Below are 55,587 nucleotides of genomic sequence, written 5' to 3' on the forward strand. Positions count from 1 at the left end.
TGGACAAGGTCGTCGCGATCTGGAACAAGGAGAACCCGGACATCCAGGTCAAGGCCTCGATCGTCGCCAACGGCAACAGCGGGACCTACCAGAACTTCTTCAACCAGCTGAAGGCCAAGCAGGCTCCGGACATCGGGCAGGTCGAGTACGACACCCTGCCGGCGTTCCGGGTGCAGGGCGGCCTGCAGGACATCGGCGCGTGCGCCGGGGTCAGCGCCGCGAAGAAGGACTTCTCCGCCGGGCTCTGGAACCAGGTCACGTTCGGTGAGTCGAAGGCCGTGTACGCGGTGCCGCAGGACTCCGGCCCGATGGCCATGTACTACCGCAAGGACCTGTTCGACAAGGCCGGGCTCTCCGCGCCGAAGACCTGGGCCGAGTACGCCCAGGACGCCGAGAAGATCAAGGCGCTCGGCGGGCAGATCACGAACTTCTCGAAGAGCGACGTCAACCAGTTCGCCGGGCTCGTCTCGCAGGCCGGCGGCCAGTGGTTCTCGAACTCGGGCAACCAGTGGAACGTCAACCTGACGGACAGCGCGTCGAAGAAGGTCGCCGACTACTGGCAGGGCCTGATCCAGAAGAAGCTCGTCAACACCCTGCCGAGCTTCACCGACCAGTGGAACAGCGCCTACGACAGCGGCAAGGACTGGACCTGGGTCTCCGCCGTCTGGGGTGCGAACACCATCTCGAGCGGTGCACCGTCGACGTCCGGCAAGTGGGCCGTCGCGCCGATGCCGCAGTGGAACGCCGGTGACTCGAAGTCGGCCGCGTGGGGCGGTTCGTCGAACGTCGTCTTCGCGGGGAGCAAGCACCCGGCCGAGGCGTCGAAGTTCCTGGTCTGGCTGAACACGTCGACCGAGGCGCTCACCGCGCTGAACAAGCAGGCGAACCTGTACCCGGCATCCAGCACCGGGGCGAGCCTGCCGGCGCTGACCCAGGGCCTGCCGTTCTACGGCAACCAGAAGATCTACGAGGAGTTCGCCACCGCGGCGAAGGACATCCAGCCCTTCACGTGGGGCCCGACGATGACGCAGACCTACGCGGACGTGTCGGACGGGTTCGGCCAGGCCGCTTCCGGTCAGGGCACGCTCACGCAGGCGCTCCAGCAGGGGCAGACGAAGACGGTCGCGGCGCTCAAGGCGCAGTCGATCCCGGTCAAGGGCTGACGCCCTCGCGCTGACGCGCGGACCGACCGACGGGAGGCACGGTGCCAGCTGGCACCGTGCCTCCCGTCTCGCTGTGCGGCGCCACGCCGGTCGGCTGCGGCCGAGCGGGCACTCTTGGTCACTCTCGGCGGCCTGCGGCGACGCTTTGTGCGCTCTCGACGCCGCGCGTGCGGCGTGTTCTGCCCGCTCGACGGGGTGTCGGCTGCCCGCAGGGGCGCGGCCGCCGAGGGCGCACAAATCGTCGCTCTCGGCGGCCTGCCGCGACAGTTCGTACACGCTCGACGACGCGCGCGCGGCGTGTTCTGCCCCCTCGGCGGCGCGTCGCGTCGGTCAGTCGTCGGTGGTGACGGCGTCCAGGTCGCACGAGTCCGGAGCGTCCGGCGCGGTGATGCCGAGCGGCGCCCTGAGCGTGGTCTGCCGGATGGTGCCGAGCGGACCGGGGTACGCCAGGACCACGCCGCCGATCATCGCGGTTCCGGTTCCCGACCCACGGCGGAACGTCGCCAGGAGCGTCGAGGCCCGTTCCGCCGGCAGCACGGCGCCGCGGGCTGCGACGACGTGTTCCGCCGCTGCGAAGGCGTCGAGGTCGCCGAACGAGTTCGCGTGGAGGTCGTGCCCCGGGACGGCTCGGAGTTGCACCCCGCCGGTTCCGATCGGTCGGAACGCCTGCGCTCCGAGGATCCGTACGGCATCCTGAGACGTGTTGTGCAGGACGATCGTGACCGTCACCGTCTCGTCAGGGTCTGCCGTGGCGAACGACGAGCACGCTCCGCCGCTGATGGTCCCCTCGCGCAGCGGTGTCGTCGGCGCAGCGACGACGGTGACGGCGATGGCGAGCAACACCGCGACCGCCGACGCCGTGGCGATCATGAGCCGTCCTCCGAACATGAGCAGAGCGTAGCGGCGGTGAGCGCCGGTGCAACTTCGCCGCGGCCGAGGAACTCGACCTGCTGCCAGCGGGCCTGCACCGGGCTGGCCGCATCGTGGACGCCGTGACGTTCGAGCTGGAGCACTCGGCGTTCAGACTGCGATCGAGAGCATGAGGACGACCCGATTCGGCAGGGACGGCACGGCCCGGTGATCCGAACGGACGGGAGGCGCGGTGCCAGCTGGCACCGCGCCTCCCGTCTCGCTGCGGGGCGCCACGCCGCGGCGCGTGCGCCGAGGTGCACAAATCGTCGCTCCCGGCGGCCTGCGGCGACAGTTCGTGCGCTCTCGACGGCGCGCGCGCAGCGTGTTCTGCCCCCTCGGCGGGGCGTCACGCGACTCGTCAGTCGGTCGTGCCCTCGAGCGCGTCGAGCGCGGCGATGTCCTCGGCGCTCAGCACGAAGTCGACCTCGGCGTTCTGCGCGATGCGCGACGGGGTCGTCGACTTCGGCAGCGGCAAGACGTCCTTCTCGAGCAGGTAGCGGATGGCCACCTGGGCGACGCTCTTGTCGTACTTCGCCGCGATGTCCCGGATCTCGGCGTTCTCGAGCAGTCCGCCGGTGGCGAGCGGTGAGTACCCCTCGGTCAGGATGTCGTGGTCGCGGTCGAAGGCGGTGGTCGCGTCCTGCGTGTTGCCGATGAACCAGCGGATCTGGTTGGCGTGCGGGACGACGTCGGTGTTCGCGAGCAGGTTCTCCAGGTCCGGGACCTCGAAGTTCGAGACGCCGATCGAGCGCGTCTTGCCGGCGTCGTACAGCTCCTCGAAGACCTTCCAGACCTCGACGTTGCCCTCGCGGTGGTCGGTCCCGATGGCCGACCAGGGCCACGGCGCGTGGATGAGGTAGAGGTCGACGACGCCGAGGTCGAGGTTCCGGCTCGACTCCTCGAACGCGGACCGAGCACCCGCCGCCGTCTTGATCTCGGCCGGGAGCTTCGTGGTGATGAAGACCTCGTCGCGGGGCACACCGCTGTCACGGACCGCCTTGCCGACGCTCGCCTCGTTGCCGTAGGCGAGTGCGGTGTCGATGTGGCGGTAGCCGGCGTCGAGCGCGACCTTGGTGGCGTCGTAGGCCTCGGCGCCGGAGGGGATCTGCCAGGTGCCGAACCCGATCCTCGGGATGTGCAGGCCGTTGGACATGGTGAACGTGTCAGTCAGTGCGGGCATGCTCCGGACGCTACTCCGGACCCGGTCCGCCGCGTCCGGCCGTGCCGCCCGCGACCTCGGCGAGCTCCGTCCACAGGTGCGCGAACGACGCCGCACCGTCGAGCAGCATCCGCAGGTCCACGCTCTCGTCGCTGGAGTGCCAGTGGTCCTCCGGCAGCCCGGTCCCGATGAACAGGATCGGGACGTCGAACTTCCGGGACAACAGGTCGGCCGGTCCACCGCCCGCGTTGCCCATCCGCCCCGCGGTCTCGGTGCCGTGCCCGAGCTCCATCGCGCGCACCAGGGCGTCCAGTTCGGCACCGGGCGGCGTGACGTAGGGGTCCTGCCCGGTCTCCTCGGGGATGTCGAGCTCGTAGGTCACGCCCTCCGGCATGGTGTCCGCCACGAACGCGCGGAGCTGTTCGGCGACGGCGTGCACCCGCTGGCCCGGGACCGTGCGGATGCTGATCTCCGCCTTCGCCTCACGCGGGATGACCGCGCGGGGGAAGCCGGTGGGGTCGCCGGCGAGCAGGGTCAGCACCTCGATCGCGGGGCGGGCCCAGAGACGTTCCTCGACGGTGTACCCCGCTTCGCCGGTGATCGCGCGGGTCTCGGTGCGCTCGATCCAGACGTCGGCGTCGAAGTCGAGCGCGTCCAGCTCGGCCCGACGGGTGTCGGTCAGTTCGTCGACGTCCTCGAGGAAGCCGGGGATCGTGATGCGCCCGTCGTCGTCGTGCATCGCCGCGAGGACGGTGACGAGCGCGTGCACCGGGTTCGGCGCGGGGCCGGAGGTCGCCCCGCTGTGCACGTCGCGCGCGGGCCCGGTGACGGTGAGGGTGGCTCCGGTCATGCCGCGCATCGACGTGACGACCGCCGGGTTGCCGCCCTTCCACTGGAGCGTGTCGGAGAACACGATGACGTCGCACGCGAGCCGCTCCCGCTCGGCGTCGAGCAGGTCCGCGAAGTGGCTGGAGCCGAGCTCCTCCTCGCCCTCGACGATGAACTTCAGGTTCACGGCGGGTGTGCCGTCGTGCTGCTCGAGGTGCGCGCGGAGCCCCCAGAGGTGGGCGAGGACCTGCCCCTTCGCGTCCGACGCCCCGCGGCCGTACAGGCGTCCGTCGCGGAACACCGGCTCGAACGGCGACGTCTCCACCCACTCCTCGGGCTTCGCGTGCCGGACGTCGTGGTGGCTGTAGACCAGCACGGTCGGCAAGGCCGGGTCGACCAGCAGCTCGCCGTAGACCGTCGGTGCCGGGCCGGCGTGCAGCACCTCGGTCGTGATCCCGATCTCGCGCATCGCACCGACGAGCCACCGGGCCGAGCGCTCGACCTCGATGGCGCGCTCCGGCTGCGAGGCGACGGACGGGATCCGCACCCACTCGCTGAGCTGACGGACCAGGTGTTCACGGTGCCGGTCGAGGTACTGGGCGACCTCCACGGCGCTGTTGTCGGGGTGGGTGCTGCTGGTGAGGGGGGCGGACATGCGAGGCTCCGATCGGTGGCGTGTCGTGGTGCCGACCGTAGGAGCGGGGCGCTGCGCGCCGTCGGGGATTGGCCTGGAGGCGCGGCGCGCGTCCGGCACACCGGTCACGATGCGATGGTGCCGAGCCGCAACCCGCGGTCGCTCCGTGCGTCGTCCGTCGGCGGAGTGCGGCCGGTCGCGTCAGGGGCGGTGGTCGTCGTGCCCCGCCGGTGTGTGGAGCGTCGCGATCGACGGTGCGCGACGAGTCGTGCCGTCAGCCGTCGAGCGCGCGCCGTGCCGCGGCGACGACCTCGGCGTCCGTCACGAAGTGCGCCGACCCGTCGTCCCCCGCGCCCATCGGGACGCCCGCGTGCGTGCCGACCGCTGCGGCGCGCTTCGCCGACAGGTGCACGGCGGCCGCTCCGGTGGCGACGAGTGTGCTGATGTCGGCGGGGATGACCCCTGCGCCGGCCATCACCTGCACCGGCCCCGCGGCCTGCACCATCCGCGCGATCGTCCGCGCACCGGCGGCCGCGGTCGGGGCACCCCCGGAGGTGAGGACGCGGGTGAACCCGAGGTCGGCGAGCAACGCGACGGCCGCGACCGGATCGGCCGCGTGGTCGATCGCGCGGTGCAGGGTGACCTCGGCGGTCGGGGTGACGGACCGGGCGGCGTCGACGAAGCGTCGGAGCGCGTCCTCGTCGAGGGTCCGGTCCGGGCGCAGGGCACCCACGACGACGCCGGCTGCACCAGAGCGCAGGACCGTCCGGACCTCGCGCTCCATGAGCTCGACCTCGTCACGGTCGTGCACGAACCCACCGGGCCGGCAGCGCACGAGGGCATGCGCGGGGATGCCCGTCTCGTGGGTCATCTCGACGAGGGCCTGCGACGGGGTGAGGCCGCCGAGCTCGAGGCCGACGCAGAGCTCGACGCGGTCCGCACCGCCGTCCCGGGCGACGACCGCCCCGGCCGGTGCGGTCACCGCGATCTCGAGTGCGACGGGGACGGGACGGGTCATGCGGGGTCTCCGAGGGGTTCGGTGGAGGCGGGCACGATCCGGGCGGTGAGGTCCGGGGCCACCGGGAACACTCGATCGTAGGGGAACATCGGTCGCTCGATCCTGTGGTGACCGAGGCGCTCCAGGTCCTGGTCGACCCCGCCGGGCGTCAGGGCGAGCATCCAGTCCGCGGCCATCGCGAACAGCTCCGGCTCCAGGTACCCGATCTTCACGATGACGACGTCGGCCACCCGCGGCGCGAGGTCGAGGTCGGTGAAGTCGTGCTCGTGGTGGTACGGCTTGCGGTACCGCGTGAGGATCGCGTGCACGCTGCCCACCCGCAGGACCACCTCGGTCTCGGCGTCCCGGTCCCCGTGCTTGATCGCGTGCACCCGACCCGTCATCGTGATCGGTCCGGCGTGCACGTCGTCCACCTCGGCGCCCGCGGTGACCGTGATCACGGCACCCACTCCGGCAGCGACCGCCGCGTCCACCGCGGCCGGGCCAGGGACGCTGGCGTAGATGACGGTCGGGCCGTCCGGGTCCTGGAACTCGGGCCGCGCGAGCACCTGCGTGAGCCCCCACGTCATGTCACCCGAACCGCCGGCGGTGGGGTTGTCGCCCGAGTCGGAGACGAAGTACGGATGCGCGGCTCCCGGTGCGATGGCGGCGTCGAGGCACTCCTCGAACGAGCCCGTCGGCGCGACGAACACGAAGTCCTCGCGGGCGTCCCAGAAGGCCCTCGCGAGCCGTTCGGCACCGGCGGCGACCGCGGCGGTGTCCCACCCGGTGACGACGGTCACGGCACGGTCGCGCGGCTGGTCGGCCCAGGCGTACCCGACCCAGATCGCGGCGTCGAGCACGCCCTCGGTCGCCTCGACCTCGGGCACCATCGCGTACAGGGAGGCCGCGGGCTCGATCCGCGTCGACGTCTGCTCGCCGGGGAGCAGGACCGGGATCGGGATCCAGGCCTTGACGGGACGCCGGGACCCGGCGGGACGGGTCGTGAGCACGTCCACGAGGTTGCGGACGGCGCGCTCCTTGGTCTCGAGGGCGTCCTCGTGCGGGGCCATCCGGTAGCAGGTGACCAGGTCGACCTGGTGTGCGAGTTCCTGGGTGACGTTGCCGTGCAGGTCCATCGACGCCGACACGATGACGTCCGGTCCGATCACCGCGCGGATGCGGGTGAGCAGTTCGGTCTCGGCGTCGTCGAACCCCTCCACCACCATCGCGCCGTGGATGTCGTACCAGAGGCCGTCGACGTGCGTCTCGTCGACGATCACCCGCAGTCGTTCGACGATCTCGCCGGCGAGTTCCTCGAAGGACTCCCGCGGCACGATCCCGCCGGGCAGCGCGTGGCCGATGAGCGCGCCCCGGAACTCGGCGGCCGCAGCGAGGGGCGTCCCGGGGTGCAGGAACTCGTACCGCGCCACGACCTCGTCGCCGCGGTCCGGGTGGAACGCCGGCGCGAGGGTCCTGGTCGGGGTGAAGGTCGACGTCTCGATGGCGAGCCCGGCGATCGCGATGACGGGGCGTCGTGCCGTGGGCGGGGTGGGACGGTCAGACACGGACGCTCCTGTTCCTGGTGGTGGACTGCGGGATGGGGGTGGCCAGTTCCTCGAGCGACGCGGCCAGGCCCCGCTGCAACGCGAACTGCCCGGCACCGACGAGCCCGGCGTCCGCGCCGAGGGACACCGGCTCGATGGCGAGGTGCTGCGTCATGAGCGGGTGGCAGCTCTCGTACAACTGGCTGCGCACGGCCGCGATGAAGGGGTCGAGGGTCGACAGGATGCCGCCGAGGTAGACGGCATCCGGGTTGAAGAAGTTCACGTTCGCGGCGACCACCTCGCCGAGGTACCGACCCGCGAGCCGGACGGCACGGGTGGTCTCGGGGTGCGCGTCCGATGCGAGCCGCACGACGTCCGCCGTGGAGGACACGTCGACGCCCGCCTCGCGCAGGATCCGCACGAGCGCGGCGCCGGACGCCACGGTCTCCAGGCACCCGGTGTTGCCGCAGGAGCACGGGGTCTCACCGGCGGCGTCGATCCGGACGTGGGTGATGTCCCCGGCCGCCCCGGTCGATCCCCGGTACAGCCGCCCGTCGATCACGATCCCGGCACCGATCGCCGAGCCGGCCTTGATCGTGATGGTCTGCCGTCGTGCCGCTGGCTGCACGGTCTGCTCGCCGGCGGCCATGCAGTTCGCGTCGTTGTCCACGATCGCGGCCATCCCGAAGCGGTTCGTCAACCAGTCGGCGACGGGGAACCCGTTCCACCCCGGCATCCGGCTGGGCAGGTCGACCACGCCGGCCTGCACGTCGACCGGGCCCGGCAGGCTCAGGCCCACGCCGCGCAGTCCGGCTCGACCGCGGTCGTCCGCGAGCCCCTCGAGCAGCGCCGCCAGGCGCTCGAGCGCTGCCACCGGACCGTCGGCGAGCGCGAACGGGACGTTCGCGACGGACTCGAGCGCGCCTCCCGGCAGCACGATCCCGATGCGCGCGTGGCCACCGCCCAGGTCGGCGGCGACCGCGTACTCGTCGGCGCCGCCGATCCGCAGCACCTTGCGTGGGCGTCCGCCGGTGGAGACGTCGGTGCCCTCCTCAGCCAGGATCCCGTGGTCGAGCAACTGCGCGACGACGTGCGACACCGTCGACGGGGCGGCACCGAGCAGCTGCGCGATCTCGGTGCGGCTCGTGGCCTGACCGGACGCGACGAGCTCGAGCACGCGGGCACTGAGGTCCGGCATGACTTTCTCCAATACGGGCGGAAGGGCGGTCGAGGTGCCCGTCTCCGCCGAGCCTACGGGCATGCAGCAGCCGAGACGCCTTTCGTTCGATCGGCAGTAACACAGTTTTTACACGGGGATGTTTGTTTTTCCAACGGCTTTGGTCCTTGACTGTCCCCGTGCCGATCGGCACACCTCGTGCTCCACCCCCCCCGAGACCCCCGCACTCCACGCACAAGGAGACACCGTCATGACCAAGCCCCGTCGCTGGGCCCTCCTCACCGGAGCAGCGCTCGCGGTGAGCGCCCTGCTCGCCGGCTGTTCCGGCGGCGGCAACGCCACCTCGAACACGAAGTCCGACGAGCTCAACTACGCCCTCCCCGCGAACTTCACGCCGAACTGGATCCTGCCGATCGGCACCGCCGCGCACCTGAACACGAACAACGGCTCGATCGCACAGTCGCTGTACGAGCCCCTCGTCGCGTACGACGGCTCCACGGGCAAGATCGCCTGGAACAAGGCCGGCTCGGTCGCGACCGACGCGAAGTTCGCCGCCGACGGCAAGAGCGTCACCGTCACGCTGGGGGACCGGCACTGGTCCGACGGCAAGCCGATCACCAGCCGCGACGTGCAGTTCTGGTTCAACCTCATCAAGGCGAACAAGGACCAGTGGGGGTCCTACTCCGAGGGCAAGGCGCCGGACAACTGGACGTCGTTCAAGGCCGACGACGCCACGCACTTCACGATCACGTTCGACAAGTCCTACAACGCCGACTGGATGCTCGCCAACCAGCTGAGCCACATCATCCCGCTGCCGCAGCACGCCTGGGACAAGACCGGTGCCAGCGCGACGGTCTCCGACGCCGACGAGACGACCGCCGGCGCGAAGCAGGTGTGGAAGTACCTCAACACCGCCGCGGGCAAGATCTCGACGTACGCCACCGACGACCTGTGGAAGACCATCTCCGGCCCCTACGGTGTGAAGACCTTCACGACGGCGGGCAAGGTCACCCTGACGGCCAACACGAAGTACGACGGCGGTGAGAAGCCGTCCATCGCGACGGTGAACCTGCTGCCGTTCACGACCGCCGACGCCGAGGTCAACGCGGTCCGCTCCGGCGAGGTCGACTACGGGTACATCAACGCGACCGACATGGACCAGAAGTCGTCGTTCACGCAGAAGGGGTACGACGTCAAGCCGTGGACCGGGTGGGCGATCACGTACATGCCGTACAACTTCAACAACCCCACGATGGGTGCCGTCTTCAAGCAGCTGTACGCCCGTCAGGCCGTCCAGATGTCGATCGACCAGACCAGCCTGTCCAAGGTGGTCTTCAACGGCACCGCCACGTCGACCTACGGTCCGATCCCGCAGGCCCAGGCGTCCGACTACGTCTCGGACGTGCAGAAGGGCAACCCGTACCCGTTCAGCACGAAGAAGGCGAAGGCGCTGCTCACCAGCCACGGCTGGGCCGAGCAGGGCGGCACGATGGTCTGCACCGACCCGGGGACGTCCGCCAGCCAGTGCGGTGAGGGCGTCAAGCAGGGCACGAAGTTCACCATGGGCGTCCTGTCGCAGTCCGGCTCGTCCGTGACCGACAACATGATGAGCGCGATCCAGTCCTCGCTCGCCAAGACCGGCATCGGCTTCACGATCAAGACCGCCCCGGTCTCGAGCGTCCTGTCGCAGACCCCGACCTGCAAGTCGACCGAGGCCAGCTGCGACTGGGACCTGTCGTTCTTCGGCACCGCGGGCAGCTGGTACTTCCCGGCCTACCCGACGGGTGAGTCGCTGTTCTCGACCGCCGGTTCGGCGAACTTCGGCAGCTACTCGAACAAGCAGGTCGACGCGCTCATCGACGCGACGACGACCTCGACCAACGCCACCGCGGTGCAGGACTACAGCGCAGCGGTCGCGAAGGACCTGCCCGTCATCTGGCTGCCCAGCCCGGACTACCAGATCTCGGTCGTCAAGCAGGGGCTGACCGGGTTCGAGCAGGACTCGCTCGCGAACTTCCACCCCGCGCAGTGGAAGTGGAGCAAGTGAGCCGCTGACGCGACCACGGACTGGAGGCGCGGCGCGGGTCCGACGCGCATCGCGCCTCCCGTCCGTCCCATCTCCACCATCCCGACGACGGAAGCAGCATGACCACAGCTCTCTACCTCACCCGGCGGGTGCTCCAGGCCGTCGCGGTGATCCTCATCGTCACGATCGTCGTGTTCTGCCTGCTGCACGCCCTGCCCGGCGGACCGGCCCGCGGCGTGCTCGGCGTCTCGGCGACACCGGCGCAGATCACCGCGTTCAACCAGGCTCAGGGGCTCGACCAGCCGCTGCCCGTGCAGTACCTGCGGTTCCTCGGACGGCTGCTCAGCGGTGACCTCGGGACCTCGTACACGCTCAACGAGCCGGTCTCGCAGCTCATCGCCGAGCGCCTCCCGAAGACGCTCGTCCTGACCGGGATGTCCGCCGTCATCGGGCTCGTCATCGCGATCCCCGTCGGCATGCGGCAGGCGGCCCGTCGCAACGGAGCGGTCGACTACGCCGCCACCGCCCTGGCGTTCGTCTTCTACTCGACGCCCGCGTTCTTCCTCGGGCTCATCCTGATCATCGTGTTCAGCCAGCAGCTGCCGTGGCTGCCGTCGCAGGCGCCGAGCGGCACGACCCTCGCCGAGGTGTTCCAGGACCCCGCCGGACTCGTGCTGCCGGTCGTGACCGGGGCGCTCGCGATGATCGCGGTGTTCAGCCGGTACATGCGGGCCTCCACGCTCGAGAACCTGCAGGAGGACTACGTCCGCACCGCCCGGGCCGGTGGCGCCTCGACCGCGACGATCCTGCGGCGGCACGTGTTCCGGAACTCGCTCACCCCGGTCGTCGCGATGCTCGGGTACTACCTGCCCGTCCTGTTCGGCGGGGCGCTCGTGACCGAGCAGCTGTTCAACTACCCCGGCATGGGGCTCCTGTTCTGGAACGCGGCGCAGACGTCGGACTACCCGACGCTGCTCGGGTGCGTGCTGGTGATCTCCATCGCGACCGTCATCGGCACGCTGCTCGCCGACGTGGCGCAGTCCTTGATCGACCCGCGAGTGAAGGCAGGCCGCGCATGACGATGGCATCCCAGATCGACACTGCATCCACCTCCGACGTGAAGGCGGGCCGCGCATGACCACCGTCCAACTCGCCCCGGAAGCCCCGGGCGCACCGGTGACCGCCGCCGCCACCGGCTACCGCCTGGCCGCCCGCCGGTTCCGGCACAACACGCTCGCGGTGATCGGCCTCGTCGTCATCGTCGTGATCGTGCTGTTCTGCTTCGTCGGACCGTTCCTGTACCCGACCGACCAGACGCACACGCAGCTGTCCCAGGCGAACCTCGGCCCGAGCGGTGCGCACCTGCTCGGCACCGACGCCGTCGGCCACGACGTCCTCGGCCGCCTGATGTACGGCGGCAAGGTCTCGCTCATGGTCGGCATCGCGGCGGGTGTCCTCGCCACCGTCGTCGGCACGCTCTGGGGATCGATCGCCGGCTACGTCGGCGGTTGGGTCGACGCGGTGATGATGCGCATCGTCGACGCCGGCATCGCCATCCCGGCGCTGTTCATCCTGCTCGTCATCTCGGCGATCACCACCCCCGGCGTCGGAGGGCTCATCGTGATCCTCGGGTTCGTGTCGTGGCTCGTGCCCTCCCGCTTGATCCGTGCCGAGACCCTGACGCTGAAGAACCGCGACTACGTCCTCACCCTGCGTGCGATCGGCGGATCCCACGCGCGCGCGATCGGCAAGCACCTGCTGCCGAACTCGGTGTCGACGATCGTCGTCGCCGCGACGTTCCAGGTCGCCGACGCGATCCTGCTCGTCGCCTACGTCTCCTACCTGGGGCTCGGTGTCCAGGCCCCGGCCACGGACTGGGGCGGCATGCTCTCGGCGGGACTCACCGCCGCCTACTCGGGACACTGGTGGCTCATCGTGCCGCCGGGTCTCGCCGTGATCCTCGTCGTCTGCGCCTTCAACGCGGTGGGCGACGGACTCCGGGACGCCTTCGACGTGAGGGGCCGCTGATGTCCATCCTGCAGACCACCGACCTCGGGGTCACCTTCACCACCGAGTCCGGGCCCGTCCCCGCCGTCCGGGGTGTGTCCCTGACCGTCGCGGCCGGCGAGACCCTGGCGCTCGTCGGCGAGTCCGGCTCGGGCAAGTCCACCGTGGCGCTCGCCGCGATGGGGCTGCTGTCGGGCAACGCCACCGCGACGGGCAGCGCGATCGTCGACGGCCACGAGGTCGTCGGAGCCGCCGAGTCCGCGCTCCGGGGGCTCCGCGGCAGCACCGTCTCGATGGTGTTCCAGGAGCCGGCGACCGCCCTCGACCCCCTGACGCGCGTCGGGGACCAGATCGCCGAGGTCATCCGGAACCACCGCTCCGTCAGCGCGGCGGACGCCGCCGAGCAGGCTGTCGAGCTGCTGGCCCGTGTGGGCATCCCGACCCCGTCGCAGCGCGCGCGGTCGTTCCCGTTCCAGCTGTCGGGAGGCCAACGCCAACGCGTGGTCATCGCGATGGCGATCGCGAACGCTCCCAAGCTCCTGATCGCCGACGAGCCGACGACCGCGCTCGACGTGACGGTGCAGGCCGAGATCCTCGAGCTGCTGCGGAAGCTCGCGGCGGACACCGGCACGGGGGTCCTGCTCGTGACGCACAACATGGGCGTCGTCGCGGACTTCGCGGATCGCGTCGCGGTGATGCTGCAGGGCGAGATCGTCGAGACGGGCTCGGTGGAGGACGTCCTGCTCCGCCCCGAGCACGAGTACACGAAGCGGCTGCTGGCGGCGGTGCCGCGGCTCGAGACGGCGGCGTCCGTTCGAGACGGCGGCGTTTCGGTGGCCGGAACCACCGGTGAGACGGAGGCGTCAGGGGGAGACACGGCCGAGTCAGCGAGGCGCCGCGAGATTCCGGTGCGTCTCGACGAGAGCGCGGCGTCTCACGGTGACGGAGGCGTGTCGGCGGGTGCGGCCGGTGCGGCCGGGAGGCCCGGTGCGGCCCCGGTGGTCGACCTGCGGGACGTCTCGGTGACGTTCGGGCGCGGGGCGCGCGCCGTGCACGCCCTCGCCGGGATCGACGTCGTCGTGCACGCGGGCGAGACGGTCGGCCTGGTCGGCGAGTCCGGCTCGGGCAAGTCCACCGCCGCCCGCGTCGCGCTGGGGCTGATCGCGCCGACGTCCGGCAGCGTGCACCTGTTCGGCACCGATCTCCGGCGTGCACGCGGACGCGACCGGCGCAGCCTCCGATCCGGCATCGGGGTCGTGCTCCAGGACCCGGTGGCGTCCCTCGACGCCCGCATGTCGGTGGGCGAGTGCATCGCCGAACCCCTCGCCGTGCACCGTCGCGGAACGTCGTCCAGCGACCGCCGGCGACGGGTCGACGAGGTCCTCGACGCGGTGCGGCTGCCCCGGGCACTCGCCTCGCGGGCACCCCGGGAGCTCTCCGGTGGGCAGCGGCAGCGCGTGTCCCTCGCCCGCGCACTCGTCCTCGAACCGCGGTTGCTCGTCGCCGACGAACCGACCTCGGCGCTCGACGTGAGCGTCCAGGAGGCCGTACTCGAGGTCCTCACCGAGCTCCAGGGCGAGCTCGGCTTCGCGTGCCTGTTCGTGTCGCACGACCTGGCCGTGGTGCAGCACTTCGCCGAACGGGTGGTCGTGATGCGCCAGGGTGTCGTCGTGGAACAAGGCACGACGGGCACGACGCTCCTGCACCCGACGACCGACTACACGCGACGCCTGCTCGCAGCCGTGCCGGTGCCGGACCCGATCCTGCAACGACAGCGGCGGACCGAGCGGCTCGCGACCCTCGCGGCGGTGGACGCGTGAGTGCACTCACCGGGCAGCGCACCGTGGTCGCGGGCGTCGACGTCGGCGGGACGAACACCAAGGTCGTCCTGACCACGCCCGAGCTCGAGGTCATCGACCGGATCGACCTCCCGACCCCTGCGCACGCGGGCGGGGCCGCGATCGTGACGGCGGCCGTGGCCGCGGTGACGGACCTGCTCGACCGGCACCGGGCCTCCTTGGCGGGGGTCGGAGTCGGCGCCGCCGGCGTGGTCGACGCGACCACCGGGACCGTGCTCGTCACGGGCAACTCGTTCACCGGCTGGGCCGGGTACGGCGTGACCGACGCGATCCGTGCGGCGCTCGGGGTCCCCGCGACGCTCGACAACGACGTGAACGCGTTCCTGCTCGGCGAGGTCGCCGCCGGCGCGGTCGCGGGGGAGTGCGACGTGCTCGGGATGACCCTCGGGACCGGCGTCGGCGGTGCGCTCGTCCTCGGCGGGCACCTGTTCGCAGGACCACGCGGTGCTGCCGGCGAGATCGGCCACGTGCCCGGGTTCGGTGACGCGCTGTGCACGTGCGGCCAGGTCGGACACCTCGAGACCATCGCGGGGGCGCGGGGCATCGCGGACCGGTACGCGGAACGCTCCGGACGCCGGGCGACGGCCCACGAGGTCGCCGATGCCGCACGTGCTGGCGACCCCGATGCCGCGGACGTGTTCGGGACGGCCGGGTGGGGGTTGGCACGAGCGGCGCTCCTGACGGCCGGGATCCTCGACGTGACGACGGTCGTGATCGGCGGTGGGATCGCGCGGTCGTGGGACCTGCTCGAGCCCGCCATCACGGCTGCGATCGCGGCGGAACCCCCGGTGAGCGGGGCGCCCATCCGACTGGCGCAGTCGACGCTCGGGTCCGACGCGGTGGCGCTCGGTGCAGCAGCGCGGGTGCGGGACCTGGTGGTGGGGGCCGACGTGGCGGTGTGACCGCGAGCACCGCCCTGCAGAACAGGCATTGTCACACTGATGTACCAGTTGCAGGATGGTCGCACCGGGAGACGAGCTGGGTGGAGGAGGACGTCGTGCGAGTGATCACCGTGCCTGGGCGAGGTGCTGTCACGGCGTGGAAGATCGTGTCGGTGTCGGCCGTGGGGGCACTGCTGTGCGTGTCACTCGTGCTCGACCAGGTCAGCCGGACCTCAGTGCCCGGGTCCGACCGCGCTCATCGGTTCGAGTCCTGGGCGATGACCGGCCTGGCGATGACGCTCGCGCTCGGCCTCGCCGTGGGGTTCTCGTGGCTGTTCTGGGCTCGGCGGCAGGCCGAGCGGCGGGAGCCACCTGCGGGTCAGTGACCCGTCGGCGGGTGCACCTGCAACGAGTCGCTCGTCGTGCGGAGCGATTCCTGCCGGAGCTCCAGCTGCGTGACGGCCAGCGCGGCCAGGTCGCGCAGGTTCGCCAGGTCCGCCTCGGTCGCCTGCCGGGGCCGCGAGTCCAGCACCGCGAGGGTCCCGATCGTGGCACCGTCGTGTCGGACCAGCGGCACGCTGGCGTAGAAGCGGACGCCGAGCGGCCCCGTCACGAGCGGGCTGTTCCGCATCTCGGGGTGCGTCGAGCCGTCCGGGATCACGACGGGGACGGGGACCGGCGCGAACCCGTTGCGGAAGGTGATGCTCCGCGCGGACTCGTCGACGCCCTCGGCGATGAACGAGTGCGACCACTCCCGGTCCTCGTCGATGACCTCGATCAGGGCGATCGGTGCGTCGAACAACCGCGCGGCCATGCTGGTCGCGCGCTGCAGGGCCTCGTCCGGCAGTTCGTCGAGCGACGCGGAGTGCGGGACGCCTCCCGAGGTCGAGACGGCTCCGGACATCGGACCGCCAGCACCGGCAGCACCGCCAGCACCGGCCGTACCGGCGGGGCCGGAGACACCACCCGTCGCGGGACCGGCAGCACCGTCGGCCAGGGTCGACGACGCACCCGCAGCGCCGCTGCCCGCGGTCAGTCCTGCCCCCGCAGCCGTCTCCGTGATCACGACGTCCCGCAGCATCGCCACGAGTGCCGCACCGGCCGGTCGGTCACCGGGCTCCCGGGCGGTCATCGCACGCAGGGCGTGCTGCCAGTGCGCGGGGAGCGGCTCTGGCACGACAGGGTCACGCGAGAGTCGAGCGACCGCGGACTCGACGAGCGAGCCCGGGAACTCCCGGCGCCGGGTGAAGCACTGGAGCAGCACCAGCCCGAGCGAGTACACGTCGCTCGGCGGCCCGACCTCGGCACCGCGGGCCTGCTCGGGGCTGAGGTACGCAGCGGTACCGGTCGTCACGCCGTCCGCGGTCAGCCGCTCGACGCCCTCGGCCAACGCGATGCCGAAGTCGGTGAGCCGCGCACGGGCACGGTCGGACCCGTTCCCGTAGTCGACGAGCAGGATGTTCGACGGCTTGAGGTCCCGGTGCACGACGCCGCGGGCGTGGATGTAGTCGAGGGCCTCGGCCATGTCGTAGCCGACCTCGGCGATGTGCCGGGACGCGAGCGGACCGCCGGACAGCCGGTCCTCGAGGTTCAGGCCGGTGACCAGGGACATCACGATGAACCGCTGCGGACGGCCGTTGGCATCGCGGACCACCCCGGCGTCGAGCAGGCTCACCAGGTTGTGGTGTTCGAGGGACGCCAGGACGCCCTGTTCCGCTTCCTGTCGCGCGATGTCGACGAGACCCGGGTGGAAGACCTTCACGGCGACCGGTCGGTCGAGCGTCTGGTCCCACGCCCGGTGGACGACGGCCATGCCGCCCTGCCCGATCACGGCTTCGAGCCGGTAACGGTCGGCGAGCAGCGAGGGTTCCTCTGGCGGGACCATCCATGCCTCGTTCTCGGGTCGGCCGAGTCGCTCGGTGGCCGAGTCGATCGGTGGGCTCAGTCGCTCGACATGCAGAGGCGACGATGCATCTTCGCATCCCCGGGGCCGGTGGCGCGGTCGGAGTTCGTCCTCTGGCTGAGCCGGTGGTCGGGAATGCGGGTGATCGTCGTTCTCCGGCTCAGCCGGGGGCGTTCGACGGGCAAGGGAACCCGTTCCCTGGACTGTACCGACGGCAAACCGATGCCGAGCACAGTGGGCCGATGAGCCAGTACGACAAGCGTGACCCGAACACCATGTACCCGAAGCCGCCGTTCCCCGAGCAGGAGCAGTCCCTGCCCGGGGCGGCCTGGAAGATGGACCCCAAGCCGGACCACGGCGAGCAGAGCTACGTCGGGAAGGACCGCCTGACCGGCTACCGCGGTGTCGTCACCGGAGCGGACTCCGGGATCGGGCGTGCCGCAGCGATCGCGCTCTCCCGAGAGGGCGCCGACCTGGTGCTGTCCTACCTGCCCGACGAGCAGCAGGACGCCGAGGAGGTCCGCGACCTCCTCGAGTCCGAGGGGCGCCGGGCGGTGCTGTTCCCCGGTGACATCTCCGACGAGCAGTACTGCGCGGACCTGGTCCAGAAGGCCGTCGACGAGTTCGGTGGCCTGGACACCCTCGTGATGGTCGCGGGGCGCATGGACAGCAACGAGGACATCCTGACGCTCGACACGTCGATGTTCGACTCGACGTTCAAGACGAACATCTACTCCCTGTTCTGGCTGACGAAGGCGGCCGTGCCGCACCTGGAGCCCGGATCGACGATCGTCACCACCGGGTCGATCCAGGCCAGCACGCCGTCGGCGGACAAGATCGACTACGCCGTGTCCAAGGGGGCGATCAAGCTCTTCACCGAGGCCGTCGCCCAGCAGCTCGCCCCGAAGGGCATCCGCGTGAACTCGGTCGCGCCGGGTCCGGTGTGGACGCCGCTGCAGCCCGGCTCCGACGACGCCGAGACGGTGTCGCACTTCGGTGAGACGTCCCCGTTCGGGCGCCCGGGGCAGCCCGCGGAGCTCGCCGCCGCGTACGTGCACCTGGTGAGCCCGGAGTCGAGCTACCAGTCCGGTTCCACCATCACGATCGCCGGTGGCACCCCGGCGTTCTGACGTGCGCCGTGACGGACGGGAGGCGCGGTGCCAGCTGGCACCGCGCCTCCCGTCCGTCGTCGTGGCACGCTGGGACGCGAGCCGGCCACCCGGGACGGCCACGCGAGGAGGCACCCGTGTCCGGAACCACCCATGTCGTGCTCGTCCAGTGGCGGGACGGCGCGGACCGAGCCGACGCGGCCGACGCGGTCGTGCGGCAGCACCTCCCGCTGATCGAGGGCGTCGAGTCGGTCCGATCGGGCCGCAGCGTGAGCACCGAGGGGCTCGAGGACGGCTTCGACTGGATGCTCGTCGTGCGCTTCCGTGACCGAGCAGCGCTCGAGGCGTACCTACCGCACCCGGAGCACCAGCCCGTCGCCACCTTCATCGGGGACGCCGGCGCTCGCGTGGTCGTGTTCGACATCGACGACTGAAGGCTCGGGGCTACTGCTCCCGGAGCGACTGCGACCCGAGGACGACGGCGAGCGCGAGCCGCTCGGCGTCCGATGACCCGGGGTCGGCGGTGTAGGCGAGCACGGTCAAGTCGTCCGTCGTGACCTGCAGCGTGTCGCAGTCCAGCGTGATCCGTCCCACGACGGGGTGGTCGACCACCTTCCGCCGGCTGGTCTCCCGGGGCGGCACGAGCGTCCCGGCGTCCCAGAGCGCGACGAAGCGTGGGCTGGCGTCGCGGAGGTCCCGGACGAGCTGCCGGAGCTGACGATCCCGCGGGTACCGGAGGGTGGTCAGACGGAGGGCCGCGACGACGGACGCTTCGAACGCCGTCTGCTCCTCCGGTGTGTGCACCGCACGGCTGCCCGGGCCGACCAGGTGCCGCCACGCGGTGTTCCGCTCGTGGCCGCGCAGTGCCGCGACGGGACCCATCAGCGCGTCGTAGGGGGCGTTGGCGACCAGGATCGTCCCGGCTGCGTCGAGCACGGCGACGGGGGTGTCCGCCAGCCGGTCGAGCAGCCGCTGCAGGCTCGGCGGGATGCGGGACGGCACCACGTCTGCTCCCGGCACCGCGTGTCCGGCGAGCCGGTAGAGCAGCTCCCGATCGACGTCGCCGACGCGGAGCGACCGCACGAGCGCCTCGACGACCTGGGCGGACGGCGAGGTCGACCGCCCCTGCTCGAGGCGGGTGAGGTAGTCGGCCGAGATGCCGGCGAGCGCGGCGAGTTCCTCGCGGCGGAGTCCGGTCGCCCGCCGTCGGGTGCCGGGGGTGATCCCGACGACGGTCGGCGCGACGTGGTCGCGCAGTCGCCGCAGGGTCCGGCCGAACTCGGTGTGCTCCACGACACCAGTGTGCGTCCGACGGCGGTGGCTGTCCTGGGTCCGCCAGTCCTACGACGACGGGACGACTGGGTGCGGGAGCGGCACGGGAACAGGCTGTGCCCATGACAACGACACTCGTGACCGGGGCCACTCGCGGCCTCGGCAAGGAAACCGCCCGCCAGCTCGTCCAGGCCGGGCACACCGTCTACGTGGGTGCGCGGGACGCCGAGCAGGGCACCCGGGTCGCCGCCGAGATCGGTGCGCGCTCCGTCCAGCTCGACGTGACCGATGACGCGTCGGTCGCCGCGGCCATCGCCACGATCGAGGCCGACGGCGGGCTCGACGTGCTGGTGAACAACGCCGGGATCGGGCTGCTCGCCCGGAACGGCCCCGAGGCGCTGCACGTGTTCGACACGAACGCGGTCAGCATCGTCCGGACGACCGAGGCCGCCGCGCCCCTGCTCCGGCGTTCCGCCAACCCGGTCATCGTGAACATCTCGAGCGCCCTCGGGTCCTTCGCGGCGAACCACGACCCGGACAAGCCGGCGTCGCAGTACGAGGCGATCGTGTACGGCGCGAGCAAGGCGGCCGTGTCGATGCTCACCGTCCAGTACGCCCGGGCACTGCCGGAGATCCACGTGGTCGCGGTCGAGCCGGGTTACACCGCGACCGAGTTCGGCGGCGTCGAGAACCCGCACGGTCGCCCCGTCGAGGTGAGCGCCGCCACCGTCGTGGCGGCGGCCTCCGCCGGCCCGGAGGGGCCGACCGGCGTCCTCCTGGAGGACGGTGCCCCGCTGGGCTGGTGATCCCGCGTCGCCCACCGACGGACGGGAGGCGCGTGGCCGCCCGCCACGCGCCTCCCGTCCGTCGGCGCACCAGGCGCACCGGCCTACGATCGAGTGATGGCCCCCGCGACCGAACCCACCGTCCTGCTCACCGGATTCGAGCCGTTCGGTGAGGACTCGCGCAACCCGTCGTGGGACGCGGTGCAGCAGCTCGCCGCGACCTGGGACGGCCCCGCGAACCTGGTCGTCGCGTGCCTGCCCGTCGTGTTCGCCGAGGAGCGTGCGCGTCTCGCCGCCCTCCTGCAGGAGCACCACCCGGACGTCGTCATCGGCACCGGACTCGCGTCCGGCCGTTCCGCGGTCACGCCCGAGCGGGTCGCGATCAACGTGCAGGACGCACGGATCCCGGACAACGCGGGCGCCCAGCCGGTCGACGAGCCGATCGACCCGGAGGGGCCGGCGGCGTTCTTCTCGACCCTGCCGGTCAAGCGCATCGTGCGGGGGATCCGCGACGCCGGCGTCCCGGCCGCCGTGTCGAACACCGCCGGCACGTTCACCTGCAACCAGGTGTTCTACGAACTCATGGCATCGGCTGCGCGTGACGGGTTCCGCGCCGGGTTCGTCCACGTGCCCGCGACCCCGGAGCTCGGGTTCGACGGACCGACGCTCCCGCTCGACCAGATCGTCGCGGCGTTGCGCGTCGTCGTGCACGAATCGCTCGACGGCGGACCGGACCTCGTCGAGCAGGGCGGTGCGGAGCACTAGGCGTCCGCTGAACGATCTCCGAGGGTTTCGCGCACAAATCGCGCTCAGCACCGGGCCGAGCCTGCGAGCATGGTCAGATGACCGCCGCTCCTGAACCGCTCCGCCCGAACCGGCGGACCGCCGACGTCAACGGGATCCTCATCCCGAGTACCCATCCGTTGGCTTCGGTGGCGATCGCCATCGCTGCGGTCATCGTCATCACGCTGGTCGGGTTCACGCTCGGAACGGTCGACCTCGGGCTCGCCAAGGCGTTGAACGGGCTGCACACGGGCGCGCTCGGTGCGTTCTCCAGCGCGGTCTACCACGTGATCAGCCCCGCGCCGGCGATCGGCATCACCGTCGTCGTCACCGCGGTGATCTGGTGGCGTGGACGTGACATCCGGCCTGCCGCGGCGTTCGCCGGCACGATCGCGATCACCTGGCTGCCCTCCGCGGTCGTCAAGGAGATCGTGCACCGCGCGCGTCCGGATGTGCACGTCCTGCCGCACCCCTTCCCGGTGCAGCCCGACCCCGGGTACCCGAGCGGCCACACCGTCTACATCACCGTGTTCGTGATCGCCCTGGTGTGGTTGCTCCGTGACACCCGCTGGCACCGGCTCGCGCGGACCCTCGGGGTCATCGTGATCGTGGTCGTGTTCTTCGCCGTGACGATCGACGCCGTGCACTACCCGACGGACGCGCTCGCCTCGATCCTGTGGGCGGCCGCGATCGCGCCGGGCGTGCGGGTGGTGTGGGTCGACTGGCTGATGCCGAAGATCCCGTTCCTGCGCCCCGACGCCACCGGGAGGCGCGCCGTCCGCTCCTGAGCGCGTGCGCCGCGGCTCGCAGCACAGCGACCCCCGCCCGCGTCAGTCCACCGCGTCCGTGAGCTCGTCCTCGATCGGCAGCAGTCGCCGCGCCCCGTGTCCCTCGTCGCCGAGTGCGTCGCCCGGGTTCATCACCAGGCAGGCGTTCAGTGACACGCAGCCGCACCCGATGCACTGGTTCATCTCGCGCTGCAGCCGCTCGAGTTCGCGTTGCCGAGCCTGCAGCCGAGCACGCCAGCGCTCACCGAGCCGGTCCCAGTCCCGCAGCGACGGCATCCGGTCGGCCGGGAGCGCCGCGAACTGCTCCGCGACCTCGCTCAACGGGATCCCGAGACGTTTCGCCACCTGGATGATCGCGATGCGGCGCTCGACGTGCCGGGGGTAGAGCCGGGTGCCGCCCGTCGTGCGCTCCGGGCGGATGAGGCCCTTGCGCTCGTAGAAGTGCAGGGCCGACGCGGCGACCCCGGTGCGGCGCACGATCTCGCCGATCGGCAGCAGATCGGTCGGCTTCGGGTCCGGGATCTCCACCATGGTCGAGATCCTACGACCGGGGGCCGGTCGGCCAGCCGGCTGTGGAGGACCGGTCAGGAGACCCCGACGCGCCGCCCGCCCCGGAGGCGCTCTCGCGTGAGCGCGGGCAGCGGGAACCCGGTGTCCCGTTCGAGCACGTGCGTCCCCGGCGGGACGACCGCGTCGACGGCGTCGAGCAGGTCGTCGTCCAACACGACCTCCGCCGCCTGCACGTAGGCGTCGACGTGCGACACGGTGCGCGGCCCGACCACCACGGACGACACGTCGGGGTGGGTCAGCGCGAACCCGACCGAGAGTTCCAGCAGGGTGATCCCGGCGTCGTCGGCGAGGCGCCCCAGCCGATCGGTGACCTCCAGCTTCCGGCGGTTCCGGGCCGACCCCAGGTCGAAGCCGGCCGGGTCGTCGAGCGCTCCGGACGACCGCGGCTGGACCGCTCCGCTCCGGTACGCGCCGGCCAACCACCCACCGGCGAGCGGCGCACCCGCGAGCACGCCGAGGCCGAACCGCCGCGCCACGGGCAGCACGGTGCGCTCCGCGGTGCGGGTCAGGATCGAGTACGGCACGTGCGTCGCCGAGGCGCTCTTCGCTCCCGAGCGCAGCCACTGCGCCTCCACGAGCTCCTCGGCGGGGAACCCCGGGATACCGAACGCGCGGATCTTGCCCTGCGCGACGAGGTCCGCCAACGCGTCGAGGGTCTCGTCGAGCGACGTCGCCGGGTCCGGGTGCGCGGGCTGGTACAGGTCGATGACGTCCGTCCCCAGGCGCTCGAGGCTCCGTTCGACCGCGCGGAACATCCAGCGCCGGCCGTTCCCCCGGTGCGCCGGGTCGTGGTCGACGGGGTCGCCGAACCGCACGGACACGAACACGTCGTCACGGTGACCGTCGAGCGCCCGACCGACCGCCGTCTCCGCGAGGCCCGCCCCGTGCGCGTCGGACACGTCGACGGCCGTGATCCCCCGCCCGAGCGCGTCGAGCACCAGCCGCGAGGCCTCGTCGAGGTCCCGCTCGGCCACCGTCGCGAGGGCCCGCGTCCCGAGCGTCAGCGCGCTGACGGGCGCTCCCGTGCGCCCGGTTCGTCGCTGTTCCATGCGCGCCACCATAGGTGGCGACCACCCCGGGACGGTTGCTCGGTGACGCGGCGTTACCCGCGCCTCCCGTCCGCCCCTTGCTACCCTGGACGGGCAGTTCACAACACGCAGTGTGTATCTACCGGCCGCCGGCACCCCGGCGGAACAACGGCGGCACCCGATGGGTCCGCCTCCGCTGAACCGGGCCGGGCCGAGAAGGCACACCCCATGCTCCACGCACGACCGTCCGACGTCTCGCTGGTCTCCCACACCGGCCGCTGGTACTTCCCGATCGCGTTGATCGCGCGGCTCCCCTTCGCGATGATGGTCGTCGGGGTCCTGACGCTCGTCGTCGCCTCCCGTGACTCTGTCGCCCTGGGCGGGGTCAACTCGGCGTTCGTCGGGATCGGGTCCGCGATCTTCGGCCCCATGGTCGGCGCCGCTGCCGACCGGTTCGGCCAACGTGCCGTGCTCGTCCCCGTCGGCCTGGCGAACGCGGCGCTGCTCGGGGCGTTCCCGTTCGTCGTCCAGGGCACCGCTCCGGACCTCGCCGTCCTGGCGATGTCGTTCCTGATCGGCGCGTCCGCGCCGCAGGTCGCCCCGATGTCCCGCACCCGGTTGGTCGCGATCGTGCGGCAGCGCATGGCGCCCGACCGCCGCGAGAAGGTCCTCGGCGGCACGATGGCCTACGAGTCCGCCGCCGACGAGGTCGTGTTCATCGTCGGACCGTTCCTGGTCGGGCTGCTGGCGACCGCGATCGCGCCGTGGGTGGCGGTCGCCGGCGCGTCCGCCCTGACCTTCGTGTTCGTGACCGCGTTCGCGTTGCACCCGACCGGCAAGCTCGTGGTCCGCGGTGCCACCGAGGCTGCGCAGGCACCCGCCCGGCAGCTGCTCGACCCCCGACTCGTGGTGGTCGTCGTCGGGATCCTCGGGGTCGGGCTGTTCTTCGGGTCGACGTTGACCTCGTTGACCGCGTTCATGGAGGTGCACGGTGAGTCGTCGCAGGCGGGGCTGCTCTACGGCCTGATGGGCTTCGGATCGGCCGGGTTGGCACTCGGGTCCGCCCTGTTCCCGCGGGCGTTCGGACTCGGGTGGCGGTGGCTCGTGTTCGGTCTGGTGCTGCTCGGCGGGTCCGTCGCCTTCGCGCTGGCGGACTCGGTGCTCGCGGTCGGGATCGTCCTCGCCGTCCTGGGGTTCGGGATCGGTCCGACGCTCGTGACGCAGTACTCGCTCGGGTCCGCTCGCTCGCCGGTGGGTCGGTCGGCGACGACGATGACGATCCTGGGTTCCGCCGTGATCGTCGGGCAGTCGCTGGCGTCGGCCGTGGTCGGTGACGTCGCGGAGCGCGCCGGAACGCCGACCGCGATGCTGTTCCCCGCGCTGTCGGCGGCGGTCGTCGTGCTCGCCGCGGTGGCGAACCTGGTGATGGAGCGTCGCGCCGCGACCCGCTGACGGCCGGGAGGCGCGGTGCCGCCCCGCCACGCACCTCCCGCCCGGCGGGGGTCGCGCTGGTGCGGCCGGCGCTGCCGGCTGCGGGCGCGCGGCCCGCTCGGCGTCCGGCCGGCCCGCTCTGCGTCGATGCGTGTGCATGTTTCGCCGATGCGCTCGTCGATCGACTCGTGCTTCGTCGCACCATGCGCACGCACCGGATGCGTGGGCATGGTGCACCGATCCACGTGTCGATCGTCTGGTGCTCGGTCGGATCATGCGAACGCGCCGAACGCGAGGGCGTCGAGGGGCGCCTCGCTGCCGGCCGCCCGACCACCCGGCCGCCCGGCCGCCCGGCCACCCCGCTGCCCGGCTGCCCGGCCACCGATCGCTACTCGGTGTCGTCGACGAGCAGGTCCTCGTGCCGGTAGTCGCCCGACCGCAGACCGGCCCGGGCGATCATGTGCGTCGCAACCGGCACCAGGAACAGCTGGAACACCATGACCGGCACGACCATCCAGAGCGCCGCCCAGGTCCACACCGCGACGACCACGGCAGCGAGCGCGAACGCCAGGCCGAGCACCTGCGGCTTCGCCATCGCGTGCAGCCGGACGAGCGGGTCGGGGAACCGGACGATCCCGATCCCCGCTCCGAGCGACAGCCCGGACCCGATCAGGAGCAGCGCGAGGGCGATCCAGGCGCGGATCCCGGCCTCGGCGAGGAACGACTCGATGAGCACGATCACGGTGTGCCTCCTTCGTCGACGGTGGCGTCCGCATCAGCGGCGGCATCGGTGCGGGCGTCGACATCGGTGCCGACCTTCGCGGCACCGAGTCCGTCGTCCGACGGGTCCGACGACGGCGTGACCGCCCGTGCCACCGCCACCGTGGCGAACACACTCGTCGCCGCGATCACCACCAACACGGGCAACGCCGTGAGGTCCCGGCGGATCACCATCGCCGCCGCGATCACCACCAGGACCGTCGTCAGCACCATGTCCGACCCGATCATCCGGTCGAGGATCGTCGGGCCGCGGACGATCCGCCACACCGCGAGCGCGAGCGCGCCCCCGAGCAGCGCCAGGACCAGGAGGACCCCGATCGCCATGACGACCACCGCGGCGCTCACCGGACCACCGCCGGCAGGGGTTCGGACAGCTCCGAGACGTCCTGCTTCGACCCGAGTGCACGGATCACGAGCGCCTCGATGCCGAGTGCCTCCTGCCGCGCGTCGGCCACCTGGGAGACGCGTTCGGTGTCCAGCACGTGCAGCAGCAACCGACGACGGCGGAGGTCGACGTCGGCGACGTACGACCCCGGCACGAGCGAGATCGCGAGGGTGGCCAGGGTGAAGGTCATCTCGGACGTCGAGTGGAGCTGCACGAGCGTGATGGAGCTCCGTCGCACCCCTCGGGGCCGGAACGCGACCCAGGCCACCCGGAACGAGGCGACGACGACCAGCCAGGACCACACCGTCAGGAAGTGCAGGAAGTGCACGACCGAGAACCGCGCGGACAGCGGCACGGGCGGGAGCGGCAGCAGCTGGGTGACGAGGAGCGCCACCACGACGCCGCACAGCAGCGTGAGCGGGGTCCACGATCCCCAGAGCAGCGCCCAGAGCACCGTCAGCCCGGCCACGAGCGGGACGTCGTAGCGCCAGGCGACCGCGATGCGGCGTGCCTTCGTGATCCGCCGGGTGTCGTCCCGAGGCGCGCGCGAACGGGGTCGGGACCCGGACCGGGGGCTCATGGCCGGCCTCCGAGGACGGCCTGCACGTACTGGTCGGGCGACTCGAGCGACCGGGCAGCGCGTGTGGCGTACCCGTAGAGCGGACCGGCCACGACGGTGAGCGCCACGGATCCGAGCACCGCGACGGTCGTGACCCCGACGAGCATCCGGGGCAGCCGCGCCGTGGCTGGTGCGGCGCCGGCAGCACCGGCAGCGACGGTCGCCGGACGGGAGGGACGGCGCACGTCCGCCGCGTCGGTGGCGGTCACCGAGCCTCCCGGCACCGAGCCCTGCGTCCCCGAGCCCTCAGGCACCGGGACGGCCGCCGGTTCCGGCGCCCGCAGGTGCGCCGCCGGCTCCGCGACCGCGACGTGCGGCGCAGCCGCTTCCGCCGCGGCCTTCGGCCGCCAGAACGCGGCGTCCCACACCCGCATGAGCGCGTACAGGGTGAGCAGCGACGTGACGACCCCGGCACCGATCGTGACGTACGCCAGGGGGGAGCCGTCCTCGGCGGCGGCGCGGAACAGCCCGAGCTTGCCGATGAACCCGGAGAACGGCGGGATCCCGCCCAGGTTGAACGCGGGCACCAGGTACAGCGCGGCCAGCAGTGGCGCGGCCTTGAGCAACCCACCGAGCGATCGCGTGGACGTCGTGCCGCCGAGACGTTCCATGAGGCCCGAGACCAGGAACAGGGTGGTCTGCACGACGATGTGGTGCACCGTGTAGAAGACCGCCGCGGCGGTGCCCGCGACGCTGCCGAGCCCGATGCCCATGACCATGAACCCGATGTGGCTGATGAGCGTGAAGGACAGCAGTCGTTTCACGTCCGTCTGGGACACCGCGCCGAGCACGCCGACCACCATCGTCAGGACCGCGACCACGAGCAGGACGTCGTTGAGCTGCGGGCCGGGGAAGACCACCGTCTCGAGTCGGATGATCGCGTAGATGCCGACCTTCGTCAGCAGACCGGCGAACACGGCTGTGACCGGCGCGGGCGCGGTCGGGTAGGAGTCGGGCAGCCAGAACGCCAGCGGGAACACCGCGGCCTTGATGCCGAACCCGATCAGCAGCATGGTGTGCAGGAGCAGCTGCACGTGTTCCGGCAGGGCGGCGACGCGTTCGGACAGCTGCGCGATGTTCACGGTGCCGGTCGCGCCGTAGACGAGCCCGATGGCGGCGAGGAAGATCGCCGACGCGATCAGGCTCGTCACGATGTACGTGGTCCCGGCGCGCACCCGTTGTTCGCTGCCACCCAGGGTGATGAGCACGTAGCTCGCCACCAGGAGCATCTCGAACGCGACGTACAGGTTGAACAGGTCGCCGGCGACGAACGAGTCCAGGACGCCGGCGGCCAGCACGAGGTACGTCGGGGAGAAGATCGTGACGGGCGCTTCGCCGTCGTCAGCGGCCAGGCCCTGCCCGATCGAGAACAGCAGGACGAGCAGGAGCACGCTCGCGCTGACGGTCGCGAGCAGTGCGCTCAGCCGATCCACCACGAGCGAGATGCCGTACGGGGCGTCCCAGCCGCCGACCTGGACGACGATCGTCCCGTGCCGGTCGACGAGCACCATCAGGGTCGCAGCGACGGCGAGCGCCACGACGAGCACGGCGACGGTGATCGCGCGCTGCAGCTTCTGGTGCTGCAGGAGTCCGAGGGCGGCACCGGCACCGAGGACCGGCACGAGCACCAGGAGCGGGACGAGCCAGGTCATCGTGGCGCTCCTTCCTGCTGCGTGCGGCTCTCGTGCGGGTCGTCGGCGTCCTCGGGGGAGGTCGGGTCGAAGCCCGCCTCGGGGTCATCGTCGGGGTCGTCGGGGTCGTCGCGCTGCCGACCGATCGCGGCGTCGGCCTCGTCGACCTCGACCTCGTCCGCGCGCGACAGCTTCCACGATCGGTGGATCAGGGCGAGCAGGAACGCGCTCACCGCGAAGGTGATCACGATCGCGGTGAGGGCGAACGCCTGTGGCAGCGGGTCCGTGATGCCCGCTGACGACCCACCGATCGGGGGCTTCCCCGCCGCCCCCGACATCGTCAGGAGCAGCAGGTTGAGGGCGTTCCCGAGGAGCAGGACCCCCAGGAGCATCCGGGTGAGCGAGCGTTCGAGCAGCAGGTAGACCCCGCACGAGAACAGCACCGCCATGGCGATGACGAGGACCAGGGTGACGGTCATGCGGGGCTCCCTCCGGTCGCCCGGCCCGGACTGGAGGCACGGCCCGCGTCACGCAGGTCCGTCCCGTCGTCCGCGTGGTCGGGTTCCGTGGTGTCGCGGACCGGGACCGTGGCGTCCTCCGTCCGCTGGCGGTCGACCTCGGCGCCGAGGCTCCGGAGGACGTCGAGCACCAGGCCGATGACCACGAGGTAGACGCCGATGTCGAAGAACGTCGCGGTGACGAACTCGACGTGTCCGAGCACCGGAACCGTCGCCTCGAAGAACTCGGAGTACAGGGCTTCGCGGCCGAAGGACATCGGGACGATCGCGGTGATCGCCGCGATCGCGACACCGAGTCCGAGCAGCCGCCCGGCCCGGACCGGTGCGGCGGCACCGAGTTCCGCCGGTCCGCCGGCCAGGTAGCGGGCGGCGAGGGCGATGCCCGCGACGAGGCCGCCGGCGAACCCGCCCCCGACCGCGTTGTGGCCGGCGAACAGCAGGTACACGGACAGCACGATGAGCCCGTGGAAGAGCAGTCGGACGACGACGTCGAGGAGGGCCGAGCGGCCCGTCGGGATCGCGGCACTCGTGGGGAGCCAGGCGCGGGGTTCGCCGTCCGCGCGCTCGTTCGGCACGCGGTCGCGCATGTCCCGGAGGCGGGGGAGCGTGTCCTCACGGGAGTTCACGAAGATCAGGCTCGCGACGCCCGTGGCCGCGGCCACGACGACGGTCAGCTCGCCGAGGGTGTCCCACCCGCGGAGGTCCACCAGGGCGACGTTCACGACGTTGAGTCCGTGCCCGAAGGACTTGGTCAGCGCGGGCAGGTCCAGCCACAGTTGACGAGCGGTCCGGGCGGAGGCAGCGACGATGACCACGACCGCCAGGGTGAGGCCCGCGAGCCCGGCGAACAGCGCGCGCACCACCCGGAAGCGTGACGGGTTCGCGGTGGCGATCCGTGGGGGGAGCCGGCGGAGCACGAGCACGAAGGCGATGAGCGTCACGGTCTCGACGACGAGCTGCGTCAGGGCGAGGTCGACGGCGCCGTGCAGGACGAACAGCACCGAGATGCCGTACCCGGTCACCCCGACGAGCACCGCGGCCGCGAACCGGGTCTTCGCGGTCAGCACGGCGATCGCGGCGACGGACATCACGAGCATCACGGGGACCTGGCCCCACGAGTCGGCGAAGCGCACGCGGAACGACCACGGGCCGCCGAGCACCAGGTTCGCGAGTGCGCCGGCGACGAACACCGACAGGATCACGGTGAGGTAGTACGGGAGGGACCCGCGCTGCACGCCGGCGGTCAGCCCCGTGGCCACCCGGTCGAGCCCCCGCATGATGCGGCGGTACGTGCCGGAGGCGCTCGGGGAGCCCGCGAACCGGTGCTGCAGGGCTTCCACGGGACGCCGCAGGGCGAACAGTGCGAGACCGCCCGCCAGCGTCAGCGCGGACAGCCCGAGGGCCGGCTCGAGGCCGTGCCAGAGCGCCAGGTGCGGGACCTCGCCGCCCGGGATGGCTGCGGCGCGCGCCGCGGGTTCCAGACCGTGTGCGACGAGGGGCGTGAGGAGCCCGAGGGCCAGCCCGGTGAGGGCCAGCAGCGTGGGCACGACGCCGAGCCCGTGCAGTGCGTGCGGTTCCGTCTGCTCCGCCCCGGGCTTCTGGGCGAAGGCTCCCCAGAAGAACCGGAGCGAGTACGCCACGGTCAGGACCGACCCGATCGTGACACCGACGAGCGCGAACCAGGCCCACCCGGCGTCCGGACCGTGCAGGGCCTCCAGGAACCCGGTGAGCACGGCCTCCTTCGCGACGAACCCGATCGTCGGGGGGATCCCGGCCATCGAGACGAGCGCGAGGGCGGCGACCACCGCGAGCCAGGGCATCCGCCGTCCCAGGCCGCTCAACCGACCGAGGTCGCGGGTGCCGGTCACGTGGTCGATCGCCCCGACGACCAGGAACAGCGTGGACTTGAACGTCGCGTGGGCCACGAGCAGCACCACACCGCCGAGGGCGATCTCCGGGGTGCCCCATCCGGCGGCGAGCACCAGGAACCCGAGCTGTGCGACGGTCCCGTACGCGAGCAGGAGCTTCAGGTCGGTCTGTCGGAGTGCCCGGTACCCACCGATCAGCATGCCGAGCACCCCGAGCACGGTGACCGTCTCGCGCCAGCCGCCGAGCAGGGCGAACGCGGGGGCGAGCCGGGCGACGAGGTAGATGCCGGCCTTCACCATGGCCGCGGCGTGCAGGTACGCACTGACCGGCGTGGGCGCGGCCATCGCGGCGGGTAGCCAGAAGTGGAACGGCACGATCGCGGACTTGGTCAGGGCACCGAGGAGGACCAGGACGACGGACACCGAGACGAGCGGACCCGGCTGGTCGATCAGTGCCGGCGCGGCCGCGATGATCCCGGACAACGAGGTCGTGCCGGCCCGCACCGACAGCAGCACGAGCCCGGCGAGCATCGCCAACCCACCCGCCGTCGTGACCACGAGGGCCTGCATCGCCGCGGCCCGGCTCGCCCGTTTGGCCGCGTCGTGCCCGATGAGCAGGTACGAGAAGACGGTGGTGGCCTCCCACAGGACGAAGAGCACGATGACGTCGTCCGCGACGACCAGGCCGTACATCGACCCGGCGAAGGCGGTCAGGACCCCGGCGAACCGGCCGGTCCCGGGTTCCCCGGGTGCGAAGTAGGACGCGCAGTAGACCAGCACGAGCGCGCCGACGATCGACACCACGAGCGCGAGCACCCAGGACAGCGCGTCCATCCGCAGCGCGATCACGAGGTCCAGCTGCGGGACCCATCCGGACCGCTCGGTGACGCCCCCGTGCAGCGCCGCGCCGCTCTGGGCGATCGTGACCACCGCTGCGGCCGCCGGCGCCAGGGCGGCGACGAAGAAGACCCGGCGCCCGAGCAGGGGCGTCAGGGCGGGGACGACGAGGGCGACGATCGCGAACGCGACGAGGACGGTGACCAACGGGCACCTCCTCGGGGTCGGGCTGCAGTCCGGCTCACTGGGTCCTCACAGCCTACGAAGCGCTCGATGTGGAGAACCTGAACGGCCGGACAGGAAGCCCGATGCCCGGTCCGACCTCGTGCCCACTCTGCTCGGCCGGTGCCCGGTCTGTCCGCCCGGCGTCAGCGACCGTGCGCGCGTGCCGGGATCTGCGTCGCGAGCTTGCCGCCGGAGACGTCGAGCAGCGTGCCGGTGATGTAGCCCGAGGCGTCGCTCGCCAGGAAGACGAGCAGGTCCGCGACGTCGTCCGGCGTCTCCCAGCGCCGGAGCGACAGCGTGTCGAGCAGCCGGTCCTGGGCGTCGGCGGGCATCGTCGCGAAGCCGTTCATCGCGGTCGGCACCATGCCGGGCGCGTACGCGTTCACGGTGATGTCCCACGGCCCGAGCTCGGACGCGAGCACGCGGGTGAACTGCACGACGGCGGCCTTGGAGGCGGCGTACGCGGCACTGCCGACGCTCGGGATGATGGCGGCGAAGGACGCGGCGTTGATGATGCGACCCCGTCCGGCAGCCTGCATCACGGGCGCGACGGCCTGGCTCATCAGGAACGTGCCACCGAGGTTGACGTCCATGCACCGGCGCCAGGCGTCCCACGTCAGGTCGGCGACGGTCCCCTCGACGTTGATGCCGGCGTTGTTCACCAGGACGTCGATCGTCCCGTGCCGCTCGACCACGGCCTGCACGGCCGACCGCACGGAGTCCGGATCGGCGACGTTGCAGACCACCTGGTCGACGCCGTCCTGCGGTGCGTCGAAGGCGAGGTCGAGTGCGACGACGCGGCAGTGCTCAGCGACGAACCGCTCGGCGATCCGCAGCCCGATGCCGCGCGCTGCTCCGGTCACGACCACCGCGCGGTCGGTCAGGTCGAGGTGCATCGTCGCTCCCGTCGTCAGGTGCCGTCATCGGCGGCCCGAGTGTCCGTGATCAGGGCCCGGGTCCCGTGACTCCCAATAGGCATACCATTCAAGCATGGCAGCCAAGCGGGTGCTCTGGGTCACTGGTGGGGGAAGCGGCATGGGCGCCGCCGTCGCGGTCCGGGCCGCTCGCGAGGGATGGACGATCGCGCTCAGCGGCCGACGACCTGACCGACTGGAGCAGGTGGCCACCGCGGTCCGCGACGTGGGCGGGACCGCACAGGTCCTGCCGCTCGACGCGACCGACGCCCACGCGACCGCATCGGCGCGGGATGCCCTCGTCGCCGAGCACGGGCGGATCGACGCACTCGTGCTCGCCGCCGGGCTGAACCACCCGCAGCGCCGCTGGGACGACCAGACACTCGTCGACTTCCGCGCCATCGTCGACACGAACCTGACGGCGGTCGTCACCGTGGTCGACGCCGCGTTGCCCGTGCTCCGGGAGTCCGGTGGTGTCGTGGTGGTGGTGTCCTCGTACGCCGGGTGGTCCTTCCAGCCGGGCGCCGGGGTGGCGTACTCGGCGAGCAAGACCGCGCTCGGGTCCGTCGTGCGCACGCTCAACCAGCAGGAGGCGCCGCACGGCGTCCGTGCCACCCACCTGTGCCCCGGCGACGTCGCCACGGACTTCCTCGACCAGCGCCCGGTGGTCCCCGACGCCGCTGCCCGCGAGGTGATGCTCACACCCGAGGACATCGCGTCGACGGTCTCGTTCGTGCTCGGTGCACCGCCGCACATGCGGATCGACGAACTCGTGGTCAGCCCGGTGGCCCAGCGGTGACGAGCACCTTCGACCGCGTGCTCGACGAGCTCGGTGCCGCGATCGTGCACGACCTGCTGCCTGTGGGCTCCCGCCACAGCATCGAGTCCCTCACGGAGCGGACCGGCGCGAGCCGGAGCATCGTCCGTGAGGCGGTCCGCGTCCTCGTCGGCCTCGGCCTGTGCGCCGCCCGGCGTCGGGTCGGCGTGGTCGTCCGACCACTCTCCGGGTGGGACCTGACCGATCCGCGGGTCATCGGGTGGCGGCTCGACGGGCCCGAACGAGCGCGGGTGCTCGACGACCTCCGAGCGCTCCGCCGCGCCGTCGAACCGGCGGCTGCGGCCGCCGCGGCGCAGCGCGTGTCGGACGGTGGTCCCGACGGCGGACTGGAGGCGCTGCTCGCGTCCGCCGACCGGCTCGCCACCGTCGCCGGTCCGGACGACGCAGCCACGTTCCTCCAGGCCGACCGGGAGCTGCACCGCAGCATCCTGGCCCTGTCCGGGAACGGTCTGTTCGTGCACCTGGGCCGCGTCGTCACGCGGGCACTCGACGAGCGGGCCGACGTCCGCCCGGACGTGCAGGACGTCGAGCTGCACGTGACGCTCGCCCGGGCGGTCGCTGGAGGCGATGTGCACGGTGCGGCAGCGACCATGACCGAGATCATCGACCGCACCTGACCCGCTCGAAGGAGAGCCATGCAGATCACCGACCTCATCCCGGACCCGACCGCACTGGAGCGCATCGCGACCGGCAGCACCTGGGCGGAGGGGCCGTGCTGGATCCCGGAGACCCGGACGCTCCGCTGGTCCGACATCCCCGGCGACCGGATCCGGCAGTGGCACGCCGCCACCGGGGACGTCACGGACTACGCCACCGGCGTCGAGTTCACGAACGGCCGCACGCTCGACCGCGACGGCAGCGTCGTGCAGTGCTCCCACGGCCTGCGGCGGGTCGAGCGCGACCGGGACGGCGTCGTCACCACCATCGCGGACGGGTGGGGCGGTGTCCGGCTGAACTCCCCGAACGACGTCGTCGTCGCCCGGGACGGCAGCGTGTGGTTCACCGACCCCGCCTACGGCATCACGCAACCCCGCGAGGGGCACCCCGGCGAGCGCGAGTACGGCGACCACTGGGTGTTCCGCTGCGGGCCGTCCGGCGAGGACCTCCGCCCCGTGGTGCTCGACCTCGACGAGCCGAACGGGCTGGCGTTCGACCCGTCCGAGCACCTGCTCTACGTCGCGAGTTCGTCGGCCGAGGAACCGGTGATCCGCGTGTACGAGCGGGACGGCGTCCGCGTGAAGAACGGTCGTGTGTTCGCGCGGCTCGACGCGGGCGAGGGCGTGCCGGACGGCATCCGAGTCGACGTGCACGGCAACGTGTGGTCCTCGTCGCACCGCGGTGTCGTGGTGTTCGCGCCCGACGGCACGCGCCTGGGCGACATCCCGGTGCCCGAGGTCGTCGCGAACCTGTGCTTCGGCGGGGACGACGGCACGACGCTGTTCCTCGCCGCGACGACGTCGGTGTACCGGATCGCGACGAGCACCGGGGACGCCGCCCAGCGCTGAACTCCCGGACATGACATTGCAATGTAGAATTTCATTGCAATCGTCAGGTCGAGAGGGAGTCCATGTCCAAACGCGTCGCCGTCATCGGAACCCGGGGGTACCCCTCGTACTACGGAGGCTTCGAGACGGCGGTGCGTCGCCTGGCGCCTGCGCTGGCCGATGCGGGGTGGGACGTCACCGTCTACGGTCGCCCGGGGCAGGAACGCCTGGACGACCCGGGCCTCGACCCGAGGATCACCCGGCGCGTCACGGCCGGGGCGGAGTCGAAGTCGCTCTCGACGCTCACGTACGGGTTGACCGCGGTGCTCGACGCCCTCCGCCGTCGCCCGGACGTCGCCCTGGTGATGAACTGCGCGAACGGCTACTGGCTGCCCCTGCTCCGTCTGGCCGGGATCCCCACCGTGGTGAACGTCGACGGCATCGAGTGGGAGCGCGCGAAGTGGGGACGTCTGGCGAAGTGGGTGTTCCGCACCGGGGCACGGCTGACCGCACGGTTCGCCGATCGCCTCGTGTTCGACGCCGAAGCGATCGCGGAGTACTGGTGGCGCGAGTTCGGCCGGACCGGCGTGGTGATCCCGTACGGAGGCACGGAGTCCGAGCCCCTGCCCCTGCGCGTCGAGGACGCGCACCTCGCCGACCGCCCGTTCGCGCTCGTCGTGGCACGGTTCGTGCCGGAGAACACCGTTCCGGAGTTCCTCACCGCCGCCAGGGGGATCGCCGCGTCCCACCCGGTCGTGATCGTCGGGTCGACCGGGTACGGGGGTGCGCTCGACGAGCAGGCGGCCGCGCTCGCCGCCGAGCACCGGGACCTGCACTGGCTGGGTCACGTCGCGGACGACGAGCGGCTCCTCGCACTGTGGCAGCACGCGGGTGCCTACTTCCACGGCCACAGCGTCGGGGGGACGAACCCGGCGCTGGTGCAGGCGATGCACTGCGGGGCGCCGACCGTGGCACGGGACACCGTCTACAACCGTGAGGTGCTGACCGGCACCGGAGCGCCGTTCGTCCCGCCGGAACCCGAGGCGATCGCGGAGGCGGTGGACGACCTCCTGCGGGACCCCGACCGCCAGGCCCGGCTCCGGTCGGCCGTGCGCCGACGAGCACGATCGGACTACACGTGGGCGGGGGTCTGCGCCGCGTACGAGCGCACGCTGGCCGAACAGCTCGACGGCGCCGTCCGGGAGGGCGTGGCGGGCGTATCCTGAGCCGGCCATGCAGTGCGACTACTTCGACCGCGGGGTGTGCCGCTCCTGCACGCTGATGGGTCAGGCGTACGCGGACCAGGTCCTGGACAAGGAGCTCCGCACGCGGGAACTCCTGCACGAGGCCGTCGACGCCGCGGGTGGCCCGGGCGCCGTCGAGTGGCTGCCAGCCGTGACCAGCCCGGAGTCCGGGTACCGGAACAAGGCGAAGATGGTCGTCGGCGGGTCGGTGCAGCACCCGACGATCGGCATCCTCGACCACCGGCAGCGTGGCGTGGACCTGCGGCACTGCGGGATCTGCACGCCGGGGATCCGGCAGGCGCTGCCGATCCTGGCGGACTTCGTGCGGGCCTCCGGGCTGATCCCGTACGACGTCCCTGCCCGCCGCGGGGAGCTGAAGTACGTCCTCGTGACCGAGTCCCCGGACGGCGAACTCCTCGTGCGCTTCGTCCTGCGTTCCAAGGGGCAGCTCCCGCGCCTCCGACAGCACCTCGGGGCGCTGCGACAGGCGCTGCCGAACGCCGTCGTCGTCACCGCCAACCTGCTGCCCGAACACAAGGCCGTCACCGAGGGTGAGCGCGAGGTCGTGCTGACGGAGCAGGAGACCCTCCCGATGCGTCTCGCTGCGACGCCGTCCACGCGGGCGCCGACGATGCACCTGCGGCCACAGAGCTTCTTCCAGACCAACACCCACGTGGCGGCCCAGCTCTACGCGCAGGCCTCGGACTGGATCGACGAGGTGGACCCGGCATCGATGTGGGACCTCTACTGCGGTGTCGGCGGGTTCGCGCTGCACGCTGCCCGTCCCGGCCGTCGGGTGACCGGCATCGAGACGAGCCGCGAGGCGATCCGGTCGGCCGGCCAATCGGCGCGCGAGGCCGGGCTCGCCGACCTCCGCTTCGCCGCCGACGACGCGACCGAGCACGCGCTCCGTGCGCGGGGCGGCGCGGTCCCGGAACTCGTCGTCGTGAACCCGCCGAGGCGTGGCATCGGCGACGTCCTGGCGACCTGGCTCGAGGACTCCGACGTGCAGCACGTCGTCTACTCCAGCTGCAACCCGGTGACCCTCGCGCGGGACCTCGCGCGGATGCCGTCCATGCGGTTGCGGCGGGTCCGGGTGCTCGACATGTTCCCCCAGACCGGCCACCTCGAGGCCGTCACGCTCCTGTTCAGATCGTGATGGTCTCGCCCTCGATCGGCCATTGCCAGGGAACTGCCAAGGTCGCGTACCCGGGTACGTGACGATCGCCATGCCCATGGGCATCGGGGCGTACAGGTTTCGACCCGGGGTACATAGCACTACTGGGTAGAACTGTTTGTCTCGGTTTGATAACAGTCAAGAGTTTCCTATGGTGGCCGCCGAAGCGCCCCGGCACGACCACTGCCCCCGGAGGCGCACCCCCACAACATGACCGCGACCCGGTCGGGGTGGGCAGTGGAGGCCGCTTCGTCGGCACGTGACCCCGGTGGAGCAACGACATGAAGAACCTCTCTCGTACCCGCACCATCATCGGTGGACTCGCGTTCGCCGGCATCGCCGCGACCGGCGTCGGGCTCGCCGCAGCGCCCGCCAACGCAGCGTCCGGCTCGACCTGGGACGCCCTCGCGCAGTGCGAGTCCGGCGGCAACTGGGCCATCAACACCGGCAACGGCTACTACGGCGGTCTGCAGTTCACGCTCGGCACCTGGCAGGCCAACGGTGGCACCGGCAGCCCGGCCGGCGCGAGCCGTTCGGCGCAGATCGCGGTGGCGGAGCGCGTGCTCGCGACCCAGGGCTGGGGTGCGTGGCCCGCGTGCTCCGCGAAGCTCGGTCTGAGCGGGACCGCCGGCGCTGCTCCGCAGGCCGCCGCACCCGTCGCCCCGGCTCCCGCCGCTCCGCAGCAGCAGCAGGTCGCGCCGCAGCGTCAGGCGGCCCCGGCTGCTCCGGCCCCGCGCACCGTCGCCCCCGCGGCGCCGCGCGTCGCCGTCGCCCCGAGCAAGCCAGCGCCGGTGAAGACGAGCGGCAAGACCTACACGATCGTCTCCGGCGACACGCTCGACAGCATCGCGACGAAGCTGCACGTCGAGGGTGGCTGGAACGAGCTGTGGGCCGCGAACACCTCGACCATCGACGACGCGAACCTCGTGTACGCCGGCCAGGTGCTGCAGCTCCCGGCCTGATCGGACCCGATCGAACACGAACGCCCTGTGACCCGTGGTCGCAGGGCGTTCGTCGTGCGTGGGCGCGACTACTGCGGGTTCTCGGCGAGCCAGCTGCGCACGTCGTCGGATCGGAGTGCCTGGGAGAGCGACTGCACGGCGAGCGTGTTGACCGAGACGTACGACTGTCCGTCCGCCGCGGTCCCGCCGCCCGCGGTCGGCATGGTGAAGGTCGTGAGGTCGGACGGGCGGACGTCGCGGAGTGACCAGCCGAGGTCGACGAGGGTGTCGAACGTCAGGCCGGCGTCGACCGACAGGTACGGGCTCGTCGCCGCGACGAAGTCCTGGATGCGGCCGGGGTTCGTGACCGTGCCCTTCGACAGCAGGCCGTCGACGAGCCCACGGACGAACGCCTGCTGGTTCCGCACCCGGGTGTGGTCGGCGTCGGCGAAGGCGTACCGCTCACGGACGAAGGCGAGGGCGGCCCCACCGTCGACGTGGTTCACCCCTGCCGTGAACGCGTGTCCCCGGGCCGTGAAGGCCTGCGACGAGCGCACGTCCACGCCGCCGAGGGCATCGGTCATACCAGCGAAGCCGGCGAAGTCGATCTCGGCCACGTGGTCGATCCGGACGTCGAGCAACTCCTCCACCGTCTGCACGGTCAGGGGCACCCCGCCCCAGGAGTACGCGGCGTTGATCTTCGCCTGGCCGTGGCCGGGGACCTCGACCCACGAGTCGCGCATGATCGACATGAGCGTGACGCCGCTGTGGTCCGCCGGGACGTGCGCGAGCATGAGCGTGTCGGCGCGGCCGCCGATGTCCACGGGCGTTCCGTCGCCGTCGGGGTTGAGGCGCGACCGGGAGTCCGAGCCGATGAGCAGGATGTTCTCGCCGGCGGTCGCGGTGGGACGGGCACCGGTCGGGAACGGGTCGTCGATCACCGTGCGACCCGCGTCGTAACGCTGCGCGAGACCCCCGATGAACACGCTCGCCACCACGGCGAGCACGACCGCGATGCCGGCGAGGGACCCGAGCGTCGCGATGACCGCGACGAGGACCGGCCGTCGCCGACGAGCGGGGCGTCGGGGTCGTTCCGTGGCGTGGCGAGCAGCGCGCCGTTCCGACATGCGTCCTCCGAGGGTCCGGTCGACCGAAGTGCCGACCGACCGACTCTACCGCATGTGGAATATCAAGTGCTAGGAGATCGGTACTGCAGCATGATGGCCGTCAGCGCGGTGCGCAGCTGGGGGTCGTCCGGCAGGACCTCGCGCTCGATGTGCCGCGCCGTGTCCCATGCCTGCCGCCCTCGTTCCGTCGCCGTGACCACGCGTCGGCGCCGGTCGGCTGGGTGCGGCGTGCGCTCCACGAGCCCGTCCCGCTCCATCCGTTCGAGCGTGCGGGACATGGTCTGCGGCTGGACGCGGGCCGTCCGGGCGATCGCGTCCGCGCCGGTCGGGCCGGTCCGGATGACGATGTCGAGGGCGATGAGCGCCGCGTGCGGCAGGCCGATCGCCCGGAGTCGTTCGTCCCAGTCCCGCTCGATCGACCGCGCTGCCGCCGAGAGCAGACGGCCCAGGGGCCATTCGGCGGGCGAGTCCTGCATGGGTGCATTCTAGAGTCGTCACGCGGCACCATCCGTCTAGTAATCAGCATGCTGACGATTGGAGTACGCTCACCACCGTGTCCAGGTTCCTCCGCGTCGTCCTCCCCGCGCTCGTCATCGTCGTCTGGCTGGCGATCGCCGCCGTCGGCGGTCCGTACTTCGGCAAGATCTCCGAGGTCTCCACCAACGACCAGACGTCGTTCCTGCCGGCCTCGGCCGATGCCACCAAGGTGCAGCAGCGTGCCTCCGAGTTCCGGAAGGCCTCCGGCGCACCGGCGGTCATCGTCCTGCGCCGCGACGGCGGCCTCCGTCCGACCGACCTCAGCGCGGCACGGACCCTCGCGACCACCCTCGGCGACCGTGCGGACGTGCAGGGCGTCAGCCCAGTGATCCCGAGCAAGGACGGCAAGGCGGTCGAGATCATCGCGACCCTGACCCAGTCGGCGGAGACGGCGGACGCGGTCACGGCGATCCGCACCGACGTCGACCGGGCGCTCCCGTCCGGCGTCGACGGGTTCGTGACCGGTCCCGCCGGGTTCACGGCTGACCTGACCGAGGCGTTCGCGGGCATCGACGGGCTGCTCCTCGGGGTGGCGCTCGCCGCGGTGTTCGTCATCCTGATCGTGGTCTACCGCTCACCACTGCTGCCGATCCTCGTGCTCGGGACGGCGTCGTTCGCCCTCTGCGCGTCGATCCTGCTCGTCTGGTGGCTCGCCAAGGCCGGCATCGTGACGGTGAACGGTCAGGTCCAGGGCATCCTGTCGATCCTGGTGATCGGCGCCGCCACCGACTACGCCCTGCTGTACACGGCCCGGTTCCGCGAGGCGCTCCGCGACCACCGCACCGGGTGGGACGCCACGCGTGCAGCGCTCCGGGGCAGCCTGGAACCGATCCTGGCGTCCGGCGGCACGGTCATCGTCGGCGTGCTCTGCCTGCTGTTCTCGGACCTCAACTCGAACAAGGCGCTCGGACCGGTCGCCGCCATCGGGATCGCGTTCAGCCTGCTCGCCGCCCTGACCCTGCTGCCGGCACTGCTGCTCGCGTTCCGGCGCGCGGCGTTCTGGCCCCTGCGTCCGGCCTTCGGGAGTGCCCACCCCGTCCTGACCGGCCCTGGTGCACGCGGCATCTGGGCGCGGGTCGGTCGGCTCGTCGCCCGCCGGTCCCGCGTGGTGTGGATCGTCTGCACCGTGGGGCTGCTCGCGATGGGCGCCGGGCTGTTCGGACTCCAGGCGAACGGCGTCCCGCAGAGCGACCTCGTCATCGGTGCCTCGCAGGCGCGCGACGGGCAGGAGGTCCTCTCACAGCACTTCCCCGGAGGCTCGGGCAGCCCAGCCCAGGTGATCGGGAGCGCTGCGAAGACCGACGAGCTCGTCCGGGCGGTCACCGGCGTCCACGGCGTCGACGGCGTGCAGGCGGCCGCGAAGGACTCCCCGTCGGGGACGGTGCCCGTCGGCACGGCCGCAGGCACCGCCGGCGCCAGCGCGGGTGCGACCGGCGGCGCGGCCGCCAGCAGCACCGCCGCGGCCGCAGGAGGTGGCGCCGCCCCGGCCTCCCCGACCGTCTCGAAGGGCGACGTCCTGCTCGAGGCGACGCTCAGCAACCCCGCCGACTCCGACGCCGCCGAGCGGACGGTCCGCGACCTCCGGACCGCCGTCGAACGCGTCGACCCGTCCGCGATCGTGGGCGGCGTCACGGCCACCGCGGTCGACACGAACGACACCGGGATCCGGGACCGCTCCGTGATCATCCCCGTGGTGCTCGCCGTGATCCTGGTGATCCTGATGCTGCTGCTCCGGAGCATCGTCGCCCCGCTCGTCCTGATCGGCAGCGTGATCGTGTCCTTCGCCGCGGCACTCGGCGTCGGCGCGCTCGTGTTCGACCACGTGTTCCACTTCCCGGGGGCCGACCCCTCCGTGCCGCTGTACTCGTTCGTGTTCCTGGTGGCGCTCGGTGTGGACTACAACATCTTCCTGATGACACGCGTCCGCGAGGAAGCGCTGCGGCACGGTCCCCGCGAGGGCGTGCTGCGCGGCCTCGGCGTCACGGGCGGTGTGATCACGTCCGCCGGCGTCGTGCTGGCGGCGACGTTCGCGGCCCTCGGGGTGATCCCGATCCTCTTCCTGGCGCAGATCGCGTTCATCGTGGCGTTCGGCGTGCTGCTCGACACGATCGTCGTGCGGTCGCTGCTCGTGCCGGCGCTGACGTACGACCTCGGGCACCGCGCCTGGTGGCCGTCGCGCCTCTCGCGCGCAACCCATCACATGTGACACGCTGGGTGCATGCCAGTCCCCTCGACACAGCCCGCTGCTGAGCGCAAGCTCCTCCGTGACACCGTGCAGGACAAGATCCGTGACGCGATCATGGACGGCACGCTCGAGCCGGGGGAGCGGTTGAACGACGACGACCTCATCGCCTGGCTCGGCGTCTCCCGCACCCCGATCCGCGAGGCACTGGCCGAACTCGCCCGCGCGGGCCTCATCGAGATGGCACCGAACCGGTACACCCGGGTGGCGGCTCCGTCGAAGGACGAGCTCCTCGACGCCTACCGCACGCTCGGGGTGATCTACGGCGGGGTCGTCCGGCTTGCGGTGCCGCGGCTGACGGCGCCGGAACGCAAGAAGGTCGTCGCGATGCTCGACGACGTCATCGCGCGCACCGACAAGGGCGAGCAGGCCGAGGTCGCCCACGACGGCGCGGAGTTCTACGCGGTGTGGGCCGGGGCTTGTGGGAACGCCTCCCTCGAACAGCTGTGCCGCGCGACGACGGACGGGCTCGCGTTCAAGCTCCGCGTGCCGGAACTGGCCGAGCTCATCCCGGCCGAGACGGTGCGCCCGGAGCTCGAGAAGCTCCGCGCCGCCGTGCTCGCGAAGGACCCGATCGCGGCCGAGCTCGCGATGGAAGCCGTGCACCTGCTGCCGTCCCGCAGCTAGTCGCGCGGCGGTGGACCGGACCACACGACGGACGGGAGGCGCGGTGCGGGCCCGCCCCGCGCCTCCCGTCGTGCGGTGACCTGCCAGGCGATCCCATGGCCGTTCCATGCGTGGCCGTTATGGTTCTCCGGTGAGCACTGAACCCGACGAGACGAAGACCCGAGGCCGCCGTGGCTTCGTGCCGCCGCGCCACGGGCGCCAGAAGCGTGGCGTCGGGGTGGTGTTCCCGGCCGTCGCCGGTGTGCTCACGATGGCGCTCCTGTTGAGCGGCGGGTACGCGGCGTACGCCTACGGGCGCCTGTCGAACGGCGTGACGAAGATCGACGCGATCGCCCCGAAGAAGGCGAGCGCCCACGACGTCGACGGGCAGGCGCAGAACATCCTGCTGGTCGGCGATGACCACCGGCCGGACAACGCGACGCCGGAACAGATGGCCGAGCTCAGCACGACCTCGGACGGCGGCGCGACGAACACCGACACCATGATCGTGCTGCACCTCAGCGCCGACGGGACGCAGGCGACGATGATCTCGTTCCCGCGCGACTCGTACGTCGACATCCCGGGGGTCGGCAAGGGCAAGCTCAACAGTGCGTTCTACTACGGGACGCTCAACGGCGGCGGCGACACCGGTGGTGCGAAACTGCTCATCAAGACCATCCAGAACCTCAGCGGACTCTCGATCGACCACTTCGTCCGGGTCTCGCTCCTCGGCTTCTACCAGGTCGTCAAGGAACTCGGTCCGGTCCAGGTCTGCCTGAACAACGCGGTGAGCGACCCGTACTCCGGGGTGAACCTGCCCGCGGGCCGGTCGGACCTCAACGCGAGCCAGGCGCTGTCGTTCGTCCGCCAGCGTCACGGCCTGCCGAACGGTGACCTCGACCGGAACGTCCGGCAGCAGTACTTCCTGTCGCAGGAGGCGCGCAAGGTCCTGTCCGCCGGGACCCTCCTCAACCCGGTGAAGACCGGCAACATCCTCGGTGCCGTCGGCGACTCGATCCAGACGGACACCGACCTGCTCTCCCTCGGCGGCGCCCTGCGGAACCTCCGGCCGGCGAACATCCAGTCGGCGACGATCCCGACGCTCGGCACCCCGACCATCACCGTGAACGGTGCGCCGCTGTCCATCGTGCAGGTGGACACGGTCGGACTGCCCGCCTTCGTGCAGGAGCTCGTCGGTCCTCCCGAGGCGTACACCAAGGCGGTCGCCGCGCAGCCCGCCGCGACGACGGTGACGGTCCTGAACGGCAGCGGCATCACCGGTGCGGCCACCGCGGCGGCGCACGTGCTGACGGCGCGCGGGTTCCAGGTCGGCGCACCGGGGTCGTCCGAGACGACGAAGACCACGCTGGTGCAGTACCCGGTCGGACAGGAAGCGCAGGCGAAGGCCGTCGCTGCCGCCGTTCCCGGTGCCGTCGCCGTGCAGAGCGGGACGGCCACCGGTGTCACGCTGGTGCTCGGGACCGACGGCAAGACGGCCGTCGCACCGGCCCCGCCCGCGTCCGCCCCGTCGACACCGGCCGGGGGCGCCTCGACTGCACCGAAGCCGTCCGGCGGGACGCCGACGGTGCCGAAGCCGAAGCCGACCGACGTGAAGAACTACGGCACCGCGAACAGCTGCATCAACTGACGAGCCGTCGCCGGATCGCGTCCAGCGCGGTCTCCAGGCCGATCGCGAGCGGCCGGACGTCGCGCTGCACCTGCGCCAGCAGCAGCCCGCCCTGCAGCGCCACCATGACCGCCGTGGCCAGGGCTGCGGGGTCGGCCGCCCGGTCGAGGCGTCCCTGCTCCTGCATCGTCGTCAGGCCCTCGTGGAACCCGCGCTCCCACCGCGCGAAGCCGGCCGCGACGAGGTCCCGCGCGTCGGCATCGCGCTCGGCGAGCTCCGTCCCGAGCGACCCGAGCGGGCACCCGCCGACGCACCCGCCCGTCTCGGCCCCGGCCAGGGTCTCGTCCCGCCACCGTTCCCAGGACTCCCACGTGGTCAGGTCGGCGTAGTCCGGCCCCTGACCCGCGATCACGGCGTCGGTCTGCCGCCGCACGACGTCCCGCACGAGCGCGCTCTTGTCCGCGAAGTAGTGGTACATCTGCGACCGTCCGACCGTCGCGGCAGCACCGATGTCGTCGAGGGTGGTGCCGCTGACGCCGCGGGTGAGCATCAGGTCGGCCGCGGTGTCGACGATCCGCTGCCGGGTCGCCAGTCCTTTCGCGGTCGTGCGTCGAAGGGTTCTCGGGGCATCTGCTCGGGACATACACAGAGTGTACTTGCGAGTACATTCCGTGTATGTGACATTCGGGCCATGCACGATGACCTGATCGCCCGCCGCGACGAAGAACGCGCGCTCGTCCTGGCGGTCGCCGCCGGGGACGCCGCCGCGTTCACCCGTCTGCACGCTCGGTTCCGTCCCCTCGTCGAGCACTTCGTCCGACACCAGCTGGTCGACCCCTGGCAGTCCGAGGAGGTCGTGCAGGACGTCTTCCTCGAGATCTGGCAGATCGCGGAGCGCTACGACCCCGCGCACTCCGCGTTCGCGTGGATCCGGACCATCGCACAGCGCCGTGCCATCGACCGCGTCCGCAAGAGCTGCGCCGACCGGGATCGTGACCTCCGCATCGGCGGCCGGGACTTCGAGCTCGTCGACCACTCGGCGGCGGAGCGGGCCGAGAGCGTGCTCGACCGTGCCGTGCTGCACCGCGCGGTTGCTGCGCTGCCGGACCGCCAGCGCGAGGCCGTCGTGCTGCGGCACCTCGTCGGGATGACCGGCCCGGAGCTCGCGGCGACGCTCGAGGTCCCCGTCGGCACGGCGAAGACCCGGGCCCGGGACGGCGTGCTGGCGCTGCGACGGGCCATGGCGCCGGAGGGTGCGTCGACGGCCCGCTGAACCGCGTCGTGCGGACCGGTCAGCAGGAGCGCTGCGCGTGCACCGGCATCGGTGACCCGAGCACGGTGACCGTCGTGTCGTCGGTCAGCGCCGAGACGCCGTTCGTGCCGGAGTCGTCCGGGTCCGCGGACGCCGTCGCCGATGCCGACGGGCTCGCGGCCGACCCACGGTCGGACGAGTCGGTGGCGGTCCACCCCTCGGCGAGGAGCAACTGCCACGCCTGGGCGTCGTCCGACCCGAAGGACATCCGGTCGGCCTTGGGCGCACGTGCGATCCGGTCGCCGATGTCGTCGCCGACCTGCACGCCGTGCGGCCCCGTGAGTTCGATGTCGTCACCGCTGCGGGACCGGACGTGGTCGCGGAGGATCCGGATCTCGACGGCGTTGCCCAGGTCGGCGGGGGTGCTCAGCGCCGCGACACGGATGGCGCCGCCCCACGTGTAAGTGGTGCCGGCCGGGAAGCACTCGCCGCCGTCGCCCTCTGCCGTCTGCGAGCGCGACGGGGTACCGAGCAGTCGGTTGAGCAGGCTCACGGTCGTGCGGGAGTCACGCATGGAGGCATCGGTGACGGTCTTGCTGCCGTGTCGCATGACGAGCGACTCGGCGTCGAGCTCGATGACGTCGACCCGCTTGAGCTTGGCGGACGAGACCCGGGCCGGCTCGGCGTCACCGGTGGGTTGCGGCGTCGGCGTCCAGGCGGCGGCGTCCGCAGTGCCCCCGTCGATCCACCCGACCGCGCTCGCAGAGCCGCCGTCGGCGGACGCGACGCCCGCCGAGACGGCGAGCAGCGCAGCGCCGAGGGCGAGCAGGGTCCGGGAGGTCACCGTTCGACCGTACGACCGTGACCCTGGCTGGGCGACGGGTGTTACCGAATCGGAGCCGGGCCGTCACCGGACCGTGACCTTCGTCGGTGACGCGTCACTGGCCTCCCGGAGGGTCCTGCGCGGGGCTCGGTGCGCCGCACCGGCGCGGTGGGCAGGCCGGGGCGCGCAGCGCAGCCGCGGTCCTGGGCGGGCGGTGGTGGACGTCTGCGTAGCGTCGGGGACATGACGGACCAGCAGAACGACCAGAACGGGCCTGACCAGACCATCGACCAGTACGCGATGCAGGACCCCACGAAGATGTACGCCGACAAGAAGCCCGACGAGCAGTACCTCGAGGGCTCCGGCACCGACGCCGAGATGGCGGAGAACGTCCCGGCCGACCACGGCGAGGACACCTACCGCGGCGCGGGTCGCCTCACGGGTCGGAAGGCCCTGATCACCGGCGGCGACTCCGGCATCGGCGCGGCGGTCGCGATCGCCTACGCCCGCGAGGGCGCCGACGTCGCCATCGGCTACCTGCCCGAGGAGCAGGAGGACGCGGACCGGATCATCGGGCTCATCGAGGCCGCTGGTGCCAAGGCCGTCGCGATCCCCGGCGACATCACCTCGCTCGAGTTCTGCGAGCAGCTGGTCGCGACCGCCGTCGAGCAGCTCGGTGGGCTGGACATCCTCGTGAACAACGCGGGCAAGCAGCAGAACATCGACTCGATCACGGACATCTCCGACGACGAGTTCGACGAGACGTTCAAGACGAACGTCTACGCGACCTTCCGGATCACCAAGGCCGCGGTGCCGCACATGCCCGCCGGTTCGACGATCATCAACACGACCTCGATCCAGGCGTACGCGCCGTCACCGAACCTGGTGCACTACGCCGCGACGAAGGCGACCGTGAACAACCTGGCGAAGGGCCTCGCGGCGCAGCTCGCGCCGAAGGGCATCCGCGTGAACGCCGTCGCACCCGGGCCGATCTGGACCCCGCTGCAGCCGGCCGGCGGCCAGGCGCCCGACGCGCTGCCGTCCGTCGGCGAGGAGACCTTCCTCGGTCGCTGGGGCCAGCCCGCCGAACTCGCGCCGGCGTACGTGTTCCTCGCGAGCGGCGAGTCGTCGTTCGTCGTGGGCGAGACGCTCCACGTCAACGGTGGGATGCCCACGCCGTAGACCGTCGCGTCCACAGGCGCGTGACCGCGTCGACAGGTGCGTGACCGCGTTGACAGACGGGAGGCCCGTGGCGACACCGCCACGGGCCTCCCGTCCGTCCGTACCTAGCGCGACACCGTCGCGGCCATCTCCTCGAGCAGCTCCCGGGCGGACAGGGCGGCGCTGAGCTCGACCTCGACCGGGTTGATCCCCACCGCCAGCTCGAAGGCGCGCCGTCTGGCCTGCTCGGCGAGCGGGACCTCCGGGCGCTGCGGCAGGACGGCGATCGCCCGAGCGGCGGCGTCGAACGCGCCGTCCGGGTTGCCGAGCTGGTCCCACATCGTCCGCACGTCGTGGGCGACCTCGTCAGGGGTGCTGCCGAACTCGAAGCCGGCGGAGGCCATGGTCGCGAGTCCCTGCGCGATGGGGTCGTTCGGGGTCATCCCGGCATCGTCACACGGATCGCCGCGAGGCTGCTGGGCGTTCGTTCTGTCCCCCGACATGCCGACACCCGGACCGGGGGATTTCGTTGTCCCCCGAGATGGGTTTGACTGGTCATGCGGACAGGACGTCCGACATGCGGACAGGACGTCTGCCGACGATGGAGGGCACGATGCTCGAGGACACCAGCGCGGACACGCAGGCAGCGGCCGCCGCGGCAGCGACCCTGCACCTGCGGATCACCATCGTGGGGGCGACCGTCGACCTGCTCCGGGACGTCCCCTTCCACGAGGCACGGCCCGAACAGGTGGCCGAACGACTCGGGATCCCCGTCGAGGAACTCCGCCAGCACTTCCCCTCGTGGGACGGACTCGTGCTCGCCGCGCTGGACCGTTGGAACGGCAGCCGGATGGACGAGGTCGCTCGCGAGGTGGGGGACGGCTCGACCGTCGACCTGCTCCGCGCGATCGTGGCGTCGAACACCGAGGAACCGGCGCTCATGCGGCTCCTCGTCGCGCTGCTGTCGGTCGCGGGGAACCCCGTGCACCCGATGTCCACCTACCTGCGGTCCCGCTACACGCTCTTCTACTCGCAGGTGAAGCGCGGTCTCGAGCACGACGTGGCGGTCGGGCGTGCCCCGCACACCATGGACCCCCGACGCGGCGCGGAGCAGCTGATCGCACTGTACGAGGGGCTCCAGCTGCAGGCGATGCTCCGCTCGGACCTCGACCTCGTGCCGGCGTTCGACCGTGCCGTGGCGCGACTGGAGCGCGGGTGGATGGAGCGGTACGAGCCGCAGGCCGCACGGCGACTCTCGACCTGGAGCGGCAGCGGGAGCTGGGAGATCTGACCCGCGGCTCCTGAGCGGCCCTGGCCGTGGAGCGCGACGCCGGACCGACGTGCAGCGCGGACGGCGTACTCCGTTGAGACCCAACGGAAGGAGCCGACATGGCAGCACCGAACCCGATCGAGGTCCAGAAGTACCTCAGCGGCATCGACTACCCGGCCTCGAAGGACGACATCGTCGCGACCGCCGAGCAGGAGGGCGCCGAGGGTGACGTCCTCGAGGCGCTCAAGAACATCCCGGAGGGCGAGTACGACGCCCCCACCGCGGTGTCGAGTGCCGTCTCGAAGGCCGGTTGACGGTCGCACCCACGTGACGGACGGGAGGTCCGGTGCCAGCTGGCACCGGGCCTCCCGTCTGCGTCGGGTCGCGCCGCGACTCGATCCTGCTACTGCTCGAACGTCGCGTGGAGCGTGATGTCGACGCCGGTGAGCGCCTTGCTGACCGGGCACGTCGCCTTGGCGTTCTCGGCGGCCTCGAGGAACGTCGCCTCGTCGATGCCGGTCACCTCGCCGCTGACGGTGAGGACGATGCCGGTGAGCTTGAAGCCGCCGGCCGCGTCCGGGCCGAGCGAGACGTCGGCCTTGACGTCGAGCGCCTCGACCGTGCCGCCGACCTCGCCGAGGACGGCCGAGAACTGCATGGCGTAGCAGGCGGAGTGTGCCGCGGCGATGAGCTCTTCCGGGCTCGTGGTGCCGCCGGCGTCCTCTGCGGCGCGCTTCGGGAACGAGACGTCGTAGGTGCCGACCTTCGAGCTGGAGAGCTCGACCTGACCGGAACCGTCGTTGAGTCCGCCGGTCCAGGCGGTGCGTGCGGTGCGCGTGGGCATGGCCGCTCCTTTCGTGTGGGGTTCGGTCCCGAGTGGGGCCGATTCCGAGTCAAGCGGAGAACGGCCGTTCTCGCAACGGGCTCACGGTGAAGACGCAGGGAGCGGCGTCCCGTTGGTCCCGGTTCGGTGACGGCCCTTGTGGCGGCGATCGTCGCGGGACTACCGTGCCCCAACGGCGCGAGCACCGCACCGGGGGAGTCGGGGAGACCATGGCCGAACGCAGCAGCAACCCGGAGTACACCGAGGCGGTCGCCCGCCCGCGGAACGGCGGCATGGACGGCGGCGCCTCCACGATGGGGATCCCGTACGACGCACCCGAGCGGGGTGCCGGGGCGTCCGACCTCGTGCCCGTCACCGGACCCGGACTCGCCTGGCGCGTCATCGCGTCCCTGGTGCTCGGCGCCGTCGGCGTCAACGGCCTCGTCCAGATCGCCCGAATGCTCGCGCAGCCCGACCCCGCCTGGGTCGGCGCCCTGGGCATGGCCGTCATCGCGATGATCGCGCTCGCCTACCCCGTCGTCAACCTCGTCCGCCTGGGCCGGGCAGTCCGACGCCGGCGTCAGCGTCCCGCCGCGTAACCCTGCGCTCCGCGGGAGTTCGCCGCCGCACCGAGCACGCCGGTGGACGGCTCCCGCGTCACGCACGAGATGCGCCCGAGCGACCAGTCGCCGGCGCGGGTGACGACGTGGCCGCGGGCCTCGAGTCCGGCGATCACGTCGTCCCCGAGTCGGTCCTCGACCACCAGCCCTGCGGGCTCCCACGTCCGCGGCCAGAACGACCCCGGGAACGACGTGGTGTGCAGCGCCGGCGCGTCGATCGCCTGCTGGGGCGAGTACCCGCCGACGATCCAGCGGAGCAGGAACAGCAGCTGCCACTGGTCCTGCTGGTCGCCGCCGGGGGAGCCGAGGGCCGCGACGGGCTCGCCGTCGCGGAGCACGAGGGTCGGCGTCAACGTCGTGCGGGGGCGCTCGCCGGGGCGGAGGGTCGAGGCGGTGCCCTCCTCGAGCCAGGTCATCTGCAGTCGCGTCCCGAGGCAGAAGCCGAGTCCGGGGATGGTCGGTGACGACTGCAGCCACCCGCCCGACGGGGTGGCGCTGATGATGTTGCCCCACCGGTCGACCACGTCGATGTGGCACGTGTCGCCGCGGGTCTCGCCGTCGGGCGCCACGAACGGCTCGCCGCGGTCCTCGACCGGGACCACCGGAACACGGTCGGACGGGCGGGCGACCTGGACGGTGGGCTCGCCGACCCCGTCGGCACCCGCGCCCGCGTACGACGTGCGGAGAGGTGGGAGCACGTGTTCCGCGCCCCGGACGGTTCCCGGGCGGAGTTCGGCGGACGCGCGCTCGCCGATCAGCGCGCGGCGGGCATCGGTGTAGTCGTCGGAGAGCAGGACGTCCAGGGGGACGTCGCCGTCGCCGTAGAACGCCTCGCGGTCGGCCAGTGCGAGTTTCTGCGCCTCGACGATCGTGTGGGCGCCGAGTTCGGTCGACGGGTCGAGCAGGGCGTCGTCGAGCGGTTCGAGCAGGCGCAGGGTCTGCAGGAGCGCCGGGCCCTGACCCCACGGGCCGGTCTTCGCGATCGTGCAACCGCGGAACTCGGCGGTGGTGGCGGGTTCGTACGAGGCCCGGAACGCCCCGAGGTCGGACGCCCGGATCACGCCGGCGTGGTCGGTCCCCGAGGCGTGCCGGTGTGGCTCGCGGACGAACCGGTCGATCGTCTGCGCGACCAGGCCCTCGGCCCACTCGGTCCTGGCCGCGTCGATCCGGCCGGTGCGGTTGCCCGCGCCCTCGCCGGCGGCGAGGAGTCGTTCCAGGACCGAGGCGAGCGCCTCGTTGCGCACCAGGTCCCCGGGGACCGGCACCGCGCCTCCCGGCAGCCACTGCGCGGCGGAGGTGGGCCAGTGGTCCCGGAAGAGGTCCTGGACGGCCGTGATGGTGCGCACCACGGCGGGGGCGATCGGGTGGCCGTCGCGTGCGTAGCCGATCGCGGGCGCGAGGACGTCCGCGAGCTCCCACGTCCCGTGGTCGCGGAGCAGGAGCAGCCAGGCGTCGACGGTGCCGGGGACCGTCGAGGCCAGCGCGCCGGAACCGGGCACCAGGTCGAGTCCCTCGGCGCGGTAGTGCTCGGGCGTCGCGCCCGCCGGTGCGGGGCCCTGGCCGACGAGCACGGTCGGCTCGCGCATCGCGGCGGTGGCGAACACCGCCGTCATGTCGCCACCCGGACCGTTCAGGTGGGGCTCGACGACGTGCAGCACGAACGCCCCCGCGGTCGCAGCGTCGAACGCGTTGCCACCGCGCTCGAGCACGGACTGGGCGACCGCGGTCGCGATCCAGTGGGTCGACGCCGCCATCCCGAAGGTCCCGGCGAGGTCGGGCCGCGTGGTGTGGGTGGCGGGCGGGACGAAGGCCGGGTTCACGGGAGGCATGCGACCATCTTGCGCGCTCCTCCATGGCGGACCATACTGAACGCAACGGTTAATTAACCGCAGTGTTCACCAGGAGGTGTCGATGCAGACCGACCAGCTCGACGTCGTGCTCTCGGCCCTCGCCGACCCGATCCGGCGGCGCATCGTCGAACGGCTCGGGAAGGGCGAGGCGACCGTCACCGACCTGTCCGAACCCTTCGACGTGAGCGCACCCGCCATCTCACGGCACCTCGGCGTCCTCGAACGCGCCGGCCTCATCACCCGCGAACGGCACGGCACCTGGCGGACCTGCCGCCTCCGCCCCGAGGCGATCGCCGACCTCGGCACATGGCTGGGCGGGCTGCAGCCCGTCTGGGACCGTCGGTTCGACGGCCTGGAGGCAGTGCTCGCGGCCCAGCAGCCGGTCGCGCTCGCCACGGGCGCCCGTCCCGTCACCCATCACCACCAGGAGTCCTCATGACCGAACAGTTCACCGCCCACACCACACACCGCTTCGCGTACCCGGTCGAGCAGGTGTACCAGGCCTTCGTCGACCCGAAGCTGCTCGCCCTGTGGTTCGGGCCGCTCGGCTTCCACGTCCCGGCCGCCACGGTCGAGGTCGACGCACGGGTCGGCGGGGCCTGGAACATGACCATGGTCAGCAACGACGACCCGGAGTGGACGTCCCGGGTGACCTCGACGCTGCGCGAGATCGAGGAGAACCGGGTGATCGTCGGATCCGAGACCGCACACGGGATCCCGGGGGTCGAGGACGGCACGGAGCTGTCCCTCACGCTCGAGTTCGCCGCAGACGGGGACGGCACGATCGTCACGCTCACCCAGGGGCCGTTCCCGGAGGTCATGCGCGACATGAACATCGCCGGTTGGACCCAGTCGTTCCACAAGCTCGAAGCGCTGCTCGGGACCCCGAAGGCGTTCTTCGGGATGTCCTGAATCGGGACGTACCCCTGGAACTGGGGATCCACCGAACGGTGTCAAGGCCTTGTGTGTGGTTCCTGTACGGGTGACGATCAACCGGTGGCACGTACTGGACGTGCCGCCGGACGGTCGCGCAGGGCTCGACCGTCATCCGGACCGCCAACCAGCGGTCCGTGAGACGGATCGCGTCCGAGCGGTCCCGGGTCAGGGGAATCATGCGCAGCACCACGTCCACGGCACGCCCTCACCGCACGCGTGCTCGACTGCTCGCGGCGGTCCTCGCCGTCGCCGCGGTCACCGCGGGGCTCGTCGGCACCGCCGCACCCGCGTCCGCCGCGTCGGTCGTCTACCGCGGCACCGCTCCCGCCGGCACCACGCTCTGGGCGGGTGACTCGATCACCTCGGACAACGGGCAGTTCCAGCTCGTCATGCAGGGCGACGGCAACCTCGTCGAGTACGGCATCGGTGGCCGGGTCCTCTGGGCTTCCGGCACCGCCGGTCGACCCGGCGCCTCCGCGCAGATCCGGGCCAACGGCACCCTCGCCATCTGGTACAAGACCGCTCGTGCCGCGCTCTGGGGTGGACCCGGCCAGGTCGGGCGGAACTTCGGCATCCGGCCCGACGGCAGCATGCGGATGATCAACACCGCCAACAAGAGCGTCGTCGAGTTCGCGAGCTACCAGGACACCGTCACCGCGGGGAACGTGATCCTGCCCGGCACCGTCCTACGCTCCGACCGGACCTCCTCCCGGACCCTCACGATGCGCTCGGACGGCGTCCTGGTGCAGGTCGTCGACGGCAAGCAAGTCTGGGCGACGAACACCGCCGGGAACCCCGGTGCCTACGCCGCCGTCCAGACCGACGGCAACCTGGTCGTCTACACCGCCGCCAAGAAGCCTCTCTGGGCGAGCCACACGAGCAAGGTCGGCGCCGGGCAGCTGCTCGTGCAGGTCGACGGCAACGTGGTGGTCTACGGCAAGAGCGGCACACGCGCCTGGTCGACGCGGCCCGTGACCGGGCTGCTCTGGCCCGTCGCCAGCACGACGATCAGCGGCCGGTTCGGTGACGACCGTGGCGTGGGCCACGTGCCGCGCTACCACCAGGGCGCCGACTCGCCGGTGCCGGTCGGGACCCCCGTGTACGCCTCGGCGGCCGGCACGGTCACGAGCGTCGTGCCGAATAACGCCTCGTACGGCAACTACATCGTCGTCACGTACGGCATGACGACGGTGCTCACCGCGCACCTCAGCAAGATCGAGGTGACCCAGGGGCAGGTCGTCGCCACGAGCAGCGAGATCGGCAAGTCGGGCAACACCGGGCAGACGACCGGGCCGCACGTGCACGTCGAGGTCCGGCAGGGCGGGACGCTCGTCGACCCGTTGACGGTGCTGCACTTCCGCTAGCCCCGGGATGTACAGAAGCCCCGCTGTGCAGCGGGGCTTCGCGGCCGGTAGTCGAAACATCCGGTGTTACGAGGAGCCTAAGTCGAGGCGACAAGAACCACAAACTGATGTTCGCCGTCCAATACGCTCGGAAGTGACCCGCGAACAGGGGCGTCGTCGCGCCCCGTTGATGACGTGTCGTCATCTATGGTGAGTGTGATCCTGTGGAGGAACGATGGAGTTTGAAGAACGACTAGCCGCGCTCGCGACCAAGGTGCAGAACCAGCGGGAAGCGATCCAGACCGAAGAAGCGACGAAGAACGCCTTCGTCATGCCCTTCATCTCGACGATCTTGGGCTACGACGTGTTCAACCCGCTCGAGGTCGTCCCCGAGTTCACCGCGGACGTCGGGGTCAAGCGCGGTGAGAAGGTGGACTACGCGATCATGCGCGACGGCGAAGTCCAGATCCTCATCGAGTGCAAGAAGTCGACCGAGCCGCTCAAGATCGAGCACGCGTCGCAACTCTTCCGGTACTTCTCCGTGACGAATGCCCGGATCGCGGTCCTCACCAACGGCGAGGTCTACAACTTCTACACGGACCTCGATGCCCCGAACAAGATGGACGACCGTCCGTTCCTGGTGCTCGACCTCGCGGACATCGACGAGACGCTCCTGCCCGAGCTGAGCAAGCTCACGAAGGACGTCTTCGACCTCGACTCCGTCATCAGTGCCGCCGAAGAGCTCAAGTACGTCGGGGCCATCAAGCGTGCCATCTCCACACAGTTCCGGGAGCCGGAGGAGGACTTCGTCCGGCTCTTCGCATCGCGCGTGTACGACGGGCGTTTCACGCAGGAGGCCCGGACGCAGTTTACGACGCTCGTCGCGAAGGCCTCGAAGCAGTTCCTCAACGAACAAGTGAACGACCGCCTGAAGACCGCGCTCGGAGCCTCGTACACGTCGTCCCTGCAGATGGACGTTCCTGTTGAGGCCGTCACGAGCGCGGCCGCGGCGGAAGAGGACATCGATCGGGACACGGAGATCGAGACGAC

At 71.7% G+C, this 55,587-nt stretch carries 55 protein-coding genes (2 of these 55 cut by a window edge); 31 read left to right on the plus strand and 24 right to left on the minus strand.

Annotated features, from left to right (window positions below):
- Positions 1–1,163, plus strand: partial view of an ABC transporter substrate-binding protein gene (locus J7E22_RS07705; protein WP_214980391.1) — the 3' portion only. It extends 175 nt beyond the left edge of the window; only the last 1,163 of its 1,338 coding nucleotides appear in the window; the start codon falls outside the window, past its left edge; the stop codon is at positions 1,161–1,163.
- Between the two features lie 330 nt (positions 1,164–1,493).
- Here J7E22_RS07705 and J7E22_RS07710 read toward each other — a convergent pair whose 3' ends face one another.
- The 6 genes from J7E22_RS07710 to J7E22_RS07735 form a co-directional block, all read right to left on the minus strand.
- Entirely contained in the window at positions 1,494–2,051 is a 558-nt protein-coding gene (locus J7E22_RS07710) for a hypothetical protein (RefSeq protein WP_214980393.1), read from the minus strand.
- 382 nt (positions 2,052–2,433) lie between these two features.
- The gene (locus tag J7E22_RS07715) at positions 2,434–3,255 is read right to left on the minus strand and encodes an aldo/keto reductase (protein ID WP_214980395.1); all 822 of its coding nucleotides are present in this window, start codon (positions 3,253–3,255) and stop codon (positions 2,434–2,436) included.
- Between the two features lie 10 nt (positions 3,256–3,265).
- Positions 3,266–4,717, minus strand: coding sequence for a M20/M25/M40 family metallo-hydrolase (locus J7E22_RS07720; protein ID WP_214980397.1), 1,452 nt, complete (start codon positions 4,715–4,717; stop codon positions 3,266–3,268).
- A 253-nt stretch (positions 4,718–4,970) separates the two neighbouring features.
- Positions 4,971–5,714, minus strand: a complete 744-nt coding sequence (locus tag J7E22_RS07725) for a copper homeostasis protein CutC (RefSeq protein WP_214980399.1) — start codon at positions 5,712–5,714, stop codon at positions 4,971–4,973.
- A complete protein-coding gene (locus tag J7E22_RS17890; protein WP_214980401.1) occupies positions 5,711–7,261 on the minus strand; it encodes a M81 family metallopeptidase in 1,551 nt (516 codons plus the stop codon). The genes J7E22_RS07725 and J7E22_RS17890 overlap by 4 nt, the downstream gene beginning before the upstream one ends.
- Complete coding sequence (locus J7E22_RS07735; RefSeq protein ID WP_214980403.1) at positions 7,254–8,438, minus strand: ROK family protein; 1,185 nt, start codon at positions 8,436–8,438, stop codon at positions 7,254–7,256. Before J7E22_RS07735 ends, J7E22_RS17890 begins: the two co-directional genes overlap by 8 nt.
- A 229-nt stretch (positions 8,439–8,667) precedes the next feature.
- Here J7E22_RS07735 and J7E22_RS07740 point away from each other — a divergent pair, with 229 nt between their 5' ends.
- The 6 genes from J7E22_RS07740 to J7E22_RS07765 all read left to right on the plus strand — a co-directional run bounded on the left by J7E22_RS07740 (position 8,668) and on the right by J7E22_RS07765 (position 15,576).
- Positions 8,668–10,464: a peptide ABC transporter substrate-binding protein gene (locus J7E22_RS07740; protein WP_214980405.1), complete on the plus strand. Its 1,797-nt coding sequence runs from the start codon at positions 8,668–8,670 to the stop codon at positions 10,462–10,464.
- 98 nt (positions 10,465–10,562) lie between these two features.
- Complete coding sequence (locus J7E22_RS07745; RefSeq protein ID WP_214980407.1) at positions 10,563–11,522, plus strand: ABC transporter permease; 960 nt, start codon at positions 10,563–10,565, stop codon at positions 11,520–11,522.
- Positions 11,523–11,577: 55 nt separating this feature from the next.
- On the plus strand, positions 11,578–12,471 hold the full coding sequence (locus J7E22_RS07750) for an ABC transporter permease (RefSeq protein WP_214980409.1): 894 nt from the start codon (positions 11,578–11,580) through the stop codon (positions 12,469–12,471).
- Positions 12,471–14,270 carry an ABC transporter ATP-binding protein gene (locus tag J7E22_RS07755; RefSeq protein WP_214980411.1) on the plus strand — a complete coding sequence of 600 codons (1,800 nt, stop codon included), beginning with the start codon at positions 12,471–12,473 and terminating at the stop codon, positions 14,268–14,270. Before J7E22_RS07750 ends, J7E22_RS07755 begins: the two co-directional genes overlap by 1 nt.
- Positions 14,267–15,211, plus strand: coding sequence for an ROK family protein (locus J7E22_RS07760; RefSeq protein ID WP_308159176.1), 945 nt, complete (start codon positions 14,267–14,269; stop codon positions 15,209–15,211). Before J7E22_RS07755 ends, J7E22_RS07760 begins: the two co-directional genes overlap by 4 nt.
- Before the next feature lie 95 nt (positions 15,212–15,306).
- A complete protein-coding gene (locus tag J7E22_RS07765) occupies positions 15,307–15,576 on the plus strand; it encodes a hypothetical protein (RefSeq protein ID WP_214980413.1) in 270 nt (89 codons plus the stop codon).
- Here the strand turns inward: J7E22_RS07765 and J7E22_RS07770 are convergent.
- Entirely contained in the window at positions 15,570–17,075 is a 1,506-nt protein-coding gene (locus J7E22_RS07770) for a GAF domain-containing serine/threonine-protein kinase (RefSeq protein ID WP_214980420.1), read from the minus strand. The genes J7E22_RS07765 and J7E22_RS07770 overlap by 7 nt on opposite strands.
- 260 nt (positions 17,076–17,335) lie before the next feature.
- Here J7E22_RS07770 and J7E22_RS07775 point away from each other — a divergent pair, with 260 nt between their 5' ends.
- Both J7E22_RS07775 and J7E22_RS07780 read left to right on the plus strand, forming a co-directional pair.
- Positions 17,336–18,223 carry an SDR family oxidoreductase gene (locus J7E22_RS07775; protein WP_214980422.1) on the plus strand — a complete coding sequence of 296 codons (888 nt, stop codon included), beginning with the start codon at positions 17,336–17,338 and terminating at the stop codon, positions 18,221–18,223.
- Positions 18,224–18,339: 116 nt separating this feature from the next.
- The gene (locus J7E22_RS07780; RefSeq protein ID WP_214980425.1) at positions 18,340–18,636 is read left to right on the plus strand and encodes a Dabb family protein; all 297 of its coding nucleotides are present in this window, start codon (positions 18,340–18,342) and stop codon (positions 18,634–18,636) included.
- A gap of 10 nt (positions 18,637–18,646) precedes the next feature.
- Here J7E22_RS07780 and J7E22_RS18170 read toward each other — a convergent pair whose 3' ends face one another.
- Positions 18,647–19,495, minus strand: a complete 849-nt coding sequence (locus J7E22_RS18170) for a helix-turn-helix transcriptional regulator (RefSeq protein WP_214980427.1) — start codon at positions 19,493–19,495, stop codon at positions 18,647–18,649.
- Between the two features lie 101 nt (positions 19,496–19,596).
- On the opposite strand from J7E22_RS18170, the gene J7E22_RS07790 reads away from it, so the two are divergent.
- The 3 genes from J7E22_RS07790 (at position 19,597) to J7E22_RS07800 (ending at position 21,830) form a co-directional block, all read left to right on the plus strand.
- Positions 19,597–20,280, plus strand: a complete 684-nt coding sequence (locus J7E22_RS07790; RefSeq protein WP_214980434.1) for an SDR family NAD(P)-dependent oxidoreductase — start codon at positions 19,597–19,599, stop codon at positions 20,278–20,280.
- A 96-nt stretch (positions 20,281–20,376) separates the two neighbouring features.
- Positions 20,377–21,024: a pyroglutamyl-peptidase I gene (gene pcp / locus J7E22_RS07795; RefSeq protein WP_214980437.1), complete on the plus strand. Its 648-nt coding sequence runs from the start codon at positions 20,377–20,379 to the stop codon at positions 21,022–21,024.
- 77 nt (positions 21,025–21,101) lie between these two features.
- On the plus strand, positions 21,102–21,830 hold the full coding sequence (locus tag J7E22_RS07800) for a phosphatase PAP2 family protein (RefSeq protein ID WP_214980444.1): 729 nt from the start codon (positions 21,102–21,104) through the stop codon (positions 21,828–21,830).
- A gap of 42 nt (positions 21,831–21,872) precedes the next feature.
- Here the strand turns inward: J7E22_RS07800 and soxR are convergent, their stop codons facing one another.
- Both soxR and J7E22_RS07810 read right to left on the minus strand, forming a co-directional pair.
- Positions 21,873–22,361 carry a redox-sensitive transcriptional activator SoxR gene (gene soxR / locus J7E22_RS07805; RefSeq protein ID WP_214980446.1) on the minus strand — a complete coding sequence of 163 codons (489 nt, stop codon included), beginning with the start codon at positions 22,359–22,361 and terminating at the stop codon, positions 21,873–21,875.
- Positions 22,362–22,414: 53 nt separating this feature from the next.
- Positions 22,415–23,449, minus strand: a complete 1,035-nt coding sequence (locus J7E22_RS07810) for an aldo/keto reductase (protein ID WP_214980454.1) — start codon at positions 23,447–23,449, stop codon at positions 22,415–22,417.
- Between the two features lie 207 nt (positions 23,450–23,656).
- Between J7E22_RS07810 and J7E22_RS07815 the strand changes: the two genes are divergently transcribed.
- The gene (locus tag J7E22_RS07815; protein WP_214980456.1) at positions 23,657–24,880 is read left to right on the plus strand and encodes an MFS transporter; all 1,224 of its coding nucleotides are present in this window, start codon (positions 23,657–23,659) and stop codon (positions 24,878–24,880) included.
- 367 nt (positions 24,881–25,247) lie between these two features.
- Here the strand turns inward: J7E22_RS07815 and mnhG are convergent, their stop codons facing one another.
- From mnhG to J7E22_RS07850, 7 genes are all read right to left on the minus strand, one after another.
- Positions 25,248–25,601 (minus strand): monovalent cation/H(+) antiporter subunit G, encoded by a 354-nt coding sequence (mnhG, locus tag J7E22_RS07820; protein WP_214980458.1) that lies wholly within the window; start codon positions 25,599–25,601, stop codon positions 25,248–25,250.
- Positions 25,598–25,963: a sodium:proton antiporter gene (locus J7E22_RS07825; protein WP_214980460.1), complete on the minus strand. Its 366-nt coding sequence runs from the start codon at positions 25,961–25,963 to the stop codon at positions 25,598–25,600. Before J7E22_RS07825 ends, mnhG begins: the two co-directional genes overlap by 4 nt.
- A 17-nt stretch (positions 25,964–25,980) precedes the next feature.
- Positions 25,981–26,604 (minus strand): Na+/H+ antiporter subunit E, encoded by a 624-nt coding sequence (locus J7E22_RS07830; protein WP_214980462.1) that lies wholly within the window; start codon positions 26,602–26,604, stop codon positions 25,981–25,983.
- Positions 26,601–28,295: a Na+/H+ antiporter subunit D gene (locus J7E22_RS07835; RefSeq protein WP_214980464.1), complete on the minus strand. Its 1,695-nt coding sequence runs from the start codon at positions 28,293–28,295 to the stop codon at positions 26,601–26,603. Before J7E22_RS07835 ends, J7E22_RS07830 begins: the two co-directional genes overlap by 4 nt.
- The gene (locus tag J7E22_RS07840; RefSeq protein WP_214980466.1) at positions 28,292–28,753 is read right to left on the minus strand and encodes a Na(+)/H(+) antiporter subunit C; all 462 of its coding nucleotides are present in this window, start codon (positions 28,751–28,753) and stop codon (positions 28,292–28,294) included. Before J7E22_RS07840 ends, J7E22_RS07835 begins: the two co-directional genes overlap by 4 nt.
- Positions 28,750–31,704 (minus strand): Na+/H+ antiporter subunit A, encoded by a 2,955-nt coding sequence (locus tag J7E22_RS07845; protein ID WP_214980467.1) that lies wholly within the window; start codon positions 31,702–31,704, stop codon positions 28,750–28,752. The genes J7E22_RS07840 and J7E22_RS07845 overlap by 4 nt, the downstream gene beginning before the upstream one ends.
- 161 nt (positions 31,705–31,865) lie before the next feature.
- Entirely contained in the window at positions 31,866–32,618 is a 753-nt protein-coding gene (locus tag J7E22_RS07850) for an SDR family NAD(P)-dependent oxidoreductase (protein WP_214980469.1), read from the minus strand.
- Between the two features lie 94 nt (positions 32,619–32,712).
- Here J7E22_RS07850 and J7E22_RS07855 point away from each other — a divergent pair, with 94 nt between their 5' ends.
- From J7E22_RS07855 to J7E22_RS07880, 6 genes are all read left to right on the plus strand, one after another.
- Entirely contained in the window at positions 32,713–33,435 is a 723-nt protein-coding gene (locus J7E22_RS07855) for an SDR family oxidoreductase (protein WP_214980477.1), read from the plus strand.
- Positions 33,432–34,091 (plus strand): FadR/GntR family transcriptional regulator, encoded by a 660-nt coding sequence (locus J7E22_RS07860; protein ID WP_214980485.1) that lies wholly within the window; start codon positions 33,432–33,434, stop codon positions 34,089–34,091. Before J7E22_RS07855 ends, J7E22_RS07860 begins: the two co-directional genes overlap by 4 nt.
- An 18-nt stretch (positions 34,092–34,109) precedes the next feature.
- Entirely contained in the window at positions 34,110–34,979 is an 870-nt protein-coding gene (locus J7E22_RS07865) for an SMP-30/gluconolactonase/LRE family protein (protein ID WP_214980486.1), read from the plus strand.
- A gap of 62 nt (positions 34,980–35,041) precedes the next feature.
- Complete coding sequence (locus tag J7E22_RS07870) at positions 35,042–36,184, plus strand: glycosyltransferase (protein WP_214980488.1); 1,143 nt, start codon at positions 35,042–35,044, stop codon at positions 36,182–36,184.
- A gap of 7 nt (positions 36,185–36,191) precedes the next feature.
- Positions 36,192–37,361, plus strand: coding sequence for a 23S rRNA (uracil(747)-C(5))-methyltransferase RlmC (gene rlmC / locus J7E22_RS07875; protein WP_214980490.1), 1,170 nt, complete (start codon positions 36,192–36,194; stop codon positions 37,359–37,361).
- 299 nt (positions 37,362–37,660) lie between these two features.
- Positions 37,661–38,341 (plus strand): transglycosylase family protein, encoded by a 681-nt coding sequence (locus tag J7E22_RS07880; protein ID WP_214980492.1) that lies wholly within the window; start codon positions 37,661–37,663, stop codon positions 38,339–38,341.
- 68 nt (positions 38,342–38,409) lie between these two features.
- Here the strand turns inward: J7E22_RS07880 and J7E22_RS07885 are convergent, their stop codons facing one another.
- Together J7E22_RS07885 and J7E22_RS07890 are read right to left on the minus strand one after the other, a co-directional pair.
- On the minus strand, positions 38,410–39,447 hold the full coding sequence (locus J7E22_RS07885) for an LCP family protein (RefSeq protein ID WP_214980494.1): 1,038 nt from the start codon (positions 39,445–39,447) through the stop codon (positions 38,410–38,412).
- A 62-nt stretch (positions 39,448–39,509) separates the two neighbouring features.
- On the minus strand, positions 39,510–39,923 hold the full coding sequence (locus tag J7E22_RS07890; RefSeq protein ID WP_214980497.1) for a MarR family winged helix-turn-helix transcriptional regulator: 414 nt from the start codon (positions 39,921–39,923) through the stop codon (positions 39,510–39,512).
- 77 nt (positions 39,924–40,000) lie between these two features.
- On the opposite strand from J7E22_RS07890, the gene J7E22_RS07895 reads away from it, so the two are divergent.
- The 3 genes from J7E22_RS07895 (at position 40,001) to J7E22_RS07905 (ending at position 44,480) form a co-directional block, all read left to right on the plus strand.
- On the plus strand, positions 40,001–42,190 hold the full coding sequence (locus J7E22_RS07895; protein ID WP_214980498.1) for an efflux RND transporter permease subunit: 2,190 nt from the start codon (positions 40,001–40,003) through the stop codon (positions 42,188–42,190).
- A gap of 12 nt (positions 42,191–42,202) precedes the next feature.
- Positions 42,203–42,853, plus strand: coding sequence for a GntR family transcriptional regulator (locus J7E22_RS07900; RefSeq protein WP_214980499.1), 651 nt, complete (start codon positions 42,203–42,205; stop codon positions 42,851–42,853).
- A gap of 130 nt (positions 42,854–42,983) precedes the next feature.
- Positions 42,984–44,480: an LCP family protein gene (locus J7E22_RS07905; RefSeq protein WP_214980501.1), complete on the plus strand. Its 1,497-nt coding sequence runs from the start codon at positions 42,984–42,986 to the stop codon at positions 44,478–44,480.
- Here the strand turns inward: J7E22_RS07905 and J7E22_RS07910 are convergent.
- Positions 44,473–45,102, minus strand: coding sequence for a TetR/AcrR family transcriptional regulator (locus J7E22_RS07910; protein WP_214980508.1), 630 nt, complete (start codon positions 45,100–45,102; stop codon positions 44,473–44,475). The genes J7E22_RS07905 and J7E22_RS07910 overlap by 8 nt on opposite strands.
- A 48-nt stretch (positions 45,103–45,150) precedes the next feature.
- On the opposite strand from J7E22_RS07910, the gene J7E22_RS07915 reads away from it, so the two are divergent.
- Entirely contained in the window at positions 45,151–45,732 is a 582-nt protein-coding gene (locus tag J7E22_RS07915) for a sigma-70 family RNA polymerase sigma factor (RefSeq protein WP_214980510.1), read from the plus strand.
- 19 nt (positions 45,733–45,751) lie between these two features.
- On the opposite strand, the gene J7E22_RS07920 is transcribed toward J7E22_RS07915, so the two are convergent.
- Complete coding sequence (locus J7E22_RS07920; protein ID WP_214980512.1) at positions 45,752–46,555, minus strand: hypothetical protein; 804 nt, start codon at positions 46,553–46,555, stop codon at positions 45,752–45,754.
- A 222-nt stretch (positions 46,556–46,777) separates the two neighbouring features.
- On the opposite strand from J7E22_RS07920, the gene J7E22_RS07925 reads away from it, so the two are divergent.
- Positions 46,778–47,716 (plus strand): SDR family oxidoreductase, encoded by a 939-nt coding sequence (locus tag J7E22_RS07925; protein WP_214980514.1) that lies wholly within the window; start codon positions 46,778–46,780, stop codon positions 47,714–47,716.
- A 104-nt stretch (positions 47,717–47,820) separates the two neighbouring features.
- On the opposite strand, the gene J7E22_RS07930 is transcribed toward J7E22_RS07925, so the two are convergent.
- Entirely contained in the window at positions 47,821–48,138 is a 318-nt protein-coding gene (locus J7E22_RS07930) for a hypothetical protein (RefSeq protein WP_214980516.1), read from the minus strand.
- 134 nt (positions 48,139–48,272) lie between these two features.
- On the opposite strand from J7E22_RS07930, the gene J7E22_RS07935 reads away from it, so the two are divergent.
- The gene (locus J7E22_RS07935) at positions 48,273–48,986 is read left to right on the plus strand and encodes a TetR/AcrR family transcriptional regulator (protein ID WP_214980518.1); all 714 of its coding nucleotides are present in this window, start codon (positions 48,273–48,275) and stop codon (positions 48,984–48,986) included.
- Between the two features lie 98 nt (positions 48,987–49,084).
- Entirely contained in the window at positions 49,085–49,279 is a 195-nt protein-coding gene (locus J7E22_RS07940; RefSeq protein WP_214980520.1) for a DUF2795 domain-containing protein, read from the plus strand.
- A gap of 89 nt (positions 49,280–49,368) precedes the next feature.
- On the opposite strand, the gene J7E22_RS07945 is transcribed toward J7E22_RS07940, so the two are convergent.
- Complete coding sequence (locus tag J7E22_RS07945) at positions 49,369–49,809, minus strand: OsmC family peroxiredoxin (protein WP_214980523.1); 441 nt, start codon at positions 49,807–49,809, stop codon at positions 49,369–49,371.
- A 209-nt stretch (positions 49,810–50,018) separates the two neighbouring features.
- On the opposite strand from J7E22_RS07945, the gene J7E22_RS07950 reads away from it, so the two are divergent.
- On the plus strand, positions 50,019–50,387 hold the full coding sequence (locus J7E22_RS07950; protein ID WP_214980525.1) for a hypothetical protein: 369 nt from the start codon (positions 50,019–50,021) through the stop codon (positions 50,385–50,387).
- On the opposite strand, the gene J7E22_RS07955 is transcribed toward J7E22_RS07950, so the two are convergent.
- Positions 50,369–52,237 (minus strand): gamma-glutamyltransferase family protein, encoded by a 1,869-nt coding sequence (locus J7E22_RS07955; RefSeq protein WP_251008755.1) that lies wholly within the window; start codon positions 52,235–52,237, stop codon positions 50,369–50,371. The genes J7E22_RS07950 and J7E22_RS07955 overlap by 19 nt on opposite strands.
- A gap of 82 nt (positions 52,238–52,319) precedes the next feature.
- On the opposite strand from J7E22_RS07955, the gene J7E22_RS07960 reads away from it, so the two are divergent.
- From J7E22_RS07960 to J7E22_RS07975, 4 genes are all read left to right on the plus strand, one after another.
- The gene (locus J7E22_RS07960) at positions 52,320–52,697 is read left to right on the plus strand and encodes a helix-turn-helix transcriptional regulator (protein WP_214980532.1); all 378 of its coding nucleotides are present in this window, start codon (positions 52,320–52,322) and stop codon (positions 52,695–52,697) included.
- A complete protein-coding gene (locus J7E22_RS07965; protein ID WP_214980533.1) occupies positions 52,694–53,170 on the plus strand; it encodes an SRPBCC domain-containing protein in 477 nt (158 codons plus the stop codon). The genes J7E22_RS07960 and J7E22_RS07965 overlap by 4 nt, the downstream gene beginning before the upstream one ends.
- 200 nt (positions 53,171–53,370) lie before the next feature.
- Complete coding sequence (locus J7E22_RS07970; protein ID WP_214980535.1) at positions 53,371–54,558, plus strand: peptidoglycan DD-metalloendopeptidase family protein; 1,188 nt, start codon at positions 53,371–53,373, stop codon at positions 54,556–54,558.
- Between the two features lie 214 nt (positions 54,559–54,772).
- Positions 54,773–55,587: the 5' portion of a type I restriction endonuclease gene (locus J7E22_RS07975; protein WP_214980542.1), read on the plus strand. It continues 289 nt past the right edge of the window; the window shows 815 of its 1,104 coding nt (coding positions 1–815); the start codon lies at positions 54,773–54,775; the stop codon falls past the right edge of the window.

The organism is Curtobacterium sp. ISL-83, from assembly GCF_018613895.1.
In the GTDB taxonomy this organism is placed as follows: domain Bacteria; phylum Actinomycetota; class Actinomycetes; order Actinomycetales; family Microbacteriaceae; genus Curtobacterium.

Excerpts from the sequence above, each read along its gene's own strand:
- J7E22_RS07710 (WP_214980393.1), bottom strand. The coding sequence starts at position 2,051 with ATGTTCGGAGGACGGCTCATGATCGCCACGGCGTCGGCGGTCGCGGTG.
- J7E22_RS07715 (WP_214980395.1), bottom strand. The coding sequence starts at position 3,255 with ATGCCCGCACTGACTGACACGTTCACCATGTCCAACGGCCTGCACATC.
- J7E22_RS07720 (WP_214980397.1), bottom strand. The coding sequence starts at position 4,717 with ATGTCCGCCCCCCTCACCAGCAGCACCCACCCCGACAACAGCGCCGTG.
- J7E22_RS07725 (WP_214980399.1), bottom strand. The coding sequence starts at position 5,714 with ATGACCCGTCCCGTCCCCGTCGCACTCGAGATCGCGGTGACCGCACCG.
- J7E22_RS07735 (WP_214980403.1), bottom strand. The coding sequence starts at position 8,438 with ATGCCGGACCTCAGTGCCCGCGTGCTCGAGCTCGTCGCGTCCGGTCAG.
- J7E22_RS07740 (WP_214980405.1), top strand. The coding sequence starts at position 8,668 with ATGACCAAGCCCCGTCGCTGGGCCCTCCTCACCGGAGCAGCGCTCGCG.
- J7E22_RS07745 (WP_214980407.1), top strand. The coding sequence starts at position 10,563 with ATGACCACAGCTCTCTACCTCACCCGGCGGGTGCTCCAGGCCGTCGCG.
- J7E22_RS07750 (WP_214980409.1), top strand. The coding sequence starts at position 11,578 with ATGACCACCGTCCAACTCGCCCCGGAAGCCCCGGGCGCACCGGTGACC.
- J7E22_RS07755 (WP_214980411.1), top strand. The coding sequence starts at position 12,471 with ATGTCCATCCTGCAGACCACCGACCTCGGGGTCACCTTCACCACCGAG.
- J7E22_RS07770 (WP_214980420.1), bottom strand. The coding sequence starts at position 17,075 with ATGGTCCCGCCAGAGGAACCCTCGCTGCTCGCCGACCGTTACCGGCTC.
- J7E22_RS07775 (WP_214980422.1), top strand. The coding sequence starts at position 17,336 with ATGAGCCAGTACGACAAGCGTGACCCGAACACCATGTACCCGAAGCCG.
- J7E22_RS07790 (WP_214980434.1), top strand. The coding sequence starts at position 19,597 with ATGACAACGACACTCGTGACCGGGGCCACTCGCGGCCTCGGCAAGGAA.
- pcp (WP_214980437.1), top strand. The coding sequence starts at position 20,377 with ATGGCCCCCGCGACCGAACCCACCGTCCTGCTCACCGGATTCGAGCCG.
- J7E22_RS07800 (WP_214980444.1), top strand. The coding sequence starts at position 21,102 with ATGACCGCCGCTCCTGAACCGCTCCGCCCGAACCGGCGGACCGCCGAC.
- soxR (WP_214980446.1), bottom strand. The coding sequence starts at position 22,361 with ATGGTGGAGATCCCGGACCCGAAGCCGACCGATCTGCTGCCGATCGGC.
- J7E22_RS07810 (WP_214980454.1), bottom strand. The coding sequence starts at position 23,449 with ATGGAACAGCGACGAACCGGGCGCACGGGAGCGCCCGTCAGCGCGCTG.
- J7E22_RS07815 (WP_214980456.1), top strand. The coding sequence starts at position 23,657 with ATGCTCCACGCACGACCGTCCGACGTCTCGCTGGTCTCCCACACCGGC.
- J7E22_RS07825 (WP_214980460.1), bottom strand. The coding sequence starts at position 25,963 with ATGGCGATCGGGGTCCTCCTGGTCCTGGCGCTGCTCGGGGGCGCGCTC.
- J7E22_RS07830 (WP_214980462.1), bottom strand. The coding sequence starts at position 26,604 with ATGAGCCCCCGGTCCGGGTCCCGACCCCGTTCGCGCGCGCCTCGGGAC.
- J7E22_RS07835 (WP_214980464.1), bottom strand. The coding sequence starts at position 28,295 with ATGACCTGGCTCGTCCCGCTCCTGGTGCTCGTGCCGGTCCTCGGTGCC.
- J7E22_RS07840 (WP_214980466.1), bottom strand. The coding sequence starts at position 28,753 with ATGACCGTCACCCTGGTCCTCGTCATCGCCATGGCGGTGCTGTTCTCG.
- J7E22_RS07850 (WP_214980469.1), bottom strand. The coding sequence starts at position 32,618 with ATGCACCTCGACCTGACCGACCGCGCGGTGGTCGTGACCGGAGCAGCG.
- J7E22_RS07855 (WP_214980477.1), top strand. The coding sequence starts at position 32,713 with ATGGCAGCCAAGCGGGTGCTCTGGGTCACTGGTGGGGGAAGCGGCATG.
- J7E22_RS07865 (WP_214980486.1), top strand. The coding sequence starts at position 34,110 with ATGCAGATCACCGACCTCATCCCGGACCCGACCGCACTGGAGCGCATC.
- J7E22_RS07870 (WP_214980488.1), top strand. The coding sequence starts at position 35,042 with ATGTCCAAACGCGTCGCCGTCATCGGAACCCGGGGGTACCCCTCGTAC.
- rlmC (WP_214980490.1), top strand. The coding sequence starts at position 36,192 with ATGCAGTGCGACTACTTCGACCGCGGGGTGTGCCGCTCCTGCACGCTG.
- J7E22_RS07880 (WP_214980492.1), top strand. The coding sequence starts at position 37,661 with ATGAAGAACCTCTCTCGTACCCGCACCATCATCGGTGGACTCGCGTTC.
- J7E22_RS07885 (WP_214980494.1), bottom strand. The coding sequence starts at position 39,447 with ATGTCGGAACGGCGCGCTGCTCGCCACGCCACGGAACGACCCCGACGC.
- J7E22_RS07890 (WP_214980497.1), bottom strand. The coding sequence starts at position 39,923 with ATGCAGGACTCGCCCGCCGAATGGCCCCTGGGCCGTCTGCTCTCGGCG.
- J7E22_RS07900 (WP_214980499.1), top strand. The coding sequence starts at position 42,203 with ATGCCAGTCCCCTCGACACAGCCCGCTGCTGAGCGCAAGCTCCTCCGT.
- J7E22_RS07910 (WP_214980508.1), bottom strand. The coding sequence starts at position 45,102 with ATGTCCCGAGCAGATGCCCCGAGAACCCTTCGACGCACGACCGCGAAA.
- J7E22_RS07915 (WP_214980510.1), top strand. The coding sequence starts at position 45,151 with ATGCACGATGACCTGATCGCCCGCCGCGACGAAGAACGCGCGCTCGTC.
- J7E22_RS07925 (WP_214980514.1), top strand. The coding sequence starts at position 46,778 with ATGACGGACCAGCAGAACGACCAGAACGGGCCTGACCAGACCATCGAC.
- J7E22_RS07930 (WP_214980516.1), bottom strand. The coding sequence starts at position 48,138 with ATGACCCCGAACGACCCCATCGCGCAGGGACTCGCGACCATGGCCTCC.
- J7E22_RS07935 (WP_214980518.1), top strand. The coding sequence starts at position 48,273 with ATGCGGACAGGACGTCTGCCGACGATGGAGGGCACGATGCTCGAGGAC.
- J7E22_RS07940 (WP_214980520.1), top strand. The coding sequence starts at position 49,085 with ATGGCAGCACCGAACCCGATCGAGGTCCAGAAGTACCTCAGCGGCATC.
- J7E22_RS07945 (WP_214980523.1), bottom strand. The coding sequence starts at position 49,809 with ATGCCCACGCGCACCGCACGCACCGCCTGGACCGGCGGACTCAACGAC.
- J7E22_RS07950 (WP_214980525.1), top strand. The coding sequence starts at position 50,019 with ATGGCCGAACGCAGCAGCAACCCGGAGTACACCGAGGCGGTCGCCCGC.
- J7E22_RS07955 (WP_251008755.1), bottom strand. The coding sequence starts at position 52,237 with ATGCCTCCCGTGAACCCGGCCTTCGTCCCGCCCGCCACCCACACCACG.
- J7E22_RS07960 (WP_214980532.1), top strand. The coding sequence starts at position 52,320 with ATGCAGACCGACCAGCTCGACGTCGTGCTCTCGGCCCTCGCCGACCCG.
- J7E22_RS07965 (WP_214980533.1), top strand. The coding sequence starts at position 52,694 with ATGACCGAACAGTTCACCGCCCACACCACACACCGCTTCGCGTACCCG.
- J7E22_RS07970 (WP_214980535.1), top strand. The coding sequence starts at position 53,371 with ATGCGCAGCACCACGTCCACGGCACGCCCTCACCGCACGCGTGCTCGA.